The sequence below is a fragment of the Microbacterium sp. ER1 genome, assembly GCF_023383675.1.
GTDB lineage: Bacteria > Actinomycetota > Actinomycetes > Actinomycetales > Microbacteriaceae > Microbacterium.
This window is the reverse complement of sequence record NZ_QCXO01000132.1, coordinates 57,672-113,075: the sequence shown is the minus strand read 5'-3', so window position 1 is coordinate 113,075 and position 55,404 is coordinate 57,672. Positions and strand designations below refer to the sequence as shown.

Genomic DNA, 55,404 nt, shown 5'->3' with positions numbered 1-55,404 from the left:
ACCCCGAGAGCGCGATCCCGCACCTCGTAGCCGTGGCAGTACGGGCAGTGCAGCACATCACGCCCCCAGCGCTCGCGCAGATGCGGGATGTCGGGGATCTCGTCGCGCAGGCCCGTGGTGACCAGCACCCGCCGGGCCTCCAGCCGTCGCCCGTCGTCGAGGGTGGCCGTGAAGCCCGGGGACAGCTCGGCGACGCGTCCGTCGATGATCGTGCCTCCGTAGCCCGCGACCTCGTCGCGACCGCTCGCGAGCAGCGCAGCGGGCGCGGCGCCGTCCCGGGAGAGGAAGCCGTGCAGGTGCGCCGCGGGGGCGTTGCGGGGCTCCCCCGCATCGACGATCGCGACCGTGCGTCGAGCGCGGAGCAGGACCAGGGCGGCGCTGAGGCCGGCGGCACCGCCGCCGACGATGAGCACATCGAATCTCTTCATGCCACGAGAGTCGCCCCGGAGGTGCCGGGGCGGCAAACTTCTTTGCTGCTCCTGGGAAATGCGGCCAGACTGAGGACGTGCAGGGGGACGAGATCGACGCGACGCTCGACGGCGTGGGCCCGCGGTTGCGGTGGCTCCGGAAGCAGCGGGGGATGACGCTGACCGACCTGGCCGACGCCACGGGGATCTCCACGAGCACGCTCTCGCGGTTGGAGACCGGGCAACGCCGACCGAGCCTCGAGCTTCTCCTCCCGCTCGCCCGCGCCCACCGGGTGCCGTTGGACGACCTCGTCGGGGCGCCCGACGTCGGCGATCCGCGCGTGCGATTGAAGCCGCGCCGCGTGCACGGCCGGATCGTCGTGCCGCTGACCCCGCACGCCGGTCCGGTCCAGGCCTGGAAGATCCTCATCCCGGGGAGTCAGGTGAATCCGCGTCCCCGGGCGCACGAGGGGCGCGAATGGCTCTACGTGCTCAGCGGCACCATGCGGTTGATCCTCGGCACGCGCGATCTGCGCATGGCAGCCGGTGAGGTCGCCGAGTTCGACACGCACGTGACGCACTGGTTCGGGAGCGCGGACGGGGAGCCCGCCGAGGTGCTCAGCCTGTTCGGCCGACAGGGCGAACGCGTCCACGCGGGCGAGTCGGGCGCGCAGCCCGAGGGATGACGGCGGAGGCCCCGGCCTCCGGCAGGATCAGCGGACGAGCTCGGCGATCCAGTCGGTGGCGACGATGGCCTCGCGGCGCTGGAAGTCGCGGAGCGTCGTCATCCCGTCCGGCGCGGGAAGAGGGCACTTCTCGAACCAGGCGCCGCCCGCGGCGGACAGGAGGGCGACATGGTCCTGCGTGGTCGACCCGGCGAAGACGGGGTGATCGAGCAGGGGGCCGACCTCGGCCGCGGCGTCCTCCACGCGGAGATCGAGCAGGTACAGGAGGGCGTCCTCCCACCCCGCGCCGCGGGCCGCCCACGGCCAGTCGAGCAGCCGTGCGCGGCCGGAGTCCTCGATGAGGATGTTGTCGGCCCGGAGGTCGGCGTGCAGGAGCCGATCGCCCGCGACCGCGGTGCCCACGCGTTCCGCCGCCGTGCGGAGGAGGTCGACGTTCTGCGCACACCACGGCGTGGTCGTCTCCAGGAGCCCGGCCTCCTCGAGCCGCCGCCAGGATCCGGAGTCGTCGTGCAGCTCGTCGGCGAGGCGGGGAAGCGTGCGCGGCGCCTCGGCGGTGGCCAGGGCGGCGATCGCATCCAAGACGTGCGCGGTGTCGGGCGCGGTGGCCGAGCGTTCCGGATGACGACCCTCGACGTCTTCGATGAGAAGCACCGCCCACCCGTCCGCGGTGAAGGCGTCGACGAGGTGCGCGGCGGGGAGGGAGCGGGGGATCGCGCCGAGCACCTCGGCCTCCCGCACGTAGAGCGCGAACGTGCCTTCCGCGGACTCCTGCACCGCCTTGACGAACAGCCGCCGTCCGTCGGCGAAGGTCAGCCGTGAGGCCAGTCCCGCGGAGAAGCCGCCGTCCTGCGACTGCGCCCGTGTCACCGGGGAGCCCGCGAACCCCTCGACCCGGGCTCGGAGAGCGGGAGGGAGCTGGGTCCAGTCGAGGCGCGCCATCGCCCCAGCGTAGACGGCGCTCAGCCCCCGGCCACGCCGACGAGCGCGGCGCTGCGCCGCCAGAGGGCCTCGGCGAGAGCGGGGTCGTGCACCTGCGGGTTCACGCGGGTGCTGAGGACGCGCTCGTCGTAGTAGCCGCCGGAGATCCAGGTCTCGCCCGGCGTTCCCTCGAGGAACCAGCGCAGCGTCGCGCCGCCGCGGTCGCTGCCGATGAGGACGAGGCGGCGCAGCGGGGTGCGGTAGACGAGGCGCATGATGCTCGACGATTCGGCGGCGAAGTTCGTCGCCACGGTGCCGGGGTGGAAGGCCACCGCGCTGAGCCCCTGCGCATGGAACTTCTCGTGCAGGCTCTTCGCCGTCAGGACGTTGGCGAGCTTGGCATCGCCGTAGGCCTTGTTCGGGGAGTACCGGCGGGTGTTGTCGAGGTCGTCGACGTCGAGATGCCCGAAGAGGCGATGCGCGACGCTGGAGGTGTTCACGACCGCGCCGCGGGCGGCGAGCAGCTGCGGGAGCAGGAGGTTCGTCAGCAGGAACGGGGCGAGGTGGTTCACCTGCATCGTCTTCTCGTGCCCGTCGACCGTGGGGGTGCGGTCGCCGAAGATGCCGCCGGCGTTGTTGGCCAGCACGTCGATGCCCTCCGCACCCACGGCGTCCGCGAGCTGGGCGGCGAGCGCGCGCACGTCGTCGAGGCGCGCGAAGTCGGCGGTGAACCACTCCGCGCCTGTGTCCTCCGCCACGGCCCGCATCTTGTCGGGCGAACGGCCCACGAGGAGCAGGCGGTGCGGGGATCCGGCGAGCTGGCGGGCGGCGGCGGCTCCGATCCCGTCCGAGGCTCCGGTCAGGACGATGGTGCGCGCGGCCACGGCGGCGCTCACTCGGCCGATGGCGTGATGCGGCGGACGGCCCTGGTCACGTGCTCGGCGATCACCGCGCGCGCCTGCTCCGGATCGCCGGTCGCGATGGCGTCGACGATCTGCTGGTGGCTGCGCACGTGCTCCTCCTGCTCGGCGGGGTCGAGGGCGGAGTTGGCCGCCTGGATGAACCCGGCGATCCGGCCACGGAGCTGGGCGCTGAGCTCGTCGAGGAACCGGTGCTCGGCGAGGTCGGCGAGGGTCTCGTGGAAGAGGCGGTCCTGGCGCAGGACCTCGGCCACGTCGCCCGGCGCCGCCGCCGCCATGGCCTGGATGATCGCTTCCAGCCGGGACGCCGACTCGTCGTTCCACCGCTCCTGGACCCGGATCGCCATGAACTGCTCCAGGACGATCCGCAGGCTCGAGATTTCCTCCAGGTCCTGCGCGCTGAGCTGGGCGACGCGGGCGCCGCGGCGGGGCTCGCGGGTGATGAGGCGCTCCTCGGCGAGCCGGGTCAGGGCCTCGCGCACGGGGATGTGGCTGACGCCGAGACGGTCGGCGAGCTTGCGCTCCACGAGCCGCTCGCCGGGGGCGAGCTCTCCGGAGTGGATCGCCGCCCGCAGCTCGTCCGTGACCTGCTCGGCGATGTTCTGATCCGACACGCTGCGCATCCGGGGCCCTTCTCGATCTCGCGCGGCCCGGTGCTCGTCGAGCGGGGGCTCCTTCGCTCGGTCGATGCTATGGCATGAGCGGGGGACTGGACAGGAGCCGCGCGGTGCTAGATGCTATAGCAAAACCCGAAACCGATGACGAAGGAGTTGTCATGTCCGGCAGAGAGACCCTCGCGCAGGCGCGCGCCGCGGAGGATGCGGTGGGAGCCGCCGCGATGAAGAAGGCGATCTGGAGACTCGGTCCGTTCCTCGGCCTGCTCTACCTCGTCGCCTACATCGACCGGAACAACGCCGGCTTCGCGAAGCTCGAGATGACGGCCGCCCTCCAGATCACCGAGGCCGCCTTCGGCTTCGCGGCGGGCATCTTCTTCATCGGCTACCTGCTGTTCGAGGTGCCGAGCAACCTGCTCCTGGAGAAGTTCGGCGCCCGCAAGTGGATCGCCCGCATCATGATCTCGTGGGGCATCGTCGCGGCGCTGACCGCGTTCGTGCAGGACGCGACCCAGTTCGCGATCGCGCGCTTCATCCTCGGTATCGCGGAGGCCGGGTTCTTCCCCGGCGTGCTGCTCTACCTCACGCTGTGGTTCCCGCGGCAGTACCGCACGCAGGTGCTCGCCGTCTTCGTGCTCTCCAACCCGATCGCCAACGCGGTCGCCGCGCCGCTGTCCGGCTGGATGCTGGAGCTGCACGGGCTGTGGGGGCTCGAGGGCTGGCAGCTCGTCTTCCTGCTGCAGGGCGTCCCGGCCGTGCTCCTCGCGTTCGTCGTGTTCTTCTGGCTCCCCGACCGCCCCCAGGACGCGCGCTGGCTGACCCCCGCCGAGCAGCGCTGGATCACCGACACGCTCGCCGCCGAGACCCAGGCGACCGAGCAGCGGCACGGACGCCTGCGGCTGGGCGAGGTCTTCCGCAACGGCCGCCTCTGGACGCTCATCGTGCTCTTCTTCGGCGTCGTGTTCGGTGCCTACGGGCTGGGGATGTGGCTGCCGACGATCGTGAAGAGCATGGGCGACTTCTCGAACGCCACCACCGGCTGGCTCGTGGCGCTGCCGAACCTGTGCGCGGCCCTCGTGATGCTGCCGTGGGAGCGCGCCGCCCGGAAGCAGGGCAACATCCCGCTGCAGATCGGCATCACGCTCAGCATCACCGCCCTGTCGCTCATCGCGGCGGTCGCGGCGCAGGGCACGCCGGTGCTCGCGCTCGCCGCGCTGTGCGTCGGGATGTCGGCGCTCTTCTCGACCACCCCGCTGTTCTGGAGCCTGCCGCCCATGGTGCTCACCGGCACGGCGGCCGCGGCCGGCCTCGCCTTCATCAACTCGGTCGGCAACCTCGCCGGCTTCGCGGGACCCTACGCGATCGGCTGGATCAGCGAGACCACGGGGTCGGCGGTGTGGGGCCTGCTCCTCATCTCGGGGCTCACGCTGCTCGGAGCGACGATCGCCTTCGTGCTCAGCCGCCGCACGGACTTCACGACGGCGCCCGCGCTCGCCGTCGAAGCGTCCAGCGCCCGCCGGTGACCGGTTCGGGCCGGCGGTCGTGACGAGAACGTGACCCCGCCGGCCCGGTTCGCTCTAGACGCCGTTTGCCTTTTGCTACATGCTATAGCGCAACACCCTTACCCGAAGCACCACCCGACCTTGGAGGCACCCATGTCGCGTCGTCGTGTTCGGCTCGGCGGAGCAGCGATGCTGCTGACCGCCGCGCTCATCACCGCTGGTTGCAGCACCTCATCCACCCCCGACGGCCAGGCGCAGGACGGCGGCACCCTCACCGTCGCCGCCGCGCAGGGCATCCCGCAGCTCAATCCCGCCATCCGCACGTTCGCGTGGGAGGAGGTGCTGTTCCCGCTGCTGTGGAACGGCCTCACCAAGACCGACGAGTCCGGCGAGGTCGTCGGCGATCTCGCCGAGAGCTGGGAGGCGTCGGATGACCAGAAGACCTGGACCTTCACGCTCCGCGACGGCGTGACGTTCTCGAACGGCGAGGACTTCACCGCCGACGACGCGGTGGCCGCGTTCGACTACTACCTCGACCCGGACACGGCGACGCAGGAGAAGAACAAGATCTCGATGGTCACCGACGTCACCGCGCCGGACGAGAAGACCGTCGTGGTGACGCTGTCCGAGCCCATCGCGACCTTCCCCGCGGGCATCGTCTGGGTGAAGATGATCGACGTCGACGCACTCGACACCATCGACAAGGAGCCCATCGGCACCGGTCCGTACGTCGTGGACGCCTTCACTCCGGACGACAGCCTCACGCTCGTCCCCAACCCGGAGTACTTCGGCGAGGCTCCGGCGCTCGACGAGATCACGATCGTGAAGGCCGCCGAGTCCACCGCCGCCGTCACCGGTCTGCGTTCCGGCGACATCGACGTGCTGTGGTCCGTGCCACAGGGCGACGTGGCGGGTCTGGAGGGCGGCGACATCGCCCTGGTGAAGCCCGAGAACCCGAGCCAGTGGCCGTCGTGGGAGATCGACACGACGTCGCCGCCCTTCGACGACGTGCGCGCCCGGCAGGCCCTCGCGTACGCGACCGACCGCGAGGCCATCCTCGACGCCGCCTACTACGGCCAGGGCACGGTCTCGCCGACGAACAACGCGCTCGGCGAGGTGAACCCGTGGTTCGGCGGCGAGCTGACCGACTACTCCTACGACCTGGACAAGGCGAAGGAGCTGTTCGCCGAGGCCGGGGTGACCGAGGGCAGCACGCTCACCTGGTGGGGCGTGGCCGGACAGTACCCCGAGTGGAACACGAGTGGCGAGATCCTGCAGGCGAGCCTGAAGGAGATCGGCATCACGCTGACCATCGACAACAACGACATCGGCACCTGGGTCGACGCGTTCTACCCCGCGGGCAAGAGCTACCCCGGGTACATCGTGCCGAACTTCCAGTCCACCCCGCCCGAGCCGGCCTACTCGCTGAACTTCTACCTGGAGGGGCGGTGCGAGTGCAACTGGGTCGACCCCGACTTCCAGACGGCGTTCGCCGACGCCGTGGCCGAGCCGGACGAGACCGCGCGGGCCGAGAAGTGGGGCACCGTGCAGACCATCGTCAACGAGCAGGTGCCGCTCATCGTGCCCCTGCAGTCGACGGTCGTCACCGCCACCAGCACGGCGGTCGACGGCGTGTGGGTCGAGGGCGGCGGACAGCTGCACCTCGAGGGCGCGCAGCTGAAGGGCTGACGTGGCCCTCTCCGTCCTCCGGCGGGTGGCGATCAGCATCGCGATGCTGATCGCCACCTCGCTCCTCGTCTTCGTCGTGCTCCGGCTGCTGCCGGGCGACCCCGTCATCACCCGCCTCGGCTCGACGCCGGGCGTGGATGCCGAGACCATCGCCCGGCTCCGGGAAGAGGCCGGCCTCGACGCCCCCGTCATCGAGCAGTACCTGCGCTGGATCGGCGGCGTCTTCACGGGCGACTTCGGTCAGTCCTACTTCAACCAGTACTCGGTGACGGAGCTCATCGCCCAGCGCCTTCCCGCGACGCTGGAGCTCACCCTCATCGGCGTGCTCCTGGCCGTGCTCATCGCCACCCCGGCCGCCGTGTTCGCCTCGCTGCGTCCGCTCGGCGTGGTCGACCGGGTGCTCACCGCGATCTCGACCGCGGGCATGGCCCTTCCGCAGTTCCTCATCGGCATCGTGCTCATCGTCGTGTTCGCGGTGCAGCTCAAGGTGCTGCCGGCCCGCGGCTACACGCCGTTCGCGGAGGATCCCGCCGAGAACCTCGTGCGCATGATCCTCCCCGGTCTCACCCTCGCCTTCGCGGCGGCGCCGCTGCTCATGCGGTTCCTCCGGGCCTCGATGGTCGAGGTGCTGGACGCCCCCTATATCCGCACCGCGAAGGGCAAGGGACAGTCGGCGAGCGGCGTCGTGCTCGGCCACGCGCTCCGCAACGCCCTGATCCCCGGGCTCACGATGCTCGGCCTGATCGTCGGCTACACCCTGGGCGGCGTGGTGATCGTGGAGTACGTGTTCGGCGTCCCCGGGCTCGGCTCGCTCGCGATCGACGCGGTCTTCAAGCGGGACTACGCGGTGCTGCAGTCGGTCGTGCTGCTGATCTCCGCGATGTTCATCCTCACCACGCTCATCGTCGACCTCCTCTACGGGGTGCTCGATCCGCGTCTTCGTGCAAGGAGCAGCCGTGGCTGACACCCTCACCCTCGCGCTGCGCTCCGCGCGCCCCCGCCGACGGGTCGCCGTCGCCTCCTGGATCCCGCTGGGGCTGCTGACGATCATCGTCCTCGCCTGCGTCCTCGCCCCGCTCCTGGCCCCGTATGACCCCGCGGCGCAGTCGTCCGACCGGTTCGCCGGACCCTCGGCGGCGCACCTCTTCGGGACCGACGAGCTGGGCCGCGACCTCTTCAGCCGCGTGCTCTACGGCGGCCAGCTCACCGTGTTCATCGCCGGGGGCGCGACCCTCGTGGCCATGGTCCTCGGCATCGCCTGGGGCATGGCGGCGGCGTTCGCCCGCGGTTGGGTCGATGAGATCCTCATGCGCCTCGCCGACACGGTCATGGCGATCCCGCAGATCCTCTTCGCGCTCGTCTTCATCTCCGCCTTCGGCGCCGACCCCGTCAAGCTCGCCGTCATCATCGGGGTGCTCCTCACGCCGACCACCGCGCGGCTCGTGCGGTCGTCGGTGCTCAGCGAACTGCAGGAGGACTACTTCACGGCCGCGGTGGCCTTCGGCTCTACCTCGCGCCGGCTGCTCTTCGCCGAGGTGCTGCCGAACGCCAAGGGGCCGATCGTCGTGCAGGCGGCCATCAACGCCGCCAACGCGATCCTCCTGGAGGCGTCGATGAGCTTCGTCGGGCTCGGCATCGCGCCGCCCGAGGCCACCTGGGGCACGCTCGTGCAGCAGGGCTACCAGAAGATGTACCAGTCCATCGGGTACGTGCTGTTCCCCGCCCTGTTCATCTTCGTCACCATCTGGCTGCTCAACGTGCTCGCCGACCAGTTCGGTGGCGATCGGAAGGGGAAGGGACGATGACCGACCTCACGCCCGTCCTGCAGGTGCAGGACCTCACCGTCTCCTATGGGGACGTCATGCCCGTCCAGGGCATCACGTTCGCGGTGCGGCCCGGTGAGCGCATCGGCCTCGTCGGCGAATCCGGCTCCGGCAAGTCGCTCACGGCGCTGTCGATCATGCGGCTGAATGACGGGGCGACCCTCGGCGGCAGCATCCGGCTGCGCGACCGCGAACTGCTCACGCTGAGCCCGCGGGAGATGACCCGCGTGCGCGGCGGCGAGATCGCGATGGTCTACCAGGACCCGATGTCGTCGCTGAACCCGGTCCGCACGATCGGGCACCAGCTCGTCGAGGCGATCCGGCTGCACGACCGGGTCTCGGCGGCGGCCGCCCGCGCCAGGGCCGTCGAGCTGCTGACCGAGGTCGGGGTGCCGCTCCCTGAGGAGCGTCTCGGCCAGTACCCGCACGAGTTCTCCGGCGGGATGCGGCAGCGCGTCATGATCGCGATGGCCATGTCGTCCCGGCCCGCCGTGCTCATCGCGGACGAGCCGACCACGGCCCTCGACGTCACGACGCAGTCCCGGATCATCGACCTCCTCGACCGGCTCGCGGAGGACCACGGGACCGCGGTCGTGCTCATCACGCACGACCTCGGCGTCGCCGCCGGGTTCTGCGAGCGCATCCACGTGATGCGGCACGGGCGCGTGGTCGAGGAGGGCCCGGTCGACCGCATCTACGCGGCCCCGGAGCACCCGTACACGCAGGCGCTCCTCGGCGCGGTCGTCGACCTCACGGTGGACGTGCAGCAGCCCATCCGCACCGCCGCGGAGGTGCTCGAACGCGGGACGGAGCCGCTCGCCGAGGCCGGGTCGATCAGCGCGGTGGACCGGGCGCGGGAGTCCGGCGACGTGCTGGTGGACGTGCAGGGCGTGTCGAAGGTGTTCACGCTCGGCTCCGGACGCCCGGTGACCGCGGTCGACGACGTGTCGTTCCAGATCCGGCGTGGCGAGACGGTCGGGCTCGTCGGCGAGTCGGGCTCCGGCAAGTCGACCGTGTCGAAGGCCGTGCTCGCGCTCGGCGGCATCGACGGCGGGACGGTCGTCTTCGACGGGCAGCGTCCGCACGACCTCCGCGGCGAGGAGCTGCGGCGGCTGCGCAAGCGCATGCAGATGGTGTTCCAGGACCCCTTCTCGGCGCTGAACCGGCGGCAGACCGTCGCGCAGATCATCGAGGCGCCGCTGCGCGCCCACGGCATCGGCACCCGGGCCTCCCGCGCCGAGAAGGTGCGCGAGACCATGCACCGCGTGCGCCTGGACGAGGAGTTCGCGCACCGGCTGCCGCGCTCGATGTCCGGCGGGCAGTGCCAGCGCGTGTCCATCGCCCGGTCGCTCGTGCTGGAGCCGGACTTCCTCGTGCTCGACGAATCGGTGTCGGCGCTCGACGTGTCGATCCAGGCGCAGGTGCTCAATCTGCTCCGGGAGCTGCAGGCCGAGCTCGGCCTCACCTACCTCTTCATCAGCCACGACCTGGCGGTGATCCGGTACATGTCCTCGACGGTCGCCGTGATGCAGCAGGGCCGCATCGTCGAGATCGGCGCGCGCGACGCGCTCTTCGCGAATCCGCAGCACGAGTACACGCGCGGGCTCATGGCGGCGATCCCCGTCGCCGACCCGGTCCTCGAGCGCCGACGGCGTGCGGAGGCCGCGGCGCTCTGGCAGACCCACGGCGGGCAGACGGGCGCGGTCCCCGCGACGACCGCCGGACGAGGAGGACGATGATGACCATCACGGATCAGGGGACGGGGCCCGCGGCGGACACCGCGGGTGCCGGCGCGGCGGTGCGGTCCACCGGCCGCCGCGCGCTCATGGCCGGGCTCGGCGCGGTCGCGCTCGGCACAGCGGGCGCGCTCGCGAGCACGGCACCGGCGCAGGCCGCCCCGGTCGTCGCCGGCGCCAAGGACGTCACGCGAGCGGAGTCCGTCGCCGATCTGGGCCGCCTGCGGGCCCGCGACGGCGAGGTGGCGGTCGTCGCCGGGTACCGGAAGCCTGGCGACGCCGGGCTGCTCGTGTATGTGGGCAGTGAGAACGCGAAGACCGCGCCCAACGGCGGCACCGTGATCGCGGGGAAGCACGACACCCGCTGGATCCTGCAGCATGACGGGGCCGTCGACTTCCGCGTCTTCGGCATCACGGGACCGGAGAAGCCAGCCGACGACGCGCTCGCCGCGATGGTGAACGATCCCCGCATCCGCCGGATCGAGGCGAGCACGGATCTGCTGTTCCGGCGACGGCACCGCTTCACCCGGTCGTACGTCGAGATCGACTTCGGCGGACACCTCATCACGACCGACGGCATCGAGAAGAACACGCACGACAACCCGTTCGGCGCCGTGATGTTCTTCACCGGGGTGTCGAAGGACGTGACGGTCGAGCATGCGCTGGCCGAGGCCTGGCCCGAGCTGACCGACGCGGTCGCCGTGCCGGATGCCTCCCGGTTCCCCGTCGATTCCTGGTGGGCGGTGCAGTGCGATCCCGTCGCCGGAGGAGGGGCGGACGAGCGCGAGCTGCAGCGGTTCGTGCAGGTGACGCAGCAGATCGACGCCACCCACATCCGCATCGACTACCTCAACGGCTGGCCGCTGGACAAGGGGCGAAAGCTCGTCTGGCGGCAGATGGAACCGGTCGCGGGCGTGCGCATCGCGAACATGCGGTTCCTCGGCGCCGGACCCTTCGACGGTCCCACCGACGGCTCCTTCCCCGACTCCCGTGAGCTCACCGGCTCCCACCCGATCGCCTTCGAGTACGCGATCCACTGCGACGTCGCCGACGTGCACGCGAGCCGCACCTGGTGGCCCGTGATCATGCGGCGCTGGAACACGCACTTCACGACGGAGCGCTGCTCGGTGGAGAACCCGCCGACCGTGTTCTACGGCGGTGCGGGCTACCTCACGCAGCAGATCTACAGCCTCTATGGACGGGTCAGCGACTGCACGTCGTCGAACGCCCGGCACCTGAACGACCTCACCGCCAGCGCGTACTGCATCGTCGAGAACTGCCACGGCGACGGCGACGATCAGGGCGGCAACCCCTTCACCACGCACGGCCAGTACGAGCACGACCTCACCTTCATCGGCAACTCCGGGCTCATGGACATCGCCAACTCCGGCGCGCAGTGGGGCACGGCCGCCAAGCGCATCACGGTGCGCGACCACGTCTGCTCCTGGTTCGTCGCCGGCACCAAGATCAGCGATCTGACGCTGGAGAACGTGCGGGTCATCGGCCGCTCGACCTTCGATCCGCAGGCGACCATGACCATCAACGCCGACGGCGCCCAGGTGCGCGGGTGCACCGCGGGACTTCTGGCGATCGGACAGCGGTCGCAGCGCTCGTCGCGGCCGACCGTGATCGCGGACTCCACCTTCGCGCTGCCGAAGGACCAGGTGCTCGTGCAGACCCCGGTCACGGCTCCCGTGCGCTTCGTGGACTGCACGATCACCGGGATCGACGGGGTCAAGGCCCGTGGGTCCGGGCCGGTCGAGTTCGTGGACTGCCGACTCAGCGGCCCGGCGGCGGGTGCGCCCTTCGAGCTCGGCGCCGCCACGGTCACCATCCGCGGCGGTTCCGTGCGCGACGTGCGCCTGACCGCGACCGCGGTGCGCGATCAGCTGGTCGCTCTGGACGGCGTCGAGCTGTCCACGGAGCGGACGGACGGCGCGCTGCTGAGCAGGGCTGCCGGTGCCGGCGTCGTCACCTGGCGGGTGAGCGGGGTGACCTCGACAGTGCCGCGGGGCGCGGCCCACCTCGACATCGGGACGGGCGTCAACCACGCCCGCGTCACCGGCAGCCAGTTCGTCGGCGGAGGACTGCGGCTGGCGGACGGGTTCGCCGAGCCGTCGACGCTGCTGTACAGCGACACCGTCGAGCGCGGCGTCGAGACCGCGCTGCCGGAAGCCGGACCGCGCGTCGTCATCGCAGACGTGCTGGCGAGCGCGTGACGGACGGCATCATGGACATCAGGGAGGACCACGCGTGAACGACACCGCAGAGGCGACGCACCTCGGAGACCGCATCCGCATCCCCCGCACGCGGGCGCGCATCGGCGTCGCCCGGCGCGACATCACGCCGCCCGTCGGCATCCGCGCCAAGAACTGGGGCCCGGCCGACTGGGAGCGCTCCGAGGGGGCGCACCGGCCGTTCGAGCTGACCGCGCTCGCCGTGGTGGCCGCGGACGAGCGGCCGCGGGTGCTGCTCGCCGTCGACGGCACCTGGTGGCGCCGAGTCGCCGATGAGCAGGGCGTGCGCGGGGCGATCCTCGACGGTCTGGGCCTCGATGCCGATCAGCTCATGCTCTCCCTGTCGCACACCCACGCGGGGGCCGTGCTCTGCGCCGCGGATGCGCATCTGCCGGGCGGCGAACTCATCCCCGGGTACCTGGAGGCTCTTGCTGCCGCGGGCATCGCCGCCGGGCGGGAGGCGCTGGAGGCTGCGCGACCGGGACTGATCGAGTGGACCACGGGCACCTGCACCCTCGCGGCGGAGCGGGAGCTCGACCTCGACGGCCGCGCGCTCGTCGGCTACAACCCCCAGGGCACCGCCGACGACACGGTGACCATCGGCCGGATCAGCATCGACGGGGAGGTGCGGGCGACGCTGGTGAACTACGCCTGCCACCCGACGACCCTGGCCTGGCAGCACCGCGAGGTGTCTCCGGACTACGTCGGCGCGATGCGCGAGATCGTGGAGGCCGCGACCGGCGCACCGTGCCTCTTCGTGCAGGGGGCCTCGGGCGAGTTGGCGCCACGGGAGCAGTACACCGGCGATGTCGCGGTGGCCGACCGGCACGGACGCTCACTCGGGCACGCGGTGCTCGCGGCGCTGGACGGGCTTCCGGTGCCGGGCGAGGAGCTGACGCTGGACGGCGTCGTGGAGTCGGGGGCTCCGCTCGCGATCTGGACCGGGACCCCGGCGGACGGCGGCGACGGGGCGGCGGGAGTCGTCTCGGCGGTCGAGCTGCCGCTGCGCGACCTGCCCACTCTGGACGAGCTCGCGGAGGAGTGGAAGGACATCGACCCCCGGTCGCGGGAGGAGCGCCTCGGACGGGCGCGGAATCTCCGTGACGGCTACATCGACGGTCCGACCGTGTCGCATCCCGTGTGGGCGTGGCGGCTCGGAGACGCCGTGATCGTGGGGCATCCGGGCGAGGCGTACTCGCGGCTGCAGACGACCCTGCGGGAGCGGTTCCCGGAGACGCCGATCGTGGTGATGAACCTCACGAACGGCCCGGGGTTCGTGTATCTCCCGACCCGCGAGGCCTACGACCGCGGCGCCTATCAGTCCTGGCAGACGCCCCTGGCTCCCGGAGCCCTGGAGCTCCTGGAGTCCCACGCCGTGTCGGTCGTGGCCGGGTTGCTGGGGTAGTCCCGCCTTTCGAATCGCCCACTTTGCTCCATTTCCGGCCGAAATCGAACCAGTTGCGCGATTCGAACGGGATAGAGTTGCTATAGCAAATCCCCGAGGCAGAGGAGAGACATGACCGCGCGCCCCGTCGCCATCGTCACCGGAGGCTCGGCCGGCATCGGCTGGGAGATCGGACAGCGGCTCTCCGCGGACGGCTACCTCGTTGTCGCGACCGATCGCGTCCCCGGGCTCACCGCGGGCGAGAACCCCGCCGGGATCCTGTGGCGGGAGCTCGACGTCACCGACCATGCCGCCGTCGACCGGGTCTTCGGCGAGATCGAGGCGGAGCTCGGGCCCCTCGAGGTGCTCGTGAACAACGCGGGCATCCAGCGGCATCGCGGGATCGAAGACCTCACGTGGGACGAGTGGTCCGCGGTCGTGGACGTGAACCTGCACGGGGTGTTCTCCGCGCTCCAAGCTGCCGGGAAGCGCATGCTCGACCGGGGCGAGGGCCGCATCGTCAACATCTCCTCCATCTCCTCGCGAGGCTCCGCGGGGCGGGCGCCGTATGCCACGACCAAGGCCGCCGTCATCGGACTCACTTCGACGGCCGGAGCGGAGTGGGCGTCGCGAGGGGTGCGCGTCAACGCCGTGGCCCCGGGCTATGTCGACACCGGAGTGTTCCGGCAGGGCGTCGAGCAGGGGACGCTGAGCCTCGACACGATCCTGTCCCGCATCCCCGCGAAGCGCCTGGCCGACGCGAGTGAGATCGCCGCGGCCGTGAGCTTCCTCGTGTCGGACCAGTCGCGTTACATGAATGGGCAGACCCTGTACGTCGACGGCGGGTTCATGGTGGACTACGGCGTGCCCCTCGCGAAGAAGCCCGAATGACCGCCATCGCCCGGATCGACACGGCCACGGCGGTCCTCCCCCTTCCGGCACCGCTGCAGCTCGGCGCGATGACGGTCACGCGGCGGGAGTATTCCGCGGTGCGGGTGACGGCGGACGACGGCACCACCGGGTTCGCCTACTGCCTGTCGCGCGAGGCCCCGATGGCGGAGATCGTCGACCGCCTGGTGGCTCCGCACGCGGTGGGGCTCGACGCCGACGACCCGGCGGCCGCGTGGGACCGGATGCTCCGCGGCAGCGCGATCGTCGGACGGGTGGGACTCGTGCGGCGGGCGATCGGTCTCGTCGACATCGCCCTGTGGGACGTCGCGGCCCGTCGCGCCGGCGTGCCGCTGTGGACCCTGCTCGGCACGGGTGACGCCCCGCGGGAGGGGATGCTCGTCGCCGCGTATCCGTCTCCGCAGCGCCCGCCGCGGGAGGTCGCGGACGAGGTGCTCGCGCAGGCGGAGGGCTGGGCGCAGGTGAAGATCTCGCGCATTCCCGATCCGGCATACATGCGCGAACTGCTCGCGATCCTCGGCGCGGAGCTGCCGTCATCGACCGGACTCGTGGTGGACGTGGGCTTCGGCTGGCCCGACGCGGAGTCCGCCGTGGCGGAGGTCGCGCAGTGGGGCGAGCCGCGCCTGGCCTGGCTGGAGGATCCGCTGCTCCCCGAGGACGCGGCCGGTGTCGCCCGCATCCGCCGGGAGACCGGGCTGCCGGTGGCGGTGGGCGACGAGGTGACCGACCCCGCCGTGCTCCGGGCTCTCGTCGAGGTCGGCGAGGTCGAGGCGCTGCGCCTCGACGTCGTGGCGATCGGCGGCATCACCCCCGCGCGCGAGCTCATCGCCTGGGCGGCAGAGCGCGGCGTCCCGGTGTCCGGACACGTGTACCCCGAGGTCACGGCCCACCTCGGCATCCAGGTGGAGACCTTCGCCCGCGGGGTGAATCCCTACGACCCCGCGCCCTCGTTCGTCACGGGCGGGCCGCAGTTCGCGGGCACCGTCACGCCCCCCACGGCTCCGGGGCTCGGCTTCGGCCTCGATCCCGCCGTCTTCCGATTCGAGAGGGACTGACATGACACCTTCCCCGCGCAGCGTCGTGGTCACCGGCAGCGGCAAGGGCATCGGCCGCGCGGTGGCCGCGCGGCTCACCGCCGACGGCTGGATCGTGGTCGGGCTCGAACGCTCTCCCGGCTCCGGGACGGTGGAGGAGGGGATCGTCGCCGAGGTCGTGCTCGGCAACGCCTCCGATCGGAGCGCCCACGAGCGTGCCGCCGCCGCCGCGCGCGCGAGGGCTCCGCTGGCCGGCTGGGTCAACAACGCCGGCATCACGAAGCGCACGCCGCTGCACGAGCTCGACGAGACGGTCGTGCGCGAGATCGTCGACATCAACGGCTTCGGCTACCTCTGGGGCTGCTCGACCGCCGTGTCCGCGTTCCTCGATCAGGGCGTCGCCGGGGCGATCGTGAACATCGGCTCGATCCACGGGCGGTCGAGCTTCGTGGACCACGCGGCCTACGAGTTCACGAAGGGCGGCATCGACGCCCTGAGCCGCAGCGTCGCCGTGACATATGGCGGATTGGGCATACGAGCGAACACCGTCGCGCCGGGCGGCGTGCGCACTCCGCATCTGGAGGCGCAGATCGCGCGGGCGGCCGACCCTGCGGCGGAGGAGCGCCTGCTCGCGGAGGGTCCGCCGATGGGACGCATCGCCCGTGCGGAGGAGGTCGCCGCGGTGACGGCGTTCCTGCTCTCCGACGAGGCCCCCTACCTCTCCGGGCAGTCCATCGCGGTGGACGGAGCGTGGACGGCGTCGTTCGGGGACATCACGCTCGACCCCGCGCTGCGGGAGCGGTTCGAGGCGCCCCCGGCTTCCTGAGCCCTTGCCACGCCGATGTCCCCGGTCCGTGCGACGATCCGCTCGTCGACGGGAGAACGGGATGCGCGGGGAAGCGACGGTTCTGCACGCCGATCTCGATGCGTTCTATGCCTCGGTGGAACAGCGTGATGCGCCGGAGCTCCGCGGGCGTCCGGTGATCGTCGGCGGCGGGGTCGTGCTGGCCGCGAGCTACGAGGCGAAGGCGCGGGGCGTCCGCACCGCGATGGGCGGGCGGCAGGCGCGGGAACTGTGTCCCGACGCCGTCGTCGTCCCGCCGCGCATGGAGGCCTACTCCGCGGCCAGCAAGGACGTCTTCCGCATCTTCCGCGACACCACCCCGCTCGTGGAGGGTCTCTCGATCGACGAGGCGTTCCTCGAGGTCGGCGGTCTGCGTCGCATCGCCGGCACTCCCGAGGCCATCGCCATCCGGCTGCGGGAGCGGGTGCGCGCCGAGGCGGGCCTGGCCATCTCGGTCGGCGTCGCCCGCACGAAGTTCCTCGCCAAGGTCGCGAGTGCGGTCAGCAAGCCCGACGGACTTCTCGTCGTCGAGCCCGACCGGGAGGAGGAGTTCCTGCTGCCGCTCCCCGTCGAGCGGCTGTGGGGAGTCGGCGCGGTGACGGCGGAGAAGCTGCACCGCTACGGCATCCGCACGGTCGGACAGCTCGCGGAGCTCGAGGCCGCGACCGCGGAGCGCATGCTCGGCAAGGCGGCCGGAGCGCACGTCCATGCTCTCGCCCGCCTGCGGGACCCCCGCCCCGTGGACACGACGCGGCGCCGCGGGTCGATCGGGTCGCAGCGGGCGCTCGGTGTCCGTCCGCGGCCGGCGGAGGAGCTCGACGTCATCCTCACGCAGATCGTCGACCGGCTCGCGCGGCGTCTCCGCGACGGCGAGCGCGTGTGTCGGACGGTGGTGCTGCGGCTGCGCTTCGGCGACTTCGCGAAGGCCACTCGTTCGCGGTCGCTGCGCGCGCCGACCGACCGCACCGCCGTGCTGCTCGCCGTCGCCCGCACGCTCCTCGCCGCGGCGCAGCCCGAGATCAGCGGCCGCGGCATCACCCTGCTCGGCCTCTCGCTCACCCAGCTCGACGCGGCGGACAGCGTCCCGCCCGAGCTGCCGATCGACTGGGGCGACGAGTCCCGCCTCGACACCGTGCTCGACACGCTCCGCGACCGCTACGGCTCCGCCTCGGTCTCCCGTGCCGCTCAGCTCGGCCGAGACCCCGGTTGGTCGTCCCCGGTGCTGCCGGAGCACCACTGACCCCTTTCGAATCGCTTGACTGGTCCCATTTCGGCCGGAAATACAGCCAATCGGGCGATTCGAAGCGGGTCAGGCCTTGAGCATCGACGCCCGCGAGATCACGCCGTCGACCACGTCGAACGTCGCGATGGTCTCCGTCGCGACGCCGGCGTTGATGACGCGCTCCTGGGCGACGACCCAGCGGGAGCCGAACAGGACGCTCGTGTCGATCACGCAGGAGAGCTCCGGGTTCTGCAGCCGCGGCTCGTAGAAGGCGCGGATCGCGGCCGACCCGACGAGGGGTTCCGGCGCGACCCCGGTGACCACGGCGTCGTCGGCATAGGTCGCGACGAAGGCGTCGAGGTCGTGGGCGTTGAAGGCGTCGAGCTGCGCCTGCACGGTGTCGAGGGCAGAACGGTCCTGGGCGGTGCGGTCAGTCAATGCGAACTCCTCCGTTGACGTCGTAGGTGGCTCCGGTGATGAAGCGGGCCCGCTCCGAGGCGAGCGACGCGATGATCCAGGCGACGTCCTCCGGCTGCCCGAACGCACCGAGCGGGATGCCCGACTCGAGCTTCGCGCGGCCTTCGCCCTGGAGCTGATCCGTGATCGCGCTGGCGACCGGGCCGGGCGTGACGGCGTTGACGCGGATGCCCTCGGCGGCGAGGTGCCGGGCGAAACTGCGGGTGATCGCGAGGATCGCCCCCTTACTGGCCGCGTAGTGGATGCCCGTCTGCAGCGCGCCGACCTGCCCGGCGATCGAGGCGATGTTGATGACCGAGCGGTCGCCGTCGGCGGCCCGGAGCAGGGGGAGCGCCGCGCGGGTGAGCAGGAAGGTGCCGCGGGCGTTCGTCTCCAGGACGAAGTCCCACTCCTCGATGTCGATCTCGGGGTACGGGGTGTAGGGGCAGACGCCGCCGTTGTTGACGAGGACGTGCAGGTCGCCCCAGGCGTCCGTGATCTCGGCGATGAGCGCCGTGATGGAGTCGGGGTCGCGGAGGTCGAGGCGCGACACATGGACGTCCGGCGAGCCCGCGGCGCGGCACTCCTCCGCCACGCGTGCGGCTTCGGCCTCCCGTCCGGCGTAGGTGATCCAGAGGGCGACGCCCTCGCGGGCGAGTTCGAGGGCGGCGGCGGTTCCGATTCCGGAACTGGCGCCCGTGACGAGTGCGCGGCGAACAGTCATGACTAAACGCTATAGCAAGAACCGGCTCTCCGGGCAGCGCTGTACGAGAAGTTGCTAGATGCTATAGCATCGCATCCATGACCGCGCCGCTCATCCTCGTCACCGACTGCGACCTCCCCGGGACCGTCATCGAAGACACCCTCCGCGCCGCCGGCCTCCGTGCCGAGCGGGCCGCCTCCGGGAGCCCGGACGACATCGCCGCCGCCGGAGCCGACGCCGAGGCCCTGGTCGTGCAGTGGGCGCGCATCGACGGCGACCTCATGGACCGCCTGCCGAACCTCCGTTTCATCAGCCGTGTCGGCATCGGCTACGACATGATCGACGTCGAGGCCGCCACGGCCCGTGGCATCGCCGTCGCGAACACGCCGAGCTACTGCATCGAAGAGGTCGCCGCGCACACCGTCGCGATGATCATGACCCAGGCCCGCGGCCTCTCCGCCTACGACCGGGCCGTACGGGAGGGCGTCTGGAAGGCCGTCGACGCCCGGCCGCTCGCCGTGCGGCCGTCCTCCACCACCGTGTCGGTGCTCGGCTTCGGGCGCATCGGATCGATCGTCGCCCGCGGGTGTCGGGCGCTCGGCTTCCGTGTGCTGGTGGCCGACCCGTATGCCTCCGACGACGCCGTGCGCGACGCGGGCTGCGAGCCTGTGGACATCCCGTCGGCGATCGCCCGCGCCGACATCCTCACCCTGCACGTGCCGCTGACGGACGAGACCCGCCATCTCATCGACGCCGCGGCCCTGGCGACGATGAAGCGGGACGCCGTGATCGTGAACACCTGCCGGGGGCCGCTCATCGACGAGGATGCCCTGGCCGCGGCGCTCCGCGACGGCCGGCTCGCCGGTGCCGCTCTCGACGTCTTCGCGGAGGAGCCGCTCCCCGGCACCTCCGCGCTGCGGGCGCTCGACACCGTGCTGCTCACGCCGCACGCCGCCTGGTACTCCCCGGAGGCCCTGGCGGATCTTCCCGTGCACGCCGCCGAGAACGTGATCCGCTCGCTCGCCGGCGAGGCCGTGCCCATCGTCAACCCGGCCTTCGCGGCCGCGCGCTGAGAGGACTCCCATGGAACTGCTGCGACTCGGCGCGATCGGCCACGAGCGCCCCTACGTCCGCGATGACGAGGGCGCGGTGCGCGATCTCGGCTCCCTGACCCGCGACATCGACGGCGCGTTCCTCGCCGCGGACGGCATCGCCCGCGTGCGGGCGGCACTCGCCGACGGCTCGCTGCCGAAGGCGGAGACTACGGGGCTGCGCGTCGGTGCCCCTGTGGCACGGCCGACCGCGGTGATCTGCATCGGACAGAACTACGCGGCGCACGCGGCGGAGTCCGGTGCCGAGCCGCCCGCACACCCGGTGGTGTTCTTCAAGCACCCGAACACGGTCGTGGGGCCGGACGACGTCGTGCTCCTGCCGCCGGGAGCCGAGAAGGTCGACTGGGAGGTCGAGCTCGCGGTCGTCATCGGCCGGACGGCGCGGTACCTGCCCTCCGCCGAGGCCGCGCGCGACGTGATCGCCGGCTACACCATCTCGAACGACGTGTCCGAGCGGGCGTACCAGCTCGAGGTCTCCGGCGGACAGTGGTCGAAGGGGAAGTGCTCCGAGACGTTCAACCCCCTCGGCCCGGCACTGGTCCCCGCGGACGAGGTCGACCCTCAGGCGCTGCGCCTGCGGTCCTTCGTGAACGGCGAGCCGCGGCAGGACTCCTCCACCGCCGACATGATCTTCCCCGTGCTCCAGCTGGTGCACGAGCTCAGTCACTACCTCGTGCTCGAACCCGGCGACGTCATCAACACCGGCACTCCGCAGGGTGTCGCGCTGTCCGGACGCTTCCCCTACCTGCAGGACGGCGACGAGATGACCATCGAGATCGAGCGACTCGGCCGCCAGCACCAGCGCACGGAGCGGGTCCGTCTCGGGTGAGGCCTGTGCCCGGGGCACGGTTCCTTTCGCTGAGTGCAACCGTGTCCCGGGTAGAGGTCTCTCCCGGACGCCCGCGCGGGCTCAGGCACCCGCGCAGGCTCAGGCCGGTGGAGGGGAAAGGGGCCTGCTTTCGCGCGACAGCCTGGTGCCGCGAGCGCCCGGCGGCTCAGGCATCCACGGGTACACAGGCATCCGCGCGGGCTCAGGCGGCTGGAGGCGAAAAGTGCCTGATGCCGCGCGAGCGCCCGAGCCCGCGCGGGGGTCAGCCGGCGAAGGGGAGGACCGGGAGGCCGTGCACCCCAGGGCGCACCGCGAACACCGACCCCGCGGCGGTGCCGTGATCGGACGGCAGGCCCTGCGCGGAGGTCGTGATGAAGAGCGTGCCGAGGTCGTCGCCGCCGAAGGTGCAGGCACTGACCTGGGGCACCGGCAGCACGATGTCCTCGCGCACGGCCCCGGACGGCTCGAACCCCCGCACGCGGCTCCCGCCCCACAGCGCGACCCAGACGCTGCCGTCCGCGGCGACCGTGAGGCCGTCGGGCACGCCGTCGTCTTCGGGGATGTGCGCGAACACCCGGCGTCCGCGGAGCTCGCCCTCGCTCACGTCGAACACGTCGATCCGGCCGGTGTCGGTGTCCACGTAGTAGACGCGGCGGCCGTCCGGGGAGTAGCTGACACCGTTGGACGAGGTCACGCGGGGGAGCACCGTGGTCACGTCGAGGGCGGCGTCGATGCGCAGCACGGTCCCGGCACCCGCGGTGGAGTCCGTGGACATCGATCCGGCCAGGAGTCGTCCTCGCGGGTCGCAGCAGCCGTCGTTCATGCGGACGGGGCCGTCGTCGAGCAGCGTCGCGACGGGACGGGCCTCCGCGTCGGGGCCGTCGGCGAGGTACAGGGTGCGCGCGCCCGCCGCCACGAAGCCCCCCGACGTCCGCGGGCGGAAGAACGCGAGGTACTCGTCGTCGATGTGCTGGCGGACGATCTCGTCGCCGCGGAGGGTGAGCAGGTCGCCCGCGTCTCCGTCGACCCAGCGCAGGCCGCCCCACCCGGGACACCAGACCGGGGCCTCGGCGTGCACGGCGACCGGGCCGGTCACGTTCTCGGGAGTCATGCGCCCTCCGCCGTCCGTCGAGGGTCGGTCACGGGCAGCGGCTCCGGGACGGGGTCGGCATGATCCGCCGCTGCGGCAGGGGCGGACGGAAGCTCCTTCGCCACCTGCTTCTCGAGCACGGTCACGGCCTCATCGGAGAGCAGGATGAGGCCGTCGAGCTCCTCGCGCACCCGCTTGTAGGCGATGTTCCGCTCGGACTGCGTCGCCGACTCGTCCACGGCGACCTTGAGGAGCTGCTGCGCGCGGTCGAGGCGCTTGCGCTCGGCCTCGGTGAACGTCGAGTCGCGCAGCCGCCGGGCGTCCTTCTCCGCGATCTCGAACGCGACCGCATAGTCGCCGACGGCCTGCAGGTACTCCGCGATCTGCTGCTCCGTGAGCTTCGCGTCGGCGGCGGACGGACGCAGCGCGTCCGCGGTCTTCTTCGCGCGCAGGAAGGCGGCCGTCAGCGGCTGGCGGCCGTCGCTCATCGCGGGGAAGGCGATGAGCTTGGCGACGTCGAGCTCGTAGTCCAGCCACCGCGCGGTGATCTCATCGTGCTCGGCGAAGAGGCGGGCGAGCAGGTCGTCGGGCGCCACGGAGGCCGTGGTGTCGACGACGGTGGGACCCCCGTGCTTCGCCTGCCGGGCGGCCGCGCGCGCCTCGATCTCGGCGGTCTTGACCTGCGCCTTCATGCGCAGGGCCTCCAGCCGGCGCTCGTGCCGACGTTTGGAGCCGCGCTCCCAGGCCTTGGCGACTCCGCCGGCCATGCCCATGATCGGGAAGACGAGCCACCAGTAGTCACCCGCGAAGTTCCAGAAGCCCCGGATGAACTCGTCCATGATGGGTTCAGCCTACTGCGCGACGGCGGGTCGCCGGGGGCCCGCGCGGTCACGGGAGGGCGCGCACGATCCGGTCGCAGAGGACGGCGGATGCGTCGTCCACGACGATGACGACTCCCGCCTCGTCGGCGCCCAGCGGTTCGAGGGTGTCGAGCTGCGAGCGCAGGAGATCGGGCGGCATATAGTGCCCGGTCCGGCCGTCGATCTGCGCGGCGATGCGCGCGGGGCTCCCGACGAGGCTGACGAACCACGTCCCGGGTGCACAGGCGCGGAGGCGGTCGCGGTAGGCCCGCCGCAGGGCGGAGCACGCGACGACCACCTCGCCCGCGGCCGCGAGGTGGTCGCCCACCCGGTCGAGCCACGGCCAGCGGTCGGCGTCGTCCAGCGGGGTGCCCGAGCGCATCTTGGCGACGTTGGCCGGCCCATGCAGGTCGTCGGCGTCGATGAACGGGACGGCACGCCGCTGGGCGAGCTCGCGCCCGACCGTGGTCTTACCCACGCCGGACACCCCCATCACGACGATCGGCCGCGGAGATGTCACCAGTCGTGGACCGTCCCGTCGAGCAGACGGTTGTACGGCAGGTAGGCCTGGGCGTACGGGTACTTCCCCGCTTCATCGACGTCGAGCGCGACGCCGAGACCGGGGGCGTCACCGGGGTGCAGGTAGCCGTCCGTCCAGGTGAACGACTGCTGGAAGACCTGGTCGGTGCGCGTCCCGTGCCGCATGTACTCCTGGATGCCGAAGTTGTGGATGGCGAGTCCGAGGTGCATGGCGGCCGCCATGCCGACCGGCGAGATGTCGGTCGGCCCGTGCATGCCGGACTTGATCTGGTACATCGCGGCGTAGTCGAGGGTCTTCTTCAGGGCGGTGATGCCGCCCATGTGGGTGACCGCTCCGCGCACGTAGTCGATGAGCTGGTCGCGGATGACGTCCTTGAAATCCCAGACGGTGTTGAAGATCTCGCCGATCGCGAGGGGCGTGGTGGTGTGCTGGCGGACGAGCCGCAGGGCCTCCTGGTTCTCGGCCGGCGTGCAGTCCTCCAGCCAGAAGAGGTCGTACGGCTCGAGGTCCTTCCCGAGGCGGGCGGCCTGGATAGGGGTCATCCGGTGGTGGCCGTCGTGCAGGAGCGGCAGGTCCGGTCCGAACTCTTGGCGCACCGCGTCGAACACTCCGGGGAGGTGCCGCAGGTAGGCACCGGTGTCCCAGTCCTCCTCCACCGGGCGCGCGCCGCGGCGGGCCGGCTCGTGGTCGTACCGCACGGTCGCGTCGCCGACGTCGGCCCCTTGGGCGGCGATCCCGTAGATGGCGCGGAGGGTCGGCACCCCGGTCTGCACGCGGATGGCCCGGTACCCCTGCTCCTGATGCGCCCTGATCGAGTCGAACAGCTCCGGGAGCTCCTTGCCGGAGGCGTGTCCGTAGGCGAGGAGGCCGCCCCGGGAGGCGCCTCCGAGCAGCTGGTACACGGGGAGTCCGGCGACCTTGCCCTTGATGTCCCACAGGGCCATGTCGACGGCGGCGATGGCGGCCATGGTCACCGGGCCGCGGCGCCAGTACGCGCCGCGGTAGAGGAACTGCCAGGTGTCCTCGATGCGGGATTCGTCGGCGCCGAGCAGCAGGGGGACGACGTGCTCGCGGAGGTAGGCGACGACGGCGAGCTCCCGGCCGTTCAGCGTCGCGTCGCCGAGTCCGGTGACGCCGTCCGCGGTCGTGATCTTCAGCGTGACGAAGTTGCGGTCCGGGCTGGTGACGATCACCTCGGCCTTGTCGATGGTCATGCGATGCCTCCCGAGGCCGGTGCGCCGGTCGTGGTCTGGATCAGCTCGCCGGCGATGTGCACCTCGAGCGGGGTGATGCGGGTGTCGCCGGGCCGCCAGTCGAAGAGCAGCACGTCGGCCCGGGCGCCCGGTCGCCAGTGCGGCCCGTCGTCGAGCACGGCGGCGGGGGCCGCGGTGGCGAGGCGCATCGCGGTGGCGAGTGAGCCGGTGAGCCGGGCGACGGTGGCCACGCCGACGTCGAGCGTCTGCACGGAGCCGGCGAGGAATCCGGTGGAGAGGTGGCGCAGGGCGCCGTCGTCGGCGAGGTGCACGCCGCCGCCGACTGTGGAGACGCCACCGTCGCGGAGGGCCGCCGGGGTGGCGACGGCGTCGCTGACGAGGAAGAGGCCGTGGTCGCGCTTGGCGGCGATCATGGTCGCGAGGGTCGCGTCCGGCAGATGGTGGCCGTCGGCGATCACCCCCGCGGCGAGGCGGGGCTCGGCGAGCTGGGTCCACAGGTAGTTCGGATGACGGGGGAGCACGGCGTGCGCGCCGTTGCCGAGGTGCGTGGAGAGGGTGGCGCCCGCATCGACGACCGCGGCGATCTCGGCGTCGGAGGCGTGCGTGTGTCCGACGGCGACCCGCACCCCGTGGGCGACGAGGAAGCGGGTCGCCTCGACGGAGCCGGGGTGGTGCGGAGAGAGCGTCACGACGCGCAGGAGTCCGGGGGCCGCGTCGAGCCAGGACTGCAGCTCGGCGAGGGACGGAGGGCGGATGTGTGCGAGCGGGTGCACGCCGCGGGGTCCGTCCTGCTCCGAGAGGCTGGGGCCCTCGACGTGGATGCCCGCGACCGCGCGGGAGGTGGCGGCGGAGGTGCGCACGGCCGCGGCGACGGCGCGGATGCGGGCGACCATGTCGTCGGCGGAGGCTGTGATGACGGTGGGGAGGAAGCGGGTCACCCCGTGCTCCGCAAGCGACGCGGCCATCGCGACGATGTGCGCCGGGTCCGGGACGATCGCGTTCGCGTCGCCGTCGCGGTGCCCGTTGACCTGCAGGTCGATGAGCCCGGGACCGATCCACGGGGCCCCGTCGCCCGGGTCGGCGACGGGGGTGAGGGCGCCGATGCGGCCGTGCTCCACGACGACGTCGAGTCCGCCGGTGCCGAGGGCGTTCCGTCCGTGGAGGGTGAGCGCGGTCATCGCGCCGCCTGCGCGGTCTCGACCCGGGCGGGGTGCAGCAGGGAGGCGGCGTCGCGGTCGACGTGCACCTCGCAGCAGGAGTGGCGGCGCAGCACGGTGCACGGCCAGCGGGCGCTGATCGGCTCCTCGACGAGGGCGCGCACGGCTTCGGCCTTGCGCGCGTCGGGGACGGCGCACACGAGGTGCGCGCCGGCGAGCAGGGCGGGGATGGTGAGGGTGAGCGCGTGCGTGGGCACGGCGTCGAGAGTGTCGAAGCACTCGTCGTCGACCTGCTGCACGCGGCTGGCGAGGTCGAGCTGCACGGTGCGCACGGGGCACGGGTCGCCGAGGTCGGCGTCGGGCGGGTCGTTGAAGGCGATGTGGCCGTTCACGCCGATGCCCAGGCAGACCAGGTCGATCGGTGCTTCCGCGAGCAGCTCGGCGTACTCGGCCGCGGCCGCCGCGGCGCCGCGTTCGGTGTGCATCGGGTGGAACGCGGCGGGGTGCACGACGTCGACGAGGTGGGTGCGCAGCCAGGTGCCGAATCGCTGCGGTGCGGCGGCGTCGAGCCCCAGGTACTCGTCCATGTGCAGGATCGTGATGCGGTCCCACGGCACCTCGGGCTCGGTGGCGAGCGCGCGGTACACGTCGAGCTGGCTGGGGGCCGCGGCGGCGATCATCCGCGCCGAGCCGCGGGCGGCGACGGCCTCGCGCAGGGTCTGCGCCGCGGATCGGGCGGCGGCAGCGCCCATCGCGATGCGGTCGGGATGGGCGTGCAGGGCGAACGTCGTCGTGCTCATGATCCGCCAGCGTAATGCAACCGCTTGCAAAGTCAAGCCCTCGACGCGGACCGACGAGACGGCACCCACCCCTGGGCGCCGGGCGGACGCGGACGCCGACACGCGCGCCGCAACCGCAGGCGGGCTTAGTGTGTGTGACGTGACAGCCAACAGGAAGACGCCGTCGGGTTCCGTGACGATCGGCGACATCGCGCGGGTCGCCGGGGTCTCCCGGTCGACGGTGTCGCGTGCGTTCAGTCGCCCCGAACTGCTCAACCCCGAGACGGTCCGCCGGGTCAAGGCCGCGGCGGACGAGCTGGGTTACGTCGTCAACCATGCGGCGCGCGCGCTGTCGACCGGTCGCTTCGGCAACGTGGCCGTCGTCGTTCCCGACATCGCCAACCCGTTCTTCCCTCCGCTCGTGCGCCGCGTGCAGACGCTCGCCGACGCCGAGGGGTACGCGGTCTTCCTCGGCGACTCCGACGAGATCGCCGACCGCGAGGCGAACCTGACTTCCCGCCTCAGCGCGCAGGTCGAGGGCTTCGTGCTCGCCGCACCCCGCCTGGACGAGGAGCGCATCCGGGAGCTCGACGCCGCGCGCCCCGTCGTGCTGGTCAATCGTGACATCGAGGGCCTGGCCCGGGTGCTCATCGACCCGAGCGGCGGGCTCGACGAGGCGGTGGCGCACCTGCACCGACTGGGTCATGCGCGCGTGGTGTACCTGTCGGGGCCGCGGGAGTCGTGGTCGGATCAGCAGCGCCGCGCGGCCCTCGATCGCGCGGCCACGCGGGTCGGGCTCGAGGTGATCGTGCAGGAGCTGGGTCGCCCCAGCTCGGCCGGCGGGCGCGACGCGGTCGGCGGCATCCTCGCCTCCGGTGCCACGGCCGTTATCGCCTTCGACGACGTGGTCGCGCAGGGGGTCATGGCGGGGCTGGCCCTGCGGGGAGTCGACGTGCCGCGGGACATCAGCGTGATCGGCTGTGACGACACGCTGGCCTCGGGGACGCATCCGGCCCTCACCACCATCTCCGCCGCGTCCGCCGCGGCCGGGGAGGCGGCGGCGGAGCTGCTGCTCGGGGTGCTCGCGAGCGGCCAGCGATCCGATGCGCGCGTGACCATCGCCACCCACCTCGTGGTGCGCGCGACGACGGAGGCCGCGCACCCGCCGCAGGGCTGAGCGGCGGTTGACAGTGCAACCGGTCGCATGATTCACTGTCGCCCATGCCTCGGATCGCGATCATCGGTGCCGCCCATCCGCACGTCGACTACGTGCTCGACGAGCTGGCCCGCACCGACCGCGCCGGATTCGAGCTCGTCGGCGTGCAGGACGCGGATCGGGAGATCGCCGAGCGGCACGCCGCCCGGTTCGGCGTCCCCGCCGTCGACCACGCGGACGACCTCCTCGCCCGCGGCGTCGACGTCGCGGTGATCGCCGGTATCTACGGCGGCCGCGGCGCGGAGGTCGTCGCCGCGCTCCGCGCGGGCGCTCACGTGCTGGCCGACAAGCCGCTGTGCACGTCCGTCGCCGAACTCGACGCGATCGCGGCGGCGGCCGCCCAGACCGGCCGCACGGTGAACCTCATGCTGGAGAAGCGGGGGTACCCCGAGACGCGGGCCGCGCTCGCGGTCGTCCGCTCCGGCGAGCTCGGCGACATCGTGGGCATCACCTCCTCCGGTCCGCACAAGCTCAACCGCGACCAGCGCCCGGCCTGGTTCTTCGATCCCGCGGCGTACGGCGGCATCCTCGGCGATCTGTCCGTCCACGACCTCGACGCGGCCCTGCTGTTCGCGCCCGCCGACGAGGGCGTCGTCCGCGGGGTCGTGTCCGCCCCGCTCGACGGAGAAGACCTCTTCCCCCGGTATGGCGCGGCGACCCTCACGACCCCGGGGACGGTGGTCACGGCGGAGGTGAGCTGGCTGACGCCGCGGGCCTCCGACGTGCACGGCGACTACCGTCTGCGGCTGGTCGGCACCCGCGGCACGGCCGAGATCTTCTGGGCCCGCGGCCGTGTGGAGGTCACGACCGACGATCGCCCGACGCGCGAGCTGGAGCTGCCGGCCGGTCTCCGCCCCGCCCAGGAGGCGCTGGACGCGTTCGCCGCCGGCCGCACCCCCGAGGTGGGCACGCGCGACTCGCTCGCGGCGACCCGCCTCGCCCTCCTCGCCCAGAAGTCCGCCGACCAGGGCGGCGTCGCGCTCCCCTGGTCGCGCACCGCCGACGGCGTCGTTCCCGACGTCGCGTCCCGACGACAGGAGTCCTCATGACCGAACCGCTGCGCATCGCCATCGTCGGCGCGGGGGTGATCGGCGCGGTCCATGCCCGCCTCGTCGCCGCGCTCGACGGCGCCGGAGAGCTCGCCGCCGTCGTCGACGTAAACGAGAGCAGAGGGCGTGCGCTCGCCGCGCAGTACGGGGTGCCCTTCCACGCCTCCGCCGCCGCGGCGTACGCGACCGAGCGGATCGACGTGGCGGCCGTCTGCTTGCCCAGTGCGTTCCACGCGGACGCGGTCGTCGAGGCCCTCGACGCGGGCGTCGACGTGATCGTCGAGAAGCCGATCGACGTTACCCTCGCGGCCGCCGATCGGGTTCAGGCGGCCGAGCGCGCCTCGGGCCGCACGGTCTCGGTCATCAGCCAGCGCCGCTTCCAGCCGGTCGCCTCGTTCCTGCGTCGATCGATCGACGAGGGCGCGCTGGGCCGCGTGACCTCCGGGGTCGTGGAGTCGGCGTTCTTCCGCCCCCAGGAGTACTACGAGTCGGGCGACTGGCGCGGAACCGCGGCCATCGACGGCGGCGGGGCGCTGATGAACCAGGGCATCCACGCGCTCGATCTGCTGCTGTGGATGCTCGGCACGCCTGTCTCGGTGAGCGCCAGGACGGGACGGCTCGCGCACGACGGCATCGAGGTGGAGGACGTCGCCGGCGCGGTGATCGCGTTCGAGAGCGGCGCGATCGGGCTGCTGCTCGCGAGCACCGCCGCGTTCCCCGGACTCCCGGTCCGCCTCGCGGTGCACGGATCAGCCGGCACCGCCGTGATGGAGAACGACGGGCTGTCGTTCTTCGCCTCCGCCACCGCGCCTGCGCCGGCCGCGGACACCCTCGTCGAGCATGACGTCCCCGAGGGGTGGAGCGACGTCGACATGGCACACCGCCGGCAGTACCTCGACGTGATCGATGCGATCCGGACCGGGCGACGACCGGCCATCACCACCGACGACGGCCGCCGTGCACTGCAGGTCGTGCTCGCGGTCTACGAGTCCGCCCGCACCGGTCGTCCCGTCGACCTCGCCGAGTGAAAGAGGATGAGACACATGAGAACGAGAGACGTCGCCATCGTCGGCATCGAGAACAGCCACGCCGAGGAGATCATCCGCTACCTCAACGTCGAGCAGCCGGCCGCCGTGCCGGTGCGGGTGGTCGCGCTCGTCGCCGGCGAGGAGGAGCGCACCAGGGAGCTCGCGGCGCTCGGCGGGATCACCCGCATCGTCGCGGACCCGGCCGAACTGCACGGCGCGATCGACGCCCTCATCGTCACCTCCCGGGACGGCGCGCGGCACCGTGCGCTCGCCGTGCCGTTCCTGGAGGCGGGTACCCCGGTGTGGGTCGACAAGCCGCTCGCGGCGAGCGTCGCGGACGCGGAGGAGATCATCGCCGCGGCCGTCCGCGGGCGCACCCCGCTCACGTCGTCCTCGGCGCTGCGCTGGGTGGCGGACACGGACGCGCTCGCCGACGGCCTCGACGGGATCGGCGAGCTCCAGACGCTCACCGTCACAGGACCGGCGGATGCCGCGAGCCCGTACAGCGGCATCTTCTTCTACGGCATCCACATCGCCGACGTCGCACAGCGACTGGTGCCCGGTGAGCCGGAGGACGTGGACGTCCGGCTGCTCCCCGGGGGAGTGGTCGCCCGGTACCGCGTGGACGGGGTGCTGGTGACGCTGGAGTTCATCCGCCCCGACGGGGACGGCCAGGTGCCGTTCCGGGCGACCGCGGTCGGGGGACACGGGGTCCTCAGCCGCGACATCGTGCTGGGCGCGGACTACGTGCAGCCGGGGGTCGACGCGTTCGCCCGGATGCTGGAGACCGGGGAGAGGCCGATCCCGGATGCGCAGCTGCTGGCACCCGTCCAGGTGCTCGCGCAGGTCGCGACCGCGGTGACGGCCCCCGTCGCCTGAGCCTGCAACGCGGTGCAGTGCGCCGCACGGTCGGGTTCTGTTCTCGGGGGCAGGATGCGCGTCAGCGGCCCGCCGGACACCCGGAAACACAAGAGAAACACAACTGTTACACCCTCTTCCCCGAAGAAGCCCTTGTAATGCAACCGATTGCACGTTAGCGTGAGATCCGGTTGATCCACCCGTTCATCGGACACCTGTCGGTGACCGTCGAAGAAGACCATGGAGGAACGAGAATGGCACGACGCACCCTGATCGCGGCAACCGCTTCACTGGCCGCGGTGCTGGCCGTCACCGGCTGCAGCTCCGGCAGCGGCAACGCCGGAGACGGCGACGCCGAGAGCGGAGACCTCCGCGTCTGGCTCATGCAGGACTCGGTGTCCGACGACGCCGTCGCGTGGCTCGAAGAGGAGTTCGCGGCGCAGAACCCCGGGTCCACTCTCACCGTCGAGATGCAGCCCTGGGACGACATCGTCTCGCGGCTGCAGACCTCGTTGGCCAGCGCCTCCGAGACCCCGGACATCGTCGAGATCGGCAACACCAAGACCGCGACGTTCGCCAATGTGGGCGCGCTCGCCGACATCTCCGACCTGTACGACGAGGTCGGCGGCGACGACCTCATCCCGAGTTTCGTCGACCAGGCGACTCTCGACGGCAAGACCTACGCCTACCCCCTCTACGCCGGAACGAGCGTGGTGTTCTACCGCACGGACCTGCTGGAGAAGGCGGGCGTCGAGGCACCGGAGACGCTCGATGACCTCGTGGCGGCCGCCGCGGCCGTGCAAAAGGCCAACCCCGACGGCGTCGACGGCTTCAAGGGCATGTACTTCCCCGTCGTCGACGTGCACGGCCTCGAAGGCTGGTTGTTCTCGCATGACGCGAACTACGCCGAGGAGAAGGACGGCGCGTGGGTGAGCGGACTCGACACCCCGGAGGCCAAGGCCGCGCTGACGCAGATGCAGACCCTCTGGCAGGACTCGTCCCTCGGCGCGCTCGACGCCAAGGAGACCGCCGGCAACCCCTGGGTGCCGTACAACAACGGCGAGGTCGCCATGTTCTCCTACCGGGTCTTCGCGCAGGACAGCATCGCCCCCGAGCTCGCCGACGTCACAGGCGTCATGGCCCTGCCGCCGGCGGAGGCAGGAGGGGAGAGCCACCAGTTCCTCGGCGGCTCGAACGTCGGCATCGCCGCGAAGTCGTCGCAGCAGGAGCTCGCGAAGAAGGCCATGAAGCTCATCCTCAGCGAGGACTTCATGACCCAGCTCGCCGAGGACTCCGGCTGGGTGCCGGGGAACACGACATTCGCGTCGGCCATCCCCGACGGGATCGTGCCCGCCGAGCTGCAGCAGCAGATCGCCGACACCAGCCGCCTCACCCCCGCCGCGCCGAACTGGGCGATCGTCGAGGGCAACAACATCCCGGTCGACCTCTACTCCGCGATCGCCAAGGGCGAGGACATCGACGAGGTGGTCGCGCGCATCGGCGCGAAGATCGAAGACACCCTCAACGCCGACTGATGATGGCCACTCCCGTGATCGACGTCGAGGCCGCCCCCGCGGCGCCTCCGTCGGCGGCCGCTCCTCGCACGCGCTCGCGCCGCGGGCGGGGAGCGCTGCTGCCGTATCTCCTGATCGCGCCGCTGCTGACCGCGGTGGTGATCGCCCTCGGCTGGCCGCTGCTGCAGCAGTTCCTCATGTCGCTGCAGAAGTTCGGTCTTGCCCAGCAGTTCGGCGCGGAGCCGGAGTGGGTCGGACTGGCCAACTACGGCCGGATCCTCACCGATCCCGCCATGTGGGTCGTGTTCTTCCGCTCCGTGCTGTTCTGCGCGGTGTGCGCGTCCTTGTCGATGGTCGTCGGCATGCTTCTCGCGCTCCTGCTGACGAAGGTGAGCAGCTGGGCCCGCATCTCACTCCAGGTCACCCTGCTGCTCGTGTGGGCCACCCCGGCGCTCGTGACGATGGTGATCTGGCAGTGGCTGTTCGACGCCCGCTACGGTCTCGTGAACTGGATCCTCGCCCGCATCGGCTTCCCCGACATGGCCGGCTTCCCGTGGACCTCCACGCCGATGGGCGTGTTCACGATCGCCGCGATCACCGTCATCTGGGGCAGCCTGCCGCTGATCGTGTTCATGATCCACTCGGCGCTCACGCAGGTGCCGAACGAGGTGCTCGAGGCGGCTCAGCTCGACGGCGCCGGTCCGTGGACGCGGTTCCGTCATGTGACCCTGCCGCTCATCACCCCCGCGGTCATGATCGTCGGCCTCCTCCAGATCGTGTGGGACCTGCGCGTGTTCACGCAGATCTACGTGCTGCAGCAGGCCGGCGTCTCGATCGAGGAGACCAACCTCCTCGGCACCTACATCTATCGGATCGGCATCGGGCAGGGCGAGTACGGCGATGCGTCCGCGCTCGCCACCATCGTGCTGATCCTCACCCTGCTGCTCACCTGGAAGTACATCGCCAAGATGTTCGCCCAGCAGAAGGAGGCCGCGGAATGAGCGCCGACACCATGCCCCGCACGACCGATCTCCCGGCCGTCGTGCCCCCGCGCTCCCGGCGCAGCCTCGGCACCCGCAACGACGCCCGGCGTCGCGGCTGGAACGGGGTGGCCGTCGCGGCCGCGTTCCTCCTCGTGTTCCCGATCTACTGGATGGTGAACACGGCGCTCTCCGACAACGACGACCTCTTCTCGCGCACGCCGCGGTTCTTCCCGTTCCCGCTGACCTTCGACAGCTTCGCCGGCATCCTCGCCGACAGCGGCTTCTGGTCGGCGCTCGGCATGAGCGCGGGCGTGACCGTGGTCGTCGTGGTCGTCGCGGTGCTCTTCGGGTTCTTCGCGGCCGTCGCCGTCAGCCGGTTCCGCTTCAAGGGCGGCGGCCTCATCATCCTCCTGGTCCTCATCGTGCAGATGATCCCGACCGAGGCCCTGTTCATCTCCCAGTTCCGCATGCTGGACGGCTGGAACCTGCTGAACACCGTCGGCGGACTCTCGCTGCTCTACATCGGCACGGTCGTGCCGTTCACGGTGTGGCTGCTGCGCGGCTTCATCCACGGCATCCCCGCGGAGCTCGAGGAGGCCGCGATGGTCGACGGCTGCAGCCGGTTCGGGGCGTTCGTGCGCGTCACCCTCCCTCTGCTCGGCCCGGGTATCGTGACGGCCTCGGTGTTCTCGTTCCTCCAGGCGTGGAACGAGTACACGCTCGCCCTCGTGGTCATGACCAAGCCCGGCAACGCCACGCTGCCCCTCTGGCTGCAGACTTTCAGCAGCGAGTTGTCGGCCACCGACTGGGCGGGGATCATGGCGGGCGCCACGCTCATCTCGATCCCCGTCGTGATCTTGTTCCTCTTCGTCCAGGGCCGGCTCGGCGCCGGCATGATGGCGGGAGCGGTGAAGGGCTGATCCGCGGGAGAGCCGCCGGCCTCGCGGGGTCGGCGGCTCCGGCGTGTCCGGGGCCGGAACGCTACGGGCGGACGGGCGAGAGCCGGACGTCCGCGGCTGCGAGGTCTGGTGCGAGCAGCTCGAGGAGGGCGTGCGGCGGGTCGGCGGCCGCGGCCCGGCGGGCCAGCTCGTCCGCGGCGACGTCGTCGAGCGGACGGCCCGCGCGCACCTCCGCGACGACGAAGCGGATCCACGCATCGATGAGCCGGATGGCGGCCGCGCCGGAGACGCCCCGCGCCAGGGCCAGCCGGAGGGGGTCCACCGCGCGGGCGCGCAGCTTAACGCTGCCGTCGGCGGCGATCTGGCGGAGCCGGTGCGCGATCGCCGGGTTGGCGAAGCGGGCGGTCAGCGCGGCACGGTAACCGGGGAGGTCGAGATCGGCGTCGGGGAGGAGGGCCTCGGCGAGGTCCCACAGCGCCCGCACCCCGGCCGCGCCGGAGGGATCGGCGATCGCCTCCGCCACCGTCTCCCGGCCGCGGATCAGCCCGTCGTATGCGAGCAGGGAGTGGGCGCCGTTCAGCATCCACAGCTTGCGTCTCTCGAACGGCGCGATGTCCGCGACGAACAGGGCTCCCGCGTCCTCCCAGCGCGGACGCGCGCCGCGGAAGGTGTCGGTGAGGATCCAGCTGTGGAACGGCTCGGTGATCACCAGGGCGTCGTCGTCGACCCCGGTCCGCGCCTGGAACGCCGCGAGGTCGGCGGGGGTCACACGGGGCGTGATGCGGTCCACCGCGGTGCTCACGATGTCGATCCGCTGCCCGATCCACGCGGCGAGCTGAGGGGAGACAGCGGTCGCGGCGTCGATGAGCGCCCGCTCCAGCGCCGCGCCGTTCGCGTCGAGGTTGTCGCAGGGGACGAGGGCGAGCGGGGCGTCGGGCACCGCACCACGGCGGGCGTCCAGTCCCCAGAGCAGCCGTCCGGGCATCGTCTTCAGCGCACCGGGGGTCACAGGCGCGGCGTCCGGTCCGAGCGCAGCCGCCAGCAGAGCGAGGTCGGCCCGGACATCGGGGTCGTCACGGTCGAGGCGGCCGTCGGCGGCGAGCCGATAGCCCTTCTCTGTCACCGTGAGCGTCACGATCGACACCTGGGGGCGACGCAGGAGGTCGCGCAGCGCATCGGTGTCGGCACCTTCGTACGCCGCGACGATGCTCTCGACGGTCTCGATCCCGTCGCTGTCGGCGCCGCGGGTGAGGAGCGTGTAGACGTCGTCCTGCCGGGCGAGCAGGGCCGCCTGGTCGGGGGAGTGGCCGGTGAAGGCGGCGATGCCCCACTCCCTCCCGGGGTCGGCGTGCGCGGTGAACCAGGCCTGGTGCGCCCGATGGAAGGCCCCGAGGCCGAGGTGGACGATGCGGACGGGGGCGCGGGGCGCACGACGGGTCGGGCGGGGCACGGGTCACCTCTTCTCGAGGGAGCGGCCCTCGTCGACTCCACCCTAGGATGGGGTCGGCAGACATGCAAGCGGTTGCATGGAATGGGCGGAGAGGGTGGATCGGGCCCGACTTGACGAACGCCGGCGCACCTCCGGCTGCAGCAGCATCCGCACCGGTGCCGGGCGGCCGCCGCCGTCCAGTCTCGCCAGCAGGGTCGAGGCAGCGAGGCGACCGATCTCCCGCTTCGGCGGGGAGACCGCGGTCAGGGGCACCGGCGCGTGCGCGGCCTCTTCGTCGTCGTGGGAGACGAGCGCGACGTCCTCGGGCACCGACAGCCCGACACCGTGGAGATGCGGGAGCAGCGCGATCGCCTCCCGGTCGCCCAGGCACACGACGGCGTCCAGGGCGAGCTCCCGCACGCGCCGTGCGTAAGCCGCGAGGGCCGGGGTGTCCCACGACGAGCGCCGCTCCGTCCCGTCGGCGACGTCGGTGAGGCCGAGGTCGTCGATCCCGCGCTGGAAGCCGCGCCAGGCGGCCGCCGACGTGGCGGTGTCGCGTCGGCCGAGGAACCCGATCCGCCGCCGTCCCGCGGCCGCGAGGTGTCGGACTGCCGCATAGCCGCCGGCCACGACGTCGGTGCAGACGGCCGAGAGGGTGTCGTCCGGCGGAGCGCCGGTCGGCAGTCGCTCCATCAGCACGACGGGCACGGGGAGGGCGCGCAGCAGGTCGAGGCGGGCGGACGGGTCGGCTCGATGCAGGGTGGGGGTGAGGAGAAGGCCGTCGCAGCCGTCGGCGATGGCCTCTCGGATGCGGCGGATCTCGACCGCGTCGTCGTACGCGCTGGAGGTGACGCGCAGGGTGGCCCCGGCGGCCGCCGCGACCTCGGCGACGCCCGCCACCACGGCGGGGAAGTAGTAGTCGAGCGACGGCACGATCACTCCGATCCGCCGTCGCGCCCGCGCGGCCACGTAGGTGCCCGCGCCCTGGCGTCGCACGACCAGCCCCTCGGCGGCGAGCAGGGCCAGCGCACGGCGCACGGTGTTGACGCCGACCGCGTGCGCGCCGGCCAGCGCGGTCTCCGGGGGCAGGCGGTCGCCGGGCGTCCACTCGCCTGCCGTGATGCGCGCGCGAAGCTGTGCGGCGAGACTCCGGAACAGCGGCTGGGTGTTCGGAAAAGCGCTCACACGACCCTCCCGTCCGTGGGTGTCCGCTTTGTGCAACCGTATTCATTCCAAGGGTGCGGGACAAGGGTCCCCCGGCCGCTGCGGATCTCCGACGGGCCGGCAGGAGTGCGCAGTCCTTCCCCTATTCCTTCCCTCCCGCGTGTCCCGCGTTGACCCGTCTCCCGCGCGGCGTCACGGTGGCAGTCACGACGACTCCGCGCCGCGCGGAGCGGAAGGAGACACGATGAGACGCACACGCTGGCTGTCGGCGCTGGTCGCCGCCACCCTTCTCGCCGGCGGGGCGGTCGCCTCGAGCGGCGCCGCCTCCGCCCAGACGGTCACGACCGCCCTCGCCATCACCTCGCCGACCAACGGTGCCGTCGTCAGCGGCTCGACCCTCACCGTCGAGGGTAGCTTCGCCAATGCCGCGGAGCTCGTGCTCGTCGTCGGGGCGCAGGAACTGGTGCCCATCCCGACCAGCGGCACCTCCGGCACCTGGAGCGCCGATCTCGACATCGCGGACGTCGACGGACGGCTCGATCTCGCCGTCCGCGGCCGTGACCTCACGACGCTGTACACGACGTGGTCGGACTTCCTCGCCGTGGAGGTCGACAACCCCGCCGCCTCGCGTCCCGTCGTCACCATCGCCTCTCCTGCCGAAGGGGCGTACGCGGGCTCGAGCCTGGACGTCGAGGTCGCGGTGCAGTCGGATCGTGCACTGACGACGGTCGAGGTGCGGGTCGACGGCGGTGCCTGGCAGGCCGCCACCGCGCAGTCCGGCGGGCTGTACGCGACGTCATTCCCCGTCGGGCCCGCGCGGTTCGCGAGCATCGAGGCGCGGGCCGTCGACGTGTCCGGGCACACGGGGGAGTCGACGACCACCTACGTGGCCCTCGGCGGGGCGACCCCGGAGGCCCCGGTCGTCTACGACCAGGACCGCGCGATGTGGATCTGGGAGCGCGCCTCGTACGAAGCCGTCTTCGACACCGACGCCCGGGACCGTCTCGGCGTCGTCATGGACGACACGACGACCTTCGGCTCCGACCCCATCCGCACGATCTACCTCGGCGTCGACAAGTACGGCAGCACCGACATGCTGCGGGAGTCGCGGTCCGAGGTGGCGGCGTTCGTCCAGTGGGCGCGCGGCCGCGGCTACCACGTGCAGGCCACCGTCGCCGGTGGCACGCGTCCGCCCTATCTCGGCGCGCTGGAGCAGTTCGAGCACTTCGCCGTCGACGAGTTCGAGAAGGTCCTCGACTACAACCTCGCCGTGCCGGAGTCGGCCCGCTTCGACGGCATCAACGTCGATATCGAGCCGTACATCCTGTCCGCGTGGAAGGAGCCCGGCAACGGCGGCCTGCCCGTCCGCTGGCTCGAGGTGCTCGACACGCTCATCGAACGTCGGGACGCCTCGGGGCTCCCGGTGCTCGTGGGGCCGGCCATCCCGCGGTGGCTCGACTCGTCGGCCTGCTGCACGTCCATCACCTGGAACGGGCAGACGAAGGCCCTGAGCGATCACATCCAGGACATGACCGACTACATCGCGATCATGGACTATCGGGACACCGCGGACGGCAGTGCCGGGATCATCGCGCAGGCGCAGCACGAGATCGACTACGCGAACCAGATCGGCAAGCCGAACTCGGTCGTCGTCGGCATCGAGACGAAGGACCTCTCGGGCACCGGTGACCCGGAGACGGTGACGTTCTGGGAGGAGGGGCGCACCTACCTCGAGGGCGAGCTCGACAAGACCTACGCCGCGTTCCAGGATGACGCCTCCTTCGGTGGCATCGCCATGCACCACTACGACGATCTGCTGATGCTGCCATCGGCCTGGGACGACACCCCGCCGGTCTACTACCCGGTGCCCGGCGCCGGCCCGGGAGGCCCCGCCCTGCCCTGACCCGTGGTCACACCTTCGGAGATCCCGGCCGGCACGCCGTCGACAGTCCCTGTCGCCCGGCGTGCCGGCCCACGTCTCCGAAGTCGTGCCCGGCGTCAGCGACCGAGCTTCTCGGCGCAGGCGACGCAGTACTCCGCGAACGGCCGCACCTCCAGGCGCTCCGGGGGGATGGGTCGCCCGCAGTGCGCGCAGATGCCGTAGGTCCCGGCATCCATCCGCATCAGCGCCTCGTCCACCTGGCGGAGCTCCGCCTGCGCCGCCTCGGCGAGCCCCGACAGTCGGGACCACTCCGATGAGAGCGTCACCCCCTCCGGGTCGTGCTCGTCATCGTCGTTCGAGCCCTCGCGGTCGTGCATGAGCTCCGCGAGTGTGGTCGCCGTCGCCGTGACGCGGGCTTCGGCCTCGGCGCGTCGCTCTTCCAACAGCGCTCGCAGATCCATCCGCCCACTCTAGGCCCGCCCTGTGACACGCGCGTCGTCGCCGGACCAGGCATCCGCGCGAGATCAGGCGACACCGGCAGCAGGTGCCTGAACTCCCGCGCCTGCCTGTCCCCTCGGGACAGCCTGCCCGCGCGACCGCGATTCAGCCGCGACGGGTGCGCGGGGGCTCCACGGTGGGGACCGAGTCGGTGTGCACGCTGGGGTGGTCCCGCTCCAGCGCCGCGCCCTCCATGTCGACGTTCGGGATGATGCGGTCGAGCCACTTCGGCAGCCACCAGGCCGAGCGTCCGAGCAGGTGCATGAGTGCGGGCATCAGCAGCATCCGCACCACGAACGCGTCGAGCAGCACGCCGAACGCGAGACCGAACCCGATGGACCGGATGATGGTCGACTCCGAGAACACGAACCCGCCGAATACCGACACCATGATGAGCGCGGCCGCGATGACGACCGAGCGCCCGGCCCGGAAGCCCTGGGCCACGGCATCGCGCGCGGACGCGCCGTGCACATAGGCCTCCCGCATCCCCGAGGCGAGGAAGAGCTGGTAGTCCATCGCGAGTCCGAACAGGATGCCGACGAGGATCACCGGCAGGAAGCTCAGGATCGGACCGGTGCTGTGCAACCGGATGAGGTCGGCGCCCCACCCCCACTGGAACACCGCGACGATGAGCCCGTACGTCGCGAACAGCGACAGCACGAACCCTCCTGTGGCGATGAGCGGCACGAGCAGCGAGCGGAAAACGACGATCATGATGAGCAGCGACAGGCCCACGACGACCACGAGGTACAGCGGGAGCACGCTCGCCAGAGCCTCGGAGATGTCGATGTTGGTGGCGGCCTGACCCGCGACGCCGAGGGTGATGCCGCCGTCGATCTCGGGGAGACTCCGCAGATCCTGCACCAGCTTCTCGGTGGAGGCGCTGTTCGGGCCTTCCGCGGGCAGCACCTGGAAGGCCAGGAGCGTGTTGTCGTCCGACGTCGCGACGGGGGCCACCGCGACCACGTCGTCCTGCTCGGCGATCTTCTCCGCCACGGTCACCTGCGTGGCCAGCAGGTCGTCGTCGCTCACGGCGTCGTCGAGGGTCGCGGTCACCAGGAGCGGCCCGTTCGCGCCCTCGCCGAACTGCTCGTCGACGGTCTGGAACGCGCGGTAGCTGGTGGAGTCGGCGGGTTCGCTCGACCCGTCGGGGAGGCCGAGGCGCATCGACATCGCGGGGATCGCGATCACGAGCAGCGCGACGACGCTGACGAGCGCGGTGACGACGGCGCGCAGCGTCGACATCCGGCGCACGGGCTTCCCGGCCGCGTGCTCCTGGCCGATGGTCGCCCGCGCCTTGCGGCCGAGCAGGCGGGTCCCGACGAGGCCGAGGATCGCCGGGGCGAGCGTCACGGCCACGAGCACGGCGACCGCGACGCAGACCGCGCCCACCGTGCCCATGAGACCGAGGAACGGCACTCCCGTGACGTTGAGGGCGAGGAGTGCGACGATGACCGTGGTCCCCGCGAACACCACCGCGGTCCCGGAGGTACCCGTGGCCAGACCGATGGACTCGCGCACGGGCGACCCGGCCAGCAGCTGCTTGCGGTGCCGGTTCACGATGAAGAGGGAGTAGTCGATGCCGACCGCGAGCCCCAGCATCACGCCGAGGACGGGAGTGACCGAGGCCATGTCGACGACGCCGGAGAACGCGAGCGACGCCGTGACGCCCACGCCGACGCCGACCACGGCCGTGACGATGGGCAGGGCCGCACCGATCAGCGAACCGAGCATCACGATGAGCACGACCGCGGCGAACGCGAGACCGATGGCCTCGCCGACGCCGAAGATCTCGGGCACGCCCTGAGCGATGTCGGTGCCGAAGTCGACCGTGACGCCGTCGATCTCCTCGTCCTGGAAGTGGGCGATGGTGCTCTGCTTGGTCTCTTCGGCGAGCTCCAGGCGCGGATCGACGAAGGAGACGTTGACGATCGCCGTGGAGCCGTCCTCCGAGACGACGCCGATGCCGTCCGCGAGGTCGAGAAGGGTCGTGCCGAGGTCCAGCTGCTCCGCGCTGTCGGCGAGCTCCGCGCGGTTCTCGTCGATGGTGTCCTGCTGCGCGTCGAGCTGCGCGAGCTGGGCGTTCAGCTGCGCGAGCTGTGCGTCGAGCGCGGCGGTCTGCTGGGCTGGTGCACCGGCGGCCTCGGCCTGCGCGCGCGCCCCTTCGAGCTGGGTGATCCCGGCCTCGAGCTGGGCCCGGCCATCGTCGAGCTGGGCCTGGCCGGCGTCGAGCTGGGTGCGCCCGTCATCGAGCTGGGCCTGGCCGTCCGTCAGCTCCTTCGCCTGCTCGTCCTGCTGCCGCTGGGCGTCGAACGGGTCGACGACGGAGGCGACGCCGTCGAGGTCCTCCGCGCTCGCGGCGAGGTCGGAGATCGCCTGCTTCTGCTCGTCGGTGAAGGGCTCGCCGTCGTCCGTCCGATAGACCACGGTCCCGGTGCCGCCGGCGGTGTCGGGCAGCTTATCGGCGAGCTGATCGGTGACCTCGCCGGAGGCGGTGCCGGGGATGTCGAAGCTGTTGCTCAGCGTGCCGCCGAAGGTGAGGAAGGCGCCGACGCCGAGCCCGAGGATGAGCACCCAGGAGACGATCACCGTCCACGCCCTGCGCGCAGCGAAAGAACCCAGACGGAACAGCAGTGAAGCCACGTGATCTCCTTCAGACGAAAAGAGCATACGGCACGTCTCGTCTAGGGATCTGTGGCTATCCTGAACGCATGGTGAACGAGCATCGCAGTGGCCCTGTGCGCAGCACGGCGGCCCGCGAGGCGATCCTCGATGCGACGGCCCGGCTCTTCCACAATCAGGGGTACGACCGACTGACGATCGAGGGCATCGCCAAGGAGGCCAAGGTCGGCAAGCAGACCATCTACCGCTGGTGGCCGTCGCGCGGCGCGCTCATCGGGGAGTGCCTGGCCGAGGGACGCCTCATCCCCGTGGACTTCGTCGTGCCCGACACCGGAGACCTCTCCGCCGACGTGGAGACCTGGCTGCGGAGCGTCCTGTCCATCCTCGAGAAGCCCCAGGGCGGTGTGCTGCTGCGGTCTCTCGTGGCCGCGGCCACGGAGGATGCCTCGGTCGGCGCGCACCTCGGCGAGAGCCTGGGGGTGGAGAAGTACCTGTCGGAGCGTCTCCGCGGCGGCATCCGCGACGGTCAGCTGCCGGAGGACGCCCCGGTCGAGCAGCTCGGTCGCGCCATCCTCGGGGCCATCATCGTGGAGTCCCTCGGCCGCGAGGCCCACGATCCGGGTTCCGTCGTCGCCCTGACCCGCTACCTCTTCGCTCGCTGAGGTCGCGGATTCGCACGAGGTCGCACGGATTCAGGGAATCCCTGCGACCCGGGTGCGAATCTGCGACGCGGGCCCGGATCAGCCGAGGAGCAGGGTGAGCACGGTCGCGCCGCCGCCACCGAGGATCAGCGCCACGATGACGGTCCACGCGATGATGCGGATGCGCCGGTTGCGCTTCTCGCCGAGGTCGCCGTAGTCCTCGCTGAGGCCGTCGCCGCTCATCAGGCCACCGGCTCCGTGACGGTCGGACCGAAGTACGACGGCAGCGTGGCCTGCGAGCGCTCGCGGAGCTCGGCGGCCGAGACGGTGAAGACGTCCTGCACCTCGAGCTGCGGCTCGCTGTCCGTGACGCCGATGCGGGCGACCGGGTAGCCGCGGCCCTCGCAGAGCCCGCGGAACTTCACGTCGTCCTCGCGAGGAACGGTCACGATCACGCGGCCGGTCGACTCGGAGAACAGGGCGGTCGCGGCGTCCACGCCGTCGCGCTCGATGATCTCGTTGAGCCAGACGCGCGCGCCGACGCCGAAGCGCATGACGCCCTCGGCCAGGGCCTGCGCGAGACCACCCTCGGAGAGGTCGTGTGCCGAGGAGATGAGCCACTCGTCACGGGCCGCGGCGAGCAGTCCGGCGAGGCGCTTCTCGCCCGCGAGGTCGACCTTCGGCGGGCGGCCGCCGAGATGCTGGTGCACGACCTCGGCCCACGCGGAGCCGGAGAGCTCGGTCGACGTGGTGCCGAGCAGGTAGATGTTCTGCCCCTCGTCCTGCCAGCCGGACGGGATGCGGCGGGAGACGTCGTCGATGATGCCCAGCACGCCGACGAGCGGGGTCGGGTGGATCGGCACGTCGCCGGTCTGGTTGTAGAACGAGACGTTGCCGCCGGTGACGGGGGTGCCCAGCTCGTAGCAGCCGTCTGCGAGGCCGTCGACGGTCTGCCCGAACTGCCACATGACCTCGGGGTTCTCGGGAGAGCCGAAGTTGAGGCAGTCGGTGATGGCCGTTGGCACGGCACCGGTGACGGCGACGTTGCGATACGCCTCGGCGAGCGCGAGCTGCGCGCCGGCGTACGGATCGAGCTGGCAGTAGCGGCCGTTGGCGTCGGTGGCGACGGAGAAGCCCAGGCCGGACTCCTCGTCCACGCGGATCATGCCGGCGTCGTCGGGGAAGCTCAGGGCCGTGTTACCGAGGACGTAGTAGTCGTACTGGTTCGTGATCCAGCTCGTGTCCGCGAGGTTCGGGGAGGCGACGAGGGCGAGGAACTGCTCGCGCAGCGTCTCCGCGTCGTTCGCGCGCGGCAGGTTCTCGGCGGCGTCGGCCTGCAGCGCGTCGATCCACGTCGGGTAGGCGACCGGGCGGTCGTAGACGGGACCGTCGACCGCGACGGTCGAGGGGTCGACATCGACGATGCGCTCGCCCTGCCAGTCGATGATGAGGCGTCCGTCGCCGGTGACCTCGCCGAGCACGGAGGTCTCGACCTCCCACTTGTTCACGACGGCCAGGAAGGCGTCGAGCTTCTCGGGGGCGACGATGGCCATCATGCGCTCCTGCGACTCCGACATGAGGATCTCCTCGGCCGTGAGCGTGGGGTCGCGCAGCAGCACGTTGTCGAGCGAGACGTGCATGCCGCTGTTGCCGTTGGCCGCGAGCTCGCTGGTCGCGCAGGAGATGCCGGCGGCGCCGAGATCCTGGATCGCCTCGACGAGCTCGCCGCGGTACAGCTCGAGGCAGCACTCGATGAGCACCTTCTCGGCGAACGGGTCGCCCACCTGCACCGCGGGGCGCTTGGTCGGGCCGCCGTCGGCGAACGTGTCGGAGGCCAGGATGCTCGCACCGCCGATGCCGTCGCCACCCGTGCGGGCGCCGAACAGGACGACCTTGTTGCCGACGCCGGTGGCGTTCGCGAGCTTGAGGTCTTCGTGCCGCAGCACGCCCACCGCGAGCGCGTTGACCAGCGGGTTCGCCTGGTAGACGGAATCGAAGACCGTCTCGCCGCCGATGTTCGGCAGGCCGAGGCAGTTGCCGTAGAAGCTGATGCCGCTGGTCACGCCGTGCACGACGCGGGCGGTGTCCGGGTGGTCGATCGCACCGAAGCGCAGGGCGTCCATGACCGCGACCGGGCGGGCGCCCATCGAGATGATGTCGCGGACGATGCCGCCGACACCGGTCGCCGCGCCCTGGAAGGGCTCGATGAACGACGGGTGATTGTGCGACTCGGCCTTGAAGGTGACGGCCCAGCCCTCGCCGACGTCGACGACGCCCGCGTTCTGGCCCATGCCCACCATGAGGCGTTCCTTCATCTCGTCGGAGACCTTCTGGCCGAAGCGGCGCAGGTAGTTCTTGCTCGACTTGTAGGAGCAGTGCTCCGACCACATCACCGAGTACATCGCCAGCTCGCCCGAGGTGGGGCGGCGGCCGAGGATCTCCTTGATGCGCGCGTACTCGTCGTCCTTGAGCCCGAGGGCGCCGTACGGCTGCTCCTTCTCGGGCGTCGCGATCGCGTTCTCGACGGAGTCGGGGACGTGCTGGGGGGAAGGTGCAGGGGCGGTGGTCACGCGCACTCCAAAGGAAGGGGCCGGCGGGGCGTCTTCAGTCTACCGGCGCGGTCGGGGCCGTTCTCTCGTGCGTGCCGTCGGACGGCGTCAGGACGGGAAGGCGGCGGCGTCATGGCAGCTCGGCGATGGTCAGGCCCTGCGCGCGTGCGGCGGCGGCCAGCTCGCGGTCGAACGTGAGGAGCGCCGTGACCACGTCGCCGAGTTCGAGCGCGGCGGCGAGGTGGAGAGCGTCCAGAGTGCGGAGCCCTGAGCCTGCCCGGATGGCCGCGGCCAGCGTCTCGTCGTCGAGGGAGACGAGCGCGACGCGGTCGAGGAGGTCGACGACGGCTTCGCGGTCGAGGGAACGGCGGTCGGCGATCGCGTGCAGCTCCACGGCGAGGAGGCGCGAGGAGACGAACTCGCTGCCGTTCGCGAAGGCGCGGACGACCGCTTCCGACCCCTCTTCCTCGATGAGTGCCGTCGCGGCCGCCGAGGTGTCGAGGTAGATCACGACCGGTCGGCCCGAAGCTCGCCGAGGATCTCCGCCACGGACAGCGAATCCGGCACGGGGGCGTGGCGGAGCGGACCGCTCGCGCGGGGCAGCGTCACCCGCCCGTTGGCGATCATGCGCGTCCAGGCCGTCTCGGCGGGCGGCGACAACTCGGCGATGGGGCGCCCGCGGTCTGTCACCGTCAGGTGCTCGCCGGCGGTGACGCGCGCCAGCACCCGCGCGGTCTGCTGATTCAGTTCGGTCTTCGACACGGTGCCCATCTCCTTAGGGTAGATCCAAAGTAGTAGAACTACTAGTTCTCGGGTTCGTGGGTCCAGTGAACCATCGCTCGGCGACATTGCCAGGCCGCACGGACGGATCTCCCCGAAGGCTCTGGATAACTCCCCTGCAGGGCAGCGTCAGGAGGAGGAGTGCGCTGCTGCGAACCGCTGCGCCAGTACCCCCGCCGCCTCGCGCAGCGCCTCGGGCCCGACCACCGTGAACGGCGCGTCGAACCGGGCCACCGCGGCGAGCACACCCGTCCACGACCAGGAGCCGACCGTGACTCGGCACGAGTCGCCTGACAGCGGCACCACGGCGCCGTCTCCGACCCACGGCGCCACATCCCGCGCCGGCACGGCGATATCCACCACGCCCGTGCACGGCCAGCGGTCCTCGGCCGTCGAGCCCTTGGCGCGGGCGGCGAGGAAGGTCTGGGCGTCCGCGGCGGGCAGGGGTCGCGGCGTGAAGGTGGGTCCGGTCGGCGTCCGGGGCCGCAGTCGATCGAGGCGATACGTGCGCCAATCGGCTGCGTCCAGGTCCCAGGCCAGCAGGTACCAGCGGCCCTCGCGCGCCACGACGGCATGAGGCTCGGTGCGCCGTGGAGGGCGGTCCCGCGCGGATCCGTAGTCGAAGCGGAGCACCTTCCGGTCGCGTACCGCCGCGCTCGCCGCCTCCAGTACGGCCGGGTCGGCGCGGACCGCGGCCGGTGCTCCGTCGAAGCGGATCCCGTCGATGCGGTGGCGCAGGCGCGAGGGCATGACCTGACGGACGGTCGCGAGCGCGCGCTGAGCGGCCTCGGTGACCTCGACCCCGGTCGCGCTCGCACTCTGGAGAGCGACGGCGATCGCCACGGCCTGCTCGTCGTCGAACAGGAGCGGCGGCATATCCGACCCCGCTTCGAGGCGATAGCCGCCGTACGGGCCCTTGCTGGATCCGATGCGGTAGCCGAGCGCGCGCAGTCGATCGACGTCGCGGCGCACCGTGCGCGGTGTGATGCCGAGACGGTCGGCGAGTTCCCCGCCGGGCCAGTCGCGCGTCGCCTGCAGCAGGGACAGCAGCGCGAGCATGCGCGACGAGCTTCCGGTCATGGCTCCATTCTGCGGTGGAAAGAGGACAGAAACAGACCTCTACCTCTGTGACGGTGGGATCACGCGGTCCGATCGGCGGACCGGGACACGGAGGACACCATGACTCTCACGACCACCACTCACCTCAACTTCCGCGGCACGGCCCGTCAGGCCCTCGACTTCTACCGGTCGGTCTTCGGCGGCGAGGTGACCGCGGCCACCTACGGCCAGTTCGGGATGCCGGAGGGTGTTCCCGGGTTCGACAAGCTCGTGTTCGGCCAGCTCGACGGGCCCGTGCGCCTGATGGCGTATGACGTCCCGGGATCGGACGACACGGCCGCGACTGCCGGCACCACCCGTCGTGAGAATGGGATGACGATCACGGACCGCTCCTTCTTCCAGTCGCTGCGAGCGGACTCCCTGGATGAGCTGCAGCCCGTGTGGGACGCCCTCGCCGAGGGTGCGACCGTGATCGAGCCTCTCGCCGCCTCCGCGTGGTCCGCCGGTTTCGGCATGCTCACCGACCGCTTCGGCGTGACCTGGGTCCTCGACGTCGCCTGACCCCCGTCGGACCCTCGACCCGGCCCCGTGCGGTCGACCCGGCCCCTTGCGCCCGTCCGCAACGGGCCGGGATGCAGGCAAGGGGGTGGGTCAACGAGCGGCGTGCCTCCTGCAGCCGACCCGGCCCCGTGCGGTTGACCCGGCCCCTTGCGCCCGTCCGTAACGGGCCGGGATGCACGGCAGGGGGTGGGTCGGCGCCCGTGGGCGACATGACATGTCAAGGGCCTCTTCGTCGTCGGTCGCCTGACGTAGAAAGGAGGAGAAGAAAGGCAGGGCATGGCCGCAGGAGACATCGAGACGTTCTCGCGCAACGGCATCTGGTTCAACCGGATCCAGGGCGAGTCGCACACGCTGGGCAGCAGCTTCGAGTCGATGGAGGAGGCGGTGAAGGTCGGCCGTGGCGCGGCGACAGCGCGTCAGGTGCAGCATTTCGTGCGCACGGAAGAGGGGCCGTCCGACGACGTGGCTCCGAACGAGGCGCACCCGCGCGACCTCATGTGGTGAGTCGCGGATGATCCTGCAGGTCTGCGTGAACGGTGCCAGGGATGTCGCGGAGCATCCGTGGCTGAGCGCCGACGAGACAGTGGTAGCCCAGGACGCCGCGGCGGCCGTGGATGCTGGTGCCGCAGAGATCCATGTGCATGCGAAGGACGCCGCCGGCCGCGACTCCCTGGCGCCCGAGGATGTGCGGCGGTGGCTCGGAGCCGTCCGTGCTGCGGCGCCGGGCATACCCGTGGGCGTGACGACCGGAGCCTGGGCCGAGCCCGACGTGTCGCGACGGCTTGCGGCCATCGAAGGCTGGACGGAACTTCCCGACTACGCCTCCGTGAACTGGCACGAGGCCGGAGCCGACGAGGTGGCCGCGGCGCTGCGTCGACGGGGGATCGGCGTGGAAGCGGGCATCTGGGACGCAGCGGGGCTCGAGGCGTGGCGGGTCTCCCCGGTCCGCGGTGCGTGCCTGCGCGTGCTCGTGGAGCTTCCCGCGGAGGCCGCCGACGTCGTCCGTCCGCACGCCGAAGGGCTGATCGCCCAAGTGGCGCGCGAGGAGCCCGACCTGCCGATCCTGCTGCACGGCGAGGAGCTGTCGGCTTGGCCCGCCCTCGACCTCGCGGGGGAGCTCGGCCTCGATACGCGGATCGGCCTGGAGGACACGCTCCTCCTCCCGGACGGCACCGACGCCCCGAGCAACGCCGCCCTCGTCCGCGCCTCCCGCGCGCGCCTCCCCCGCGCTTAGTCCGGCCGCCCTCGCGCGGCGCCGGTGTGTCGCACCGGTGCGGGCGCAGAAACGTCCCTCTCTCCGCGAGTTCCGGTCCCCCTCCGCACTCCACATCTCAGCCCCGCTCGTGCGAGTGCAGAACCGGGCCTCACCGCGCGAACTCCCGCTCGTTTTCGCACTCCCCATCACGGTTCGTATACGCGCCGCCGCGGGGTGCGAAAGCGCCCTTCGCGAGGTGCGCATCGGTCCGTTCTTGCACTCCGCACTGCGGGGGACTCCCGCCCCTTGAGTGCGGGTGCAGAACCGCACCTCCCGTCGCCAGTTCCGGGGCGTTCTCGCACTCTGTTCGGAAGGCGGCGGTCCGAACCGTGTCAGGGCCTTCCCGAGGAGCACGACCGTCCCTACGCTGGAGCGATGTTCGCCGGTGCCTCCGTCTTCTTCCTTCTCGTCTACGTGGTCGTCCCGCTCCTCGCGCTGCTGCTCCTGTGGCTGATCATCTACTCGGCGGTCCGGGCGGCGCTGACGGCGCATCGCCGCGCCCTCGCCGCGGAGCGCACCACCGCGCCGGATACCCCCTGATCCTTCGCGTCCAGCGACCTCGCACGCCTCGCCCCTGACGCCGAGCGCAGGTGCAGAACCGCTCCTCCCGCCACCCGGCTCCGGCACGTTTCTGCCCTTACCTGCACGGGTGCCCGTCCGGGACGCCGGTGCGGGTGCAGAAACGTCCCGGGCCCCGCGAGTACCGGAAGGCTTTCGCACTTGCCAACGACGTGCGCGCCACTCTGCCCCGGTGCGAGTGCGAAAACGTCCCTGGCCTCGCCCGCTCCGGAACGTTTTCGCACTCGCCAACGGCTTACGCGCCACGCTGCCCCGGTGCGGATGCAGTAATGCCCCTCAGCTCGCCCGCCCCGGAACGTTTTCGCACTCCGCACCCGCAGGGTCCTGCACGAACGCTCCGGACTCACCCGGCACTCCACCCGCCCCAGTCGGGACGGTCCACGATGCAGAAGCGGTTCCCCTCGGGGTCTTCCATGATGATGTAGTCGGCGTCGTCGGGCCGACCGTCCCAGTGGACCTCCCGTGCTCCGAGCCCGGCGAGGCGCTCCACCTCGGCAGCCTGGTCCTCCGCGTAGATGTCGAGGTGGATGCGCGGCGGCAGCACACGCTCCGAGTGGTGCGCGTCGAGCGCGATGCACGGTGCGTCGGCGTCGCGGGGTTTGAGTACGGCCCAGTCGTCCTCCGCGGGGTCTCGTTCGACGTAGTCGAGGGCTGCCTTCCAGAATGCGGTCTGGGCCGGGAGGTCGTCCACGCGGATCACGATCGACACGATCTTCAACATGCCGCCGAGGGTACGGCGAGGGTAGGCCTCCGCGGAGGGGCTTGCGCCGCCGCGCGGGATCAGCTTCCGCAACGGGGCGGTGGGGCGATCACCGGCTCCGAGGCGCGCCGTGCTGGTCGGTGGAGGTGACGGCGACACGAGCGCCCTGGGCGACCGTGTCGGCGAGCGTCCCGACCGCAGCCCACTCCGCAGGTGTCGTGTCGGAGTGGTGTGACCGGCATCCCGCCGGAACCGACCCCGTCCGATATCGTGCGGCCATGGAGACCACATCCGAGGTGACGCACGAGACCGATGACGACGCGCGGTCGGGCATCGTGCTCGGGACCGATGAGGCCGAACGTGCGGAGCGGCGCCGGCTGGCCGCGAACCGCCTCGGATGGATCGTCGCGTGGGGCGTGTCCGTCGTCGCCCTGATCGTCGGCATCAGTCTCACGGGGGTCGGGACGGTCGAGCACATCGTCGAGTACAGCGACAGCTACGACGTCTTCACGCGAGAGGTCTGGCCCGCGGGCCTCGTGCTCCTCGGCGTGGGCGCGCTCGGCATCATCGCCACCGCCCTCGCCACCGCGGTCCTCCCGCAGAAGCGCTGACCCAGACGGAGAACGCCCCCGCCGTTCGGGTCGGCGGGGCGTCGGTTCCATGGAGTCGCGTTACTGCACGGACCAGCCTCCGTCGGAGGCGAGGATGGCGCCGTTGATGTTCACGGCGTCGTCCGAGAGCAGGAAGGTGATCGACGCGGCCAGGTGCTCGGCGGTCGCGACGGTCGGGATGGCCTGCTGGAACGGGGCGAGGCGGCCGGAGCCGTACTCGGACATGTGCGGGGGCATGGGGATTCCGGTGGCGACGCCGCCCGGGGCGACGGAGTTCACGCGGATGCCCTTCGGCCCGTACATGAAGGCGGCCGACTTGGTGACGCCGATGATGCCGTGCTTGCTGGCCGTGTAGGCGTTGCCCGAGGCGTTGCCGCGCAGGCCCGCCTCGCTCGACACGTTGAGGATCGCGCCGCGGCCGGCCTTCTCCATGACGGGGATGACCGCGCGCATGAGCTTGAACGGCGCGGTGAGGTTGATCGCGATGACGCGGTCCCACACGGCATCCGGGGTCTCGCCGGCGGGTGAGAAGTCGTCGTTGATGCCGGCGACGTTCGCGAGCCCGTCGATGCGGTCGCCCGCAGCGGCGACGACGGCGTCGATCGCGTCCTGCTTCGTCAGGTCGCCCGCGACCGTGACGATGTCGGCGTCCGGCAGCTCGGCCTTGAGGGCATCGAGCTTCTCGGCGGCGATGTCGCTGGCGATCACGCGTCCGCCTTCCCGGGCGATGCGCGAGGCGGTGGCCTTGCCGATGCCGGAGGCGGCGCCCGTGACGATGACGGTCTTGCCGACGAAGCGGCCCGCCGTGACCTTCTCGGTCCAGCCCTCGGAGGCGTCGTCCTCGGGGATCTCGCCGTTGTTCGCGGCGCGCACGAGGTCGTCGACGACCGACTGTGGGAGCTGGCCCTGGCTCATGGCGACGAGCTGCTGCAGGGGGAGTCCGAGCACGGGGGTGAGGAGCTCGGGGTCGGCACCCGTCTGCTCGAAGAGGCCACGGATGAGCGGGCCGCCGGTGGGGTCGTTCATCCAGTCGCCGATGGTGGAGTGTGCGGTGAGGGCCATGCTCTTTCTCCTTGCTCGGGTGCCGTTGTAGTTTCGCAACGGTGCGTCTACTTATGTTCCAGTGTACGCCTCTGTACGCTCGAAAGGTGCCCCGTCCTCGCAGTGAAAAGGCCCGCCAGTCCGTGCTGGAGGCGATGCGCCGCGCGCTCGCCGCAGACGGATACGAGGCCGTGACGATCGAGGGCCTCGCGGCGGAGGCGGAGGTGTCGAAGCAGACGATCTACCGGTGGTGGCCGTCGAAGGCCGCGATCCTCGGGGAAGCGCTGCTCGAGGGGGCCGTCCCTGGTTCAGATGTCGTCGTGCCGATGACGGACGACCTCGGCGCGGACCTGCGCGCATGGTTCACGGCGGTGTCCGCGGGGCTCGCTCGACCCGAGGGCGTCTCGCTCGCGCGGGCGCTCATCGAGGTGACGGCGGCCGACCCGGAGCTGGGGCTCGTCTTGAACGAGCGGCTGGCGGCGCCGATCCGGGAGTGGGTGGCGGAGCGGATCTCCCGCGGACGCACGGACGGAGACGTACGGGCCGACGTGGATGCCGCCGCGGTCGCCGACGAGTTCATCGCGATCGCCTCGTACTCCGCCCTGATCGGGCAGCCGTTGAGCGCGGAGCGGGTGGAGGAGACGGTGGTGCGGTTGCTGCGGGGGATCGCGGCGGGCTGAGTCTCTCTGACGGGATTGCTGTGCGGCGCGACGGTCGCGGTTCTCCATGCTGCACTGGCCGGACATTCCGAGTCGAGAACATCGGCTATGACCTCATATGTATGCTTTTATATGTCGCATGACACAGCGAACGCGATCCCGCGGCATCGGGTCGGGGTCGGCGAGTGTGTGGTGGCCGTGGGTGAGGAACTGCTAGAGGTAGACATCATGCTTTTTGTCGCGGTGGGCGTAGCTCTTCTCCTCTGGGGGGCGTTGGTGGGGCGGGTCGGCACGAAGCTCGGCACTCTTCTCGCCATCGTTCCCGTTCTGGTGTGGTTCGGGGTCCTGGCGTGGTTCGGCTCGTCGGGCGACCTCGACAGCCCGGCCGGAGATGCGCTACCGGTGTACCTCGTGATCGGGCTCCTTGCCTTTACGATCGGCGTCAACCTCACCAATCGCTCCGTGTCCGTGCGCAATTCACGACGGAGGCCATGACCCGGTCGGTGTGCGATGCCGACGACGAGTGTGGCGGTGACGTCTTGACGGTGCCGCCGGCCGCGGTCTTACCTGCGCGGGCTGAGAAGTGGCCCTCCGCCACCTGGAAGCGGACCAGCCCGCGAGACCGCCACATCTCGACCAAGGAGACGGTGGTGCGCTTGTTGCGGGGGATCGCGGCGTGACTAGTCCGCGGTCGGGCTGAACCGGAGCACGTTCGTCTCCCGCTTGCGGAACCCGACGGACTCGTACAGCCGCAGTGCAGACTCCCGGGACGGGCGGGAGGTGAGATCGAGCGTCCGGAGTCCGCGCTCTTGCGCGAGCTGCGTCACGTGCCCCAGGAGGAGTCGTGCGATGCCGCGCCCTCGTTCCGCCTCGTCGACCACGACATCTTCGACGTGCCCGCGGAGCCCGGTCAGGGAAGGTGCAGTCACGAGAGTGGCGGTGCCGACGATGCGCCCAGAGTCACGCGCCACCAGGAGATCCGTCGCCTCGTGTGCGATGACCGCCTCGGTGCGGGCGCGATCGAACTCGGCCGACGCGGAAAGCTGCGTCAGGAGAGACGCCAATGCAGCGGCATCGGTGTCAGTGAGACTCTGCAGCGACTCGACGATCAGGGGCGGTTGGTCCATGTCGGTACAGTAGTCCGGCCGTGGCTCATGTCGTGGGCCCGGGCGTCGAGGAATGCCGGCGCGCGTTGCGATATCGCTTCATCATCGCGCCGAACCACACTGCGGCGCCCGTCGCCGCAGTCGCTTCGAGCGCCGGAGCGAGCTGCGGCACAGAACCCGCTCCCACGAGCACCGTGAGGAACCAGCCCCAGACGCACAGGGTCGCGATGAGATGGCTTCGCGGGCGTGTGATGGTTGAGAACCACGTGACGGGCTTCATCGACTGTTCTCTCCCATCAGATCAACTGCCCGCCTGTGACCAATTTAAGACCTCATACGACGACGTATGCAATATATTCGACGGAACCGCCGAGGAGCATGCAGAGCGCTAAGATCCAGGCATGGATGCGTCGCTCTTCAGCTGGACCGGCTTCGCCATCACGGCAGCGGTCGCGGTCGTGATCCTCGTACTCGCGTTCCCTTTCGTCCGCGCGGTGTCGCGAGTGATCGCGCGACATCGGAATCGCGGCCGAGGGCGCGTGCCGTCCGCACCTCGACGCCCGTCCGGGAGCTGAGCGCGACCTGCCTCACGCCGTCGGCTCATGCGCGGGTGCTGCCGTGGGGGCTGCTGCCCGCCCATCCGTGAACCGCGCCTGCGCGCGATCATGGCGTCGCGGCACCGGAACGTGTTCCGTCGCGGCCGCGAGGCCCATGCGCTTCGTCGAGACGTACACGCTCTCGGCGGTGTCGACGAGAAACGTCTCGTGCCACACGCCGACCGCTCCCGGAGCCCTGCGGGCGGCGCGGTTGAAGGCGGTCCACGCCGGACGATGCTGCTGATCTGGGTTCGAGGCATAGGCGTAGAGCTTGTCGACGGACGACCAGAACTGCACGACGTAGGGCCCGCCCGACCCGAGGAGGAGCTGGTAGCCGAGCAGGCCGGAGTCGGGCGCGGTGCTGAGCTCGCGCAACATGCGCGGCATGGCGACGAACGCCGGCAGCCACAGGTCGGGGCGCCACCATCGGTTGATCTGCATCCCGATGTGGAACACGACGAGCTCGCCCTCGTGGTGGTGGGTCATGCGGCCCGTGACGACTTTCGACATGGCGACTCCTCGCATGGATAGCGATGCTATCCATGATAGATAGCGCTACTATCGAAGTCAAGAGGTGGCCATGAGGATTTCCGAGCTGTCAGCGCAGACCGGCGTGACCGTGCCGACGATCAAGTACTACCTGCGCGAGGGGCTGCTGCCCGAGGGAGAGCGCACCTCCGCGACACAGGCTCTGTACGGCGAGAAGCATGTCGAGCGGCTGCGCGTGATCCGGGCGCTCCTCGACGCGGGCGTGAGTATCGCCGAGACGCGACGGGTGGTCGCGGCGCTGGATGATCCGCCGGAGAGTGCGCACGAGCTGCTGGGGACCGCGCATGCCGCGATCACCCCGCCGGTGGATGAGTCTTTGGACCTCGCCGGCGCCGAGGCGCTCGCCGCCCAGCTCGGGTGGAAGCCGGGGATGTGTGACCCCGCGGTGCTGCATGCGGTCGGGCGAGCCTTGCAGGGGTTGGAGAGCGTCGGGTTCACGGTGCCGGATGAGGTGATGAAGGAGTACCTCGCGAGTGCGCGGCGGATCGCGGATGCTGAGATCGCCGGGGTGCCGGAGGAGTCGGCGGAGGCGGCGGTGCGGTACGTGGTGCTGGGGTCGGTGTTGGTGGAGCCGTTGCTGCTGGCGTTGCGGCGGGCGGCGCAGCAGGTGAGCTCGGGGGAGCGGTTCAGGGGCGCGGAGGACTGAATGGGAGATCTCCCGAAGGTCCGCTCCTACCGCGACTGTGAGCCGGCAACCGATCTCGCCGCTAGAACGCGCCACCGCCTGGCTCTTGGGCCACAACTCCCCGGCGAAGGGCCGCCAATCGGCGCACCTGGGGGCTCAGCTCTCGACGAAGGTCGCCGAGATACTCCGCGTAGTGATCTGGATAGGCGGCGCTGAGCTCGAGGTACCGGTTACAAGAACGAGTCATCTCCGAAAGGGGCGCTTGTAGTGAGTCCACCTGTCGAA

At 71.3% G+C, this 55,404-nt stretch carries 57 protein-coding genes (2 of these 57 running past the window's edge); 31 read left to right on the top strand and 26 right to left on the bottom strand.

Features of this window, described 5'->3' with window-relative positions:
• Nucleotides 1–428 carry the beginning of an NAD(P)/FAD-dependent oxidoreductase gene (locus BV453_RS07710; protein WP_249521300.1) on the bottom strand. The gene continues 487 nt to the left of window position 1, outside the view, so the window shows 428 of its 915 coding nt (coding positions 1–428); it begins with the start codon at nt 426–428; its stop codon lies off the left edge, out of view.
• A 77-nt stretch (nt 429–505) separates the two neighbouring features.
• Between BV453_RS07710 and BV453_RS07705 the strand changes: the two genes are divergently transcribed.
• Nucleotides 506–1,093: an XRE family transcriptional regulator gene (locus BV453_RS07705; protein WP_249521299.1), complete on the top strand. Its 588-nt coding sequence runs from the start codon at nt 506–508 to the stop codon at nt 1,091–1,093.
• A gap of 27 nt (nt 1,094–1,120) precedes the next feature.
• Here BV453_RS07705 and BV453_RS07700 read toward each other — a convergent pair whose 3' ends face one another.
• From BV453_RS07700 to BV453_RS07690, 3 genes are read right to left on the bottom strand one after another with little or no spacing between them, the layout of a single operon-like run.
• The gene (locus BV453_RS07700) at nt 1,121–2,032 is read right to left on the bottom strand and encodes a phosphotransferase (protein ID WP_249521298.1); all 912 of its coding nucleotides are present in this window, start codon (nt 2,030–2,032) and stop codon (nt 1,121–1,123) included.
• A gap of 20 nt (nt 2,033–2,052) precedes the next feature.
• Complete coding sequence (locus BV453_RS07695; RefSeq protein ID WP_249521297.1) at nt 2,053–2,895, bottom strand: SDR family NAD(P)-dependent oxidoreductase; 843 nt, start codon at nt 2,893–2,895, stop codon at nt 2,053–2,055.
• A gap of 8 nt (nt 2,896–2,903) precedes the next feature.
• A complete protein-coding gene (locus BV453_RS07690; protein WP_249521296.1) occupies nt 2,904–3,554 on the bottom strand; it encodes a GntR family transcriptional regulator in 651 nt (216 codons plus the stop codon).
• A gap of 152 nt (nt 3,555–3,706) precedes the next feature.
• On the opposite strand from BV453_RS07690, the gene BV453_RS07685 reads away from it, so the two are divergent.
• From BV453_RS07685 to dinB, 11 genes are all read left to right on the top strand, one after another.
• Nucleotides 3,707–5,068 carry an MFS transporter gene (locus BV453_RS07685; protein WP_249521295.1) on the top strand — a complete coding sequence of 454 codons (1,362 nt, stop codon included), beginning with the start codon at nt 3,707–3,709 and terminating at the stop codon, nt 5,066–5,068.
• 132 nt (nt 5,069–5,200) lie between these two features.
• The gene (locus tag BV453_RS07680) at nt 5,201–6,736 is read left to right on the top strand and encodes an ABC transporter substrate-binding protein (protein WP_249521294.1); all 1,536 of its coding nucleotides are present in this window, start codon (nt 5,201–5,203) and stop codon (nt 6,734–6,736) included.
• 1 nt (nt 6,737) lies between these two features.
• The gene (locus BV453_RS07675; protein WP_126894538.1) at nt 6,738–7,700 is read left to right on the top strand and encodes an ABC transporter permease; all 963 of its coding nucleotides are present in this window, start codon (nt 6,738–6,740) and stop codon (nt 7,698–7,700) included.
• Complete coding sequence (locus tag BV453_RS07670; protein WP_249521293.1) at nt 7,693–8,541, top strand: ABC transporter permease; 849 nt, start codon at nt 7,693–7,695, stop codon at nt 8,539–8,541. The genes BV453_RS07675 and BV453_RS07670 overlap by 8 nt, the downstream gene beginning before the upstream one ends.
• Nucleotides 8,538–10,298 (top strand): ABC transporter ATP-binding protein, encoded by a 1,761-nt coding sequence (locus BV453_RS07665; protein WP_249521292.1) that lies wholly within the window; start codon nt 8,538–8,540, stop codon nt 10,296–10,298. The genes BV453_RS07670 and BV453_RS07665 overlap by 4 nt, the downstream gene beginning before the upstream one ends.
• The gene (locus tag BV453_RS07660) at nt 10,295–12,514 is read left to right on the top strand and encodes a peptidase C14 (RefSeq protein WP_249521291.1); all 2,220 of its coding nucleotides are present in this window, start codon (nt 10,295–10,297) and stop codon (nt 12,512–12,514) included. Before BV453_RS07665 ends, BV453_RS07660 begins: the two co-directional genes overlap by 4 nt.
• Before the next feature lie 34 nt (nt 12,515–12,548).
• Entirely contained in the window at nt 12,549–13,937 is a 1,389-nt protein-coding gene (locus tag BV453_RS07655) for a hypothetical protein (protein ID WP_249521290.1), read from the top strand.
• Between the two features lie 111 nt (nt 13,938–14,048).
• Complete coding sequence (locus BV453_RS07650) at nt 14,049–14,807, top strand: SDR family NAD(P)-dependent oxidoreductase (RefSeq protein ID WP_249521289.1); 759 nt, start codon at nt 14,049–14,051, stop codon at nt 14,805–14,807.
• On the top strand, nt 14,804–15,880 hold the full coding sequence (locus tag BV453_RS07645; protein ID WP_249521288.1) for an enolase C-terminal domain-like protein: 1,077 nt from the start codon (nt 14,804–14,806) through the stop codon (nt 15,878–15,880). Before BV453_RS07650 ends, BV453_RS07645 begins: the two co-directional genes overlap by 4 nt.
• Before the next feature lies 1 nt (nt 15,881).
• The gene (locus tag BV453_RS07640) at nt 15,882–16,685 is read left to right on the top strand and encodes an SDR family NAD(P)-dependent oxidoreductase (RefSeq protein ID WP_249521287.1); all 804 of its coding nucleotides are present in this window, start codon (nt 15,882–15,884) and stop codon (nt 16,683–16,685) included.
• Nucleotides 16,686–16,746: 61 nt separating this feature from the next.
• The gene (gene dinB, locus BV453_RS07635; RefSeq protein ID WP_249521286.1) at nt 16,747–17,943 is read left to right on the top strand and encodes a DNA polymerase IV; all 1,197 of its coding nucleotides are present in this window, start codon (nt 16,747–16,749) and stop codon (nt 17,941–17,943) included.
• Between the two features lie 69 nt (nt 17,944–18,012).
• Here dinB and BV453_RS07630 read toward each other — a convergent pair whose 3' ends face one another.
• Complete coding sequence (locus tag BV453_RS07630) at nt 18,013–18,363, bottom strand: nuclear transport factor 2 family protein (protein WP_062633303.1); 351 nt, start codon at nt 18,361–18,363, stop codon at nt 18,013–18,015.
• A complete protein-coding gene (locus BV453_RS07625; protein WP_249521285.1) occupies nt 18,356–19,105 on the bottom strand; it encodes an SDR family NAD(P)-dependent oxidoreductase in 750 nt (249 codons plus the stop codon). The genes BV453_RS07630 and BV453_RS07625 overlap by 8 nt, the downstream gene beginning before the upstream one ends.
• 77 nt (nt 19,106–19,182) lie before the next feature.
• On the opposite strand from BV453_RS07625, the gene BV453_RS07620 reads away from it, so the two are divergent.
• Nucleotides 19,183–20,157, top strand: a complete 975-nt coding sequence (locus tag BV453_RS07620) for a C-terminal binding protein (RefSeq protein ID WP_085604437.1) — start codon at nt 19,183–19,185, stop codon at nt 20,155–20,157.
• A gap of 10 nt (nt 20,158–20,167) precedes the next feature.
• The gene (locus BV453_RS07615; RefSeq protein ID WP_085604440.1) at nt 20,168–21,025 is read left to right on the top strand and encodes a fumarylacetoacetate hydrolase family protein; all 858 of its coding nucleotides are present in this window, start codon (nt 20,168–20,170) and stop codon (nt 21,023–21,025) included.
• Nucleotides 21,026–21,287: 262 nt separating this feature from the next.
• Here the strand turns inward: BV453_RS07615 and BV453_RS07610 are convergent, their stop codons facing one another.
• Genes BV453_RS07610 through BV453_RS07585 form a run of 6 tightly spaced genes read right to left on the bottom strand, consistent with a single transcriptional unit; the run spans nt 21,288 to nt 26,687 of the window.
• The gene (locus BV453_RS07610; protein ID WP_249521284.1) at nt 21,288–22,136 is read right to left on the bottom strand and encodes an SMP-30/gluconolactonase/LRE family protein; all 849 of its coding nucleotides are present in this window, start codon (nt 22,134–22,136) and stop codon (nt 21,288–21,290) included.
• Entirely contained in the window at nt 22,133–22,954 is an 822-nt protein-coding gene (locus BV453_RS07605; RefSeq protein WP_249521283.1) for a hypothetical protein, read from the bottom strand. Before BV453_RS07605 ends, BV453_RS07610 begins: the two co-directional genes overlap by 4 nt.
• A gap of 49 nt (nt 22,955–23,003) precedes the next feature.
• On the bottom strand, nt 23,004–23,495 hold the full coding sequence (locus BV453_RS07600) for a gluconokinase (protein WP_249521282.1): 492 nt from the start codon (nt 23,493–23,495) through the stop codon (nt 23,004–23,006).
• Nucleotides 23,492–24,730, bottom strand: coding sequence for a D-mannonate dehydratase ManD (manD, locus tag BV453_RS07595; protein ID WP_136051158.1), 1,239 nt, complete (start codon nt 24,728–24,730; stop codon nt 23,492–23,494). The genes BV453_RS07600 and manD overlap by 4 nt, the downstream gene beginning before the upstream one ends.
• Nucleotides 24,727–25,908, bottom strand: coding sequence for an N-acetylglucosamine-6-phosphate deacetylase (locus BV453_RS07590; protein ID WP_249521281.1), 1,182 nt, complete (start codon nt 25,906–25,908; stop codon nt 24,727–24,729). The genes manD and BV453_RS07590 overlap by 4 nt, the downstream gene beginning before the upstream one ends.
• Entirely contained in the window at nt 25,905–26,687 is a 783-nt protein-coding gene (locus tag BV453_RS07585) for a 6-phosphogluconolactonase (protein ID WP_025104119.1), read from the bottom strand. Before BV453_RS07585 ends, BV453_RS07590 begins: the two co-directional genes overlap by 4 nt.
• Nucleotides 26,688–26,826: 139 nt before the next feature.
• On the opposite strand from BV453_RS07585, the gene BV453_RS07580 reads away from it, so the two are divergent.
• The 7 genes from BV453_RS07580 to BV453_RS07550 all read left to right on the top strand — a co-directional run bounded on the left by BV453_RS07580 (nt 26,827) and on the right by BV453_RS07550 (nt 34,234).
• Nucleotides 26,827–27,843, top strand: coding sequence for a LacI family DNA-binding transcriptional regulator (locus tag BV453_RS07580; RefSeq protein ID WP_025104118.1), 1,017 nt, complete (start codon nt 26,827–26,829; stop codon nt 27,841–27,843).
• A gap of 44 nt (nt 27,844–27,887) precedes the next feature.
• A complete protein-coding gene (locus BV453_RS07575) occupies nt 27,888–28,931 on the top strand; it encodes a Gfo/Idh/MocA family protein (RefSeq protein WP_249521280.1) in 1,044 nt (347 codons plus the stop codon).
• On the top strand, nt 28,928–29,959 hold the full coding sequence (locus BV453_RS07570) for a Gfo/Idh/MocA family protein (RefSeq protein ID WP_025104116.1): 1,032 nt from the start codon (nt 28,928–28,930) through the stop codon (nt 29,957–29,959). The genes BV453_RS07575 and BV453_RS07570 overlap by 4 nt, the downstream gene beginning before the upstream one ends.
• A 15-nt stretch (nt 29,960–29,974) precedes the next feature.
• Nucleotides 29,975–30,838, top strand: a complete 864-nt coding sequence (locus tag BV453_RS07565; RefSeq protein ID WP_249521279.1) for a Gfo/Idh/MocA family oxidoreductase — start codon at nt 29,975–29,977, stop codon at nt 30,836–30,838.
• A 233-nt stretch (nt 30,839–31,071) separates the two neighbouring features.
• A complete protein-coding gene (locus BV453_RS07560) occupies nt 31,072–32,352 on the top strand; it encodes an extracellular solute-binding protein (RefSeq protein ID WP_249521278.1) in 1,281 nt (426 codons plus the stop codon).
• Nucleotides 32,352–33,332 (top strand): carbohydrate ABC transporter permease, encoded by a 981-nt coding sequence (locus BV453_RS07555; protein ID WP_025104113.1) that lies wholly within the window; start codon nt 32,352–32,354, stop codon nt 33,330–33,332. The genes BV453_RS07560 and BV453_RS07555 overlap by 1 nt, the downstream gene beginning before the upstream one ends.
• A complete protein-coding gene (locus BV453_RS07550) occupies nt 33,329–34,234 on the top strand; it encodes a carbohydrate ABC transporter permease (protein ID WP_246878241.1) in 906 nt (301 codons plus the stop codon). The genes BV453_RS07555 and BV453_RS07550 overlap by 4 nt, the downstream gene beginning before the upstream one ends.
• A 61-nt stretch (nt 34,235–34,295) precedes the next feature.
• Here BV453_RS07550 and BV453_RS16740 read toward each other — a convergent pair whose 3' ends face one another.
• Both BV453_RS16740 and BV453_RS07540 read right to left on the bottom strand, forming a co-directional pair.
• Nucleotides 34,296–35,663 (bottom strand): mannitol dehydrogenase family protein, encoded by a 1,368-nt coding sequence (locus BV453_RS16740; protein WP_249521277.1) that lies wholly within the window; start codon nt 35,661–35,663, stop codon nt 34,296–34,298.
• Nucleotides 35,664–35,705: 42 nt separating this feature from the next.
• Nucleotides 35,706–36,827: a GntR family transcriptional regulator gene (locus tag BV453_RS07540; protein WP_249521276.1), complete on the bottom strand. Its 1,122-nt coding sequence runs from the start codon at nt 36,825–36,827 to the stop codon at nt 35,706–35,708.
• A 223-nt stretch (nt 36,828–37,050) separates the two neighbouring features.
• Here BV453_RS07540 and BV453_RS07535 point away from each other — a divergent pair, with 223 nt between their 5' ends.
• Nucleotides 37,051–38,709 carry an Ig-like domain-containing protein gene (locus BV453_RS07535; RefSeq protein WP_249521275.1) on the top strand — a complete coding sequence of 553 codons (1,659 nt, stop codon included), beginning with the start codon at nt 37,051–37,053 and terminating at the stop codon, nt 38,707–38,709.
• A 95-nt stretch (nt 38,710–38,804) separates the two neighbouring features.
• Here BV453_RS07535 and BV453_RS07530 read toward each other — a convergent pair whose 3' ends face one another.
• The gene (locus tag BV453_RS07530) at nt 38,805–39,149 is read right to left on the bottom strand and encodes a TraR/DksA C4-type zinc finger protein (RefSeq protein WP_102208756.1); all 345 of its coding nucleotides are present in this window, start codon (nt 39,147–39,149) and stop codon (nt 38,805–38,807) included.
• A gap of 142 nt (nt 39,150–39,291) precedes the next feature.
• Nucleotides 39,292–41,829 carry an MMPL family transporter gene (locus BV453_RS07525; protein ID WP_249521274.1) on the bottom strand — a complete coding sequence of 846 codons (2,538 nt, stop codon included), beginning with the start codon at nt 41,827–41,829 and terminating at the stop codon, nt 39,292–39,294.
• Between the two features lie 68 nt (nt 41,830–41,897).
• Between BV453_RS07525 and BV453_RS07520 the strand changes: the two genes are divergently transcribed.
• Nucleotides 41,898–42,470, top strand: a complete 573-nt coding sequence (locus BV453_RS07520) for a TetR/AcrR family transcriptional regulator (protein ID WP_025104106.1) — start codon at nt 41,898–41,900, stop codon at nt 42,468–42,470.
• Between the two features lie 78 nt (nt 42,471–42,548).
• Here BV453_RS07520 and BV453_RS07515 read toward each other — a convergent pair whose 3' ends face one another.
• The 5 genes from BV453_RS07515 to BV453_RS07495 all read right to left on the bottom strand — a co-directional run bounded on the left by BV453_RS07515 (nt 42,549) and on the right by BV453_RS07495 (nt 46,858).
• Nucleotides 42,549–42,692, bottom strand: a complete 144-nt coding sequence (locus tag BV453_RS07515; RefSeq protein WP_017202962.1) for a hypothetical protein — start codon at nt 42,690–42,692, stop codon at nt 42,549–42,551.
• The gene (gene purL, locus BV453_RS07510; protein WP_025104105.1) at nt 42,692–45,019 is read right to left on the bottom strand and encodes a phosphoribosylformylglycinamidine synthase subunit PurL; all 2,328 of its coding nucleotides are present in this window, start codon (nt 45,017–45,019) and stop codon (nt 42,692–42,694) included. Before purL ends, BV453_RS07515 begins: the two co-directional genes overlap by 1 nt.
• Nucleotides 45,020–45,128: 109 nt before the next feature.
• Nucleotides 45,129–45,509: a PIN domain-containing protein gene (locus BV453_RS07505; RefSeq protein WP_249521273.1), complete on the bottom strand. Its 381-nt coding sequence runs from the start codon at nt 45,507–45,509 to the stop codon at nt 45,129–45,131.
• Complete coding sequence (locus BV453_RS07500) at nt 45,506–45,769, bottom strand: type II toxin-antitoxin system Phd/YefM family antitoxin (RefSeq protein WP_249521272.1); 264 nt, start codon at nt 45,767–45,769, stop codon at nt 45,506–45,508. Before BV453_RS07500 ends, BV453_RS07505 begins: the two co-directional genes overlap by 4 nt.
• Nucleotides 45,770–45,907: 138 nt before the next feature.
• A complete protein-coding gene (locus tag BV453_RS07495; protein ID WP_249521271.1) occupies nt 45,908–46,858 on the bottom strand; it encodes a YafY family protein in 951 nt (316 codons plus the stop codon).
• A gap of 99 nt (nt 46,859–46,957) precedes the next feature.
• Here BV453_RS07495 and BV453_RS07490 point away from each other — a divergent pair, with 99 nt between their 5' ends.
• The 4 genes from BV453_RS07490 (at nt 46,958) to BV453_RS07475 (ending at nt 49,193) form a co-directional block, all read left to right on the top strand.
• Nucleotides 46,958–47,398 carry a VOC family protein gene (locus BV453_RS07490; protein ID WP_249521270.1) on the top strand — a complete coding sequence of 147 codons (441 nt, stop codon included), beginning with the start codon at nt 46,958–46,960 and terminating at the stop codon, nt 47,396–47,398.
• Between the two features lie 276 nt (nt 47,399–47,674).
• Nucleotides 47,675–47,902 (top strand): hypothetical protein, encoded by a 228-nt coding sequence (locus tag BV453_RS07485; RefSeq protein WP_025104100.1) that lies wholly within the window; start codon nt 47,675–47,677, stop codon nt 47,900–47,902.
• 7 nt (nt 47,903–47,909) lie between these two features.
• Nucleotides 47,910–48,632 carry a 3-keto-5-aminohexanoate cleavage protein gene (locus BV453_RS07480; protein WP_249521269.1) on the top strand — a complete coding sequence of 241 codons (723 nt, stop codon included), beginning with the start codon at nt 47,910–47,912 and terminating at the stop codon, nt 48,630–48,632.
• Nucleotides 48,633–49,028: 396 nt separating this feature from the next.
• Entirely contained in the window at nt 49,029–49,193 is a 165-nt protein-coding gene (locus BV453_RS07475; protein ID WP_157544407.1) for a hypothetical protein, read from the top strand.
• Nucleotides 49,194–49,575: 382 nt separating this feature from the next.
• Here BV453_RS07475 and BV453_RS07470 read toward each other — a convergent pair whose 3' ends face one another.
• On the bottom strand, nt 49,576–49,953 hold the full coding sequence (locus tag BV453_RS07470) for a VOC family protein (RefSeq protein WP_025104098.1): 378 nt from the start codon (nt 49,951–49,953) through the stop codon (nt 49,576–49,578).
• Nucleotides 49,954–50,210: 257 nt separating this feature from the next.
• Between BV453_RS07470 and BV453_RS07465 the strand changes: the two genes are divergently transcribed.
• A complete protein-coding gene (locus BV453_RS07465) occupies nt 50,211–50,543 on the top strand; it encodes a hypothetical protein (protein WP_249521268.1) in 333 nt (110 codons plus the stop codon).
• 60 nt (nt 50,544–50,603) lie between these two features.
• Here the strand turns inward: BV453_RS07465 and BV453_RS07460 are convergent, their stop codons facing one another.
• Nucleotides 50,604–51,605 (bottom strand): SDR family NAD(P)-dependent oxidoreductase, encoded by a 1,002-nt coding sequence (locus BV453_RS07460; protein WP_249521267.1) that lies wholly within the window; start codon nt 51,603–51,605, stop codon nt 50,604–50,606.
• 86 nt (nt 51,606–51,691) lie between these two features.
• Here BV453_RS07460 and BV453_RS07455 point away from each other — a divergent pair, with 86 nt between their 5' ends.
• Together BV453_RS07455 and BV453_RS07450 are read left to right on the top strand one after the other, a co-directional pair.
• Complete coding sequence (locus tag BV453_RS07455) at nt 51,692–52,264, top strand: TetR/AcrR family transcriptional regulator (protein ID WP_249521266.1); 573 nt, start codon at nt 51,692–51,694, stop codon at nt 52,262–52,264.
• Between the two features lie 111 nt (nt 52,265–52,375).
• Nucleotides 52,376–52,738: a hypothetical protein gene (locus BV453_RS07450; protein WP_249521265.1), complete on the top strand. Its 363-nt coding sequence runs from the start codon at nt 52,376–52,378 to the stop codon at nt 52,736–52,738.
• Nucleotides 52,739–52,923: 185 nt separating this feature from the next.
• Here the strand turns inward: BV453_RS07450 and BV453_RS07445 are convergent, their stop codons facing one another.
• Together BV453_RS07445 and BV453_RS07440 are read right to left on the bottom strand one after the other, a co-directional pair.
• Nucleotides 52,924–53,370 (bottom strand): GNAT family N-acetyltransferase, encoded by a 447-nt coding sequence (locus tag BV453_RS07445; protein ID WP_249521264.1) that lies wholly within the window; start codon nt 53,368–53,370, stop codon nt 52,924–52,926.
• A gap of 566 nt (nt 53,371–53,936) precedes the next feature.
• Complete coding sequence (locus BV453_RS07440) at nt 53,937–54,455, bottom strand: monooxygenase family protein (RefSeq protein ID WP_249521263.1); 519 nt, start codon at nt 54,453–54,455, stop codon at nt 53,937–53,939.
• Nucleotides 54,456–54,525: 70 nt separating this feature from the next.
• Between BV453_RS07440 and BV453_RS07435 the strand changes: the two genes are divergently transcribed.
• A complete protein-coding gene (locus BV453_RS07435) occupies nt 54,526–55,140 on the top strand; it encodes a MerR family transcriptional regulator (protein WP_249521262.1) in 615 nt (204 codons plus the stop codon).
• 61 nt (nt 55,141–55,201) lie between these two features.
• Here BV453_RS07435 and BV453_RS07430 read toward each other — a convergent pair whose 3' ends face one another.
• Nucleotides 55,202–55,404, bottom strand: the 3' portion of a protein-coding gene (locus tag BV453_RS07430) for a hypothetical protein (RefSeq protein ID WP_249521261.1). 268 nt of this gene lie beyond the right edge of the window; only the last 203 of its 471 coding nucleotides appear in the window; the start codon falls outside the window, past its right edge; it ends in the stop codon at nt 55,202–55,204.

Coding starts and splice junctions, on each gene's coding strand:
- BV453_RS07700 (WP_249521298.1), bottom strand. CDS start 2,032: ATGGCGCGCCTCGACTGGACCCAGCTCCCTCCCGCTCTCCGAGCCCGG.
- BV453_RS07690 (WP_249521296.1), bottom strand. CDS start 3,554: ATGCGCAGCGTGTCGGATCAGAACATCGCCGAGCAGGTCACGGACGAG.
- BV453_RS07685 (WP_249521295.1), top strand. CDS start 3,707: ATGTCCGGCAGAGAGACCCTCGCGCAGGCGCGCGCCGCGGAGGATGCG.
- BV453_RS07680 (WP_249521294.1), top strand. CDS start 5,201: ATGTCGCGTCGTCGTGTTCGGCTCGGCGGAGCAGCGATGCTGCTGACC.
- BV453_RS07665 (WP_249521292.1), top strand. CDS start 8,538: ATGACCGACCTCACGCCCGTCCTGCAGGTGCAGGACCTCACCGTCTCC.
- BV453_RS07660 (WP_249521291.1), top strand. CDS start 10,295: ATGATGACCATCACGGATCAGGGGACGGGGCCCGCGGCGGACACCGCG.
- BV453_RS07650 (WP_249521289.1), top strand. CDS start 14,049: ATGACCGCGCGCCCCGTCGCCATCGTCACCGGAGGCTCGGCCGGCATC.
- BV453_RS07645 (WP_249521288.1), top strand. CDS start 14,804: ATGACCGCCATCGCCCGGATCGACACGGCCACGGCGGTCCTCCCCCTT.
- BV453_RS07640 (WP_249521287.1), top strand. CDS start 15,882: ATGACACCTTCCCCGCGCAGCGTCGTGGTCACCGGCAGCGGCAAGGGC.
- dinB (WP_249521286.1), top strand. CDS start 16,747: ATGCGCGGGGAAGCGACGGTTCTGCACGCCGATCTCGATGCGTTCTAT.
- BV453_RS07625 (WP_249521285.1), bottom strand. CDS start 19,105: ATGACTGTTCGCCGCGCACTCGTCACGGGCGCCAGTTCCGGAATCGGA.
- BV453_RS07620 (WP_085604437.1), top strand. CDS start 19,183: ATGACCGCGCCGCTCATCCTCGTCACCGACTGCGACCTCCCCGGGACC.
- BV453_RS07615 (WP_085604440.1), top strand. CDS start 20,168: ATGGAACTGCTGCGACTCGGCGCGATCGGCCACGAGCGCCCCTACGTC.
- BV453_RS07610 (WP_249521284.1), bottom strand. CDS start 22,136: ATGACTCCCGAGAACGTGACCGGCCCGGTCGCCGTGCACGCCGAGGCC.
- BV453_RS07605 (WP_249521283.1), bottom strand. CDS start 22,954: ATGGACGAGTTCATCCGGGGCTTCTGGAACTTCGCGGGTGACTACTGG.
- manD (WP_136051158.1), bottom strand. CDS start 24,730: ATGACCATCGACAAGGCCGAGGTGATCGTCACCAGCCCGGACCGCAAC.
- BV453_RS07590 (WP_249521281.1), bottom strand. CDS start 25,908: ATGACCGCGCTCACCCTCCACGGACGGAACGCCCTCGGCACCGGCGGA.
- BV453_RS07585 (WP_025104119.1), bottom strand. CDS start 26,687: ATGAGCACGACGACGTTCGCCCTGCACGCCCATCCCGACCGCATCGCG.
- BV453_RS07575 (WP_249521280.1), top strand. CDS start 27,888: ATGCCTCGGATCGCGATCATCGGTGCCGCCCATCCGCACGTCGACTAC.
- BV453_RS07570 (WP_025104116.1), top strand. CDS start 28,928: ATGACCGAACCGCTGCGCATCGCCATCGTCGGCGCGGGGGTGATCGGC.
- BV453_RS07565 (WP_249521279.1), top strand. CDS start 29,975: ATGAGAACGAGAGACGTCGCCATCGTCGGCATCGAGAACAGCCACGCC.
- BV453_RS07560 (WP_249521278.1), top strand. CDS start 31,072: ATGGCACGACGCACCCTGATCGCGGCAACCGCTTCACTGGCCGCGGTG.
- BV453_RS07555 (WP_025104113.1), top strand. CDS start 32,352: ATGATGGCCACTCCCGTGATCGACGTCGAGGCCGCCCCCGCGGCGCCT.
- BV453_RS07550 (WP_246878241.1), top strand. CDS start 33,329: ATGAGCGCCGACACCATGCCCCGCACGACCGATCTCCCGGCCGTCGTG.
- BV453_RS07535 (WP_249521275.1), top strand. CDS start 37,051: ATGAGACGCACACGCTGGCTGTCGGCGCTGGTCGCCGCCACCCTTCTC.
- BV453_RS07530 (WP_102208756.1), bottom strand. CDS start 39,149: ATGGATCTGCGAGCGCTGTTGGAAGAGCGACGCGCCGAGGCCGAAGCC.
- BV453_RS07520 (WP_025104106.1), top strand. CDS start 41,898: ATGGTGAACGAGCATCGCAGTGGCCCTGTGCGCAGCACGGCGGCCCGC.
- BV453_RS07515 (WP_017202962.1), bottom strand. CDS start 42,692: ATGAGCGGCGACGGCCTCAGCGAGGACTACGGCGACCTCGGCGAGAAG.
- BV453_RS07500 (WP_249521272.1), bottom strand. CDS start 45,769: ATGGGCACCGTGTCGAAGACCGAACTGAATCAGCAGACCGCGCGGGTG.
- BV453_RS07495 (WP_249521271.1), bottom strand. CDS start 46,858: ATGACCGGAAGCTCGTCGCGCATGCTCGCGCTGCTGTCCCTGCTGCAG.
- BV453_RS07490 (WP_249521270.1), top strand. CDS start 46,958: ATGACTCTCACGACCACCACTCACCTCAACTTCCGCGGCACGGCCCGT.
- BV453_RS07485 (WP_025104100.1), top strand. CDS start 47,675: ATGGCCGCAGGAGACATCGAGACGTTCTCGCGCAACGGCATCTGGTTC.
- BV453_RS07480 (WP_249521269.1), top strand. CDS start 47,910: ATGATCCTGCAGGTCTGCGTGAACGGTGCCAGGGATGTCGCGGAGCAT.
- BV453_RS07475 (WP_157544407.1), top strand. CDS start 49,029: ATGTTCGCCGGTGCCTCCGTCTTCTTCCTTCTCGTCTACGTGGTCGTC.
- BV453_RS07470 (WP_025104098.1), bottom strand. CDS start 49,953: ATGTTGAAGATCGTGTCGATCGTGATCCGCGTGGACGACCTCCCGGCC.
- BV453_RS07465 (WP_249521268.1), top strand. CDS start 50,211: ATGGAGACCACATCCGAGGTGACGCACGAGACCGATGACGACGCGCGG.
- BV453_RS07460 (WP_249521267.1), bottom strand. CDS start 51,605: ATGGCCCTCACCGCACACTCCACCATCGGCGACTGGATGAACGACCCC.
- BV453_RS07450 (WP_249521265.1), top strand. CDS start 52,376: ATGTCGCATGACACAGCGAACGCGATCCCGCGGCATCGGGTCGGGGTC.
- BV453_RS07445 (WP_249521264.1), bottom strand. CDS start 53,370: ATGGACCAACCGCCCCTGATCGTCGAGTCGCTGCAGAGTCTCACTGAC.
- BV453_RS07440 (WP_249521263.1), bottom strand. CDS start 54,455: ATGTCGAAAGTCGTCACGGGCCGCATGACCCACCACCACGAGGGCGAG.
- BV453_RS07435 (WP_249521262.1), top strand. CDS start 54,526: ATGAGGATTTCCGAGCTGTCAGCGCAGACCGGCGTGACCGTGCCGACG.